Here is a 42607-nt window from a genome sequence, read left to right as displayed (position 1 = left end):
ATCGTGCTGGTCAACATCTCCGGCCGCGGCGACAAGGACGTCGACACCGCCGCGAAGTGGTTCGGCCTGATGCCGGACACCGACACCGACCGCTCCAACGAGGAAGGCCAGGCGAAGTGACCGCACCACTGCGCGTCAGCGCGTTGCCCGGCCTTACTTGGCGGCGGTGTTACGGGTCTTGAGCAGGCTCGCCACCGCGGTCACCACCAGCACACCGAGGATCACGAGCAGCGAGAATCCAGTGGAGATCACGGGGACGCTCACGGGCTCGCCGCCGTTGATGAACGGCAGGGTGTTCTCGTGCAGCGCGTGCAGCACCAGCTTCACACCGATGAACGCGAGGATGATCGACAGGCCGTAGGACAGGTACACCAGCCGCTCGAGCAGCCCGCCGATCAGGAAGTACAGCTGCCGCAGGCCCATCAGTGCGAACGCGTTCGCGGTGAACACGATGTACGGCTCCTTGGTGAGGCCGTAGATCGCGGGGATGGAGTCGAGCGCGAACAGGACGTCGGTGAACCCGATCGCGACGAGTGCCAGGAACAGCGGCGTGACCAGACGCTTGCCGTCGATCTTGGTGGTCAGCCGGTCGCCGTCGAACTCCTCGGTGGTCGGCAGGAAACGCTTGGCCAACGCGATGATCTTGCTCTCGCGTTCCTCTTCGACCTCCGCCTCGTGACCGGCCTCGCGGATCAGCTTGTACGCGGTGTAGACGAGGAAGATGCCGAACAGGTAGAAGACCCAGCTGTACGCGTTGATCGCCGCGGCGCCGACGGCGATGAAGGCGCCGCGCATCACCAGGGCCATCACGATGCCGATCAGCAGCACCTTCTGTTGGTACTGACGGGGAATCGCGAAGGTCGACATGATGATGACGAACACGAACAGGTTGTCGACCGACAGGGCCTTCTCGGTGACGTACCCGGCGAAATACTCACCGCCGTAGGTCCCGCCCCAGCCCCAGATGATCACGAAGCCGAACAGGATCGCGATGCCGATGTAGACGGCCGACCAGAAGGCGGATTCGCGGAAGGTGGGCTCGTGGGGGGTGCGCACGTGCGCGAAGAAATCGAATACGAAGAGCCCGAGGATCACCGCAATGGTGACGATCCAGATGAGCGGTGTGACATGCATCAGCCAACGACCTCCGGTTGCCGATAGGTAGGGCACCGGAGGTCTCTCCCGCCGACGGTGCAGTCGACCGGCAACCCCGGAGCGGCAATGGTGCCGTTCGTGCTGACGAGGTTGCCACAGGAATGGGGGATACTCCCCTCCAAGGCTCGTTCATTCAACCACAAAGCGGCCGGCCCGCCGGTCAGGCGCGGGCCCGGCCGACTCAGTCCTCGGGCTCGGACTCCGGGTCCCCACCGCGGATCGACCAGAGCAGCCCGTCCAGTTCGTCCGGCTTGATCAGCACGTCGCGGGCCTTGGAGCCCTCGCTGGGGCCGACCACTCCCCTGGTCTCCATCAGGTCCATCAGGCGACCCGCCTTGGCGAAACCGACCCGGAGCTTGCGCTGAAGCATCGAGGTCGACCCGAACTGGCTGGTGACCACCAGCTCGACGGCCTGCAGCAGCACGTCCATGTCGTCGCCGATGTCGGGGTCGACGTCCTTCTTTTCCGCCGCCTTCGAGGCCGTGACGCCGTCGGTGTACTCGGGCTCGGCCTGGTTCTTGGAGAAGTCGACGATCGCGGAGATCTCTTCGTCGGTGATGAAGGCGCCCTGCAGACGGGTCGGCTTGCCTGCCCCCATGGGCAGGAACAGCGCGTCACCCATACCGATCAGCTTCTCCGCGCCCGGCTGGTCGAGGATGACCCGCGAGTCCGTGAGCGAGGACGTCGCGAAGGCAAGGCGGGAGGGCACGTTCGTCTTGATCAGTCCGGTGACCACGTCCACCGACGGGCGCTGGGTGGCGAGCACCAGGTGGATGCCGGCCGCGCGCGCCTTCTGCGTGATCCGGACGATCGCCTCCTCCACGTCCCTCGGCGCGGTCATCATCAGGTCCGCGAGCTCGTCGACGATGGCGAGGATGTACGGGTACGGCCGGTACACGCGCTCGCTGCCGAGCGGCGCCGTGATCTCCCCGGAGCGGACCTTCTTGTTGAAGTCGTCCACGTGCCTGACCTTGTTGGCCTGCATGTCCTGGTAGCGCTGCTCCATCTCCTCGACCAGCCACGCCAGCGCGGCCGCCGCCTTCTTCGGCTGGGTGATGATCGGCGTGATCAGGTGCGGGATGCCCTCGTACGGGGTCAGTTCCACCATCTTCGGGTCGATCAGGATCATCCGCACCTCGTCCGGGGTGGCCCGGGCGAGCAGCGAGACCAGCATGGAGTTCACGAAGCTGGACTTGCCGGAGCCCGTCGAACCCGCCACCAGCAGGTGCGGCATCTTCGCCAGGTTCGCGCTGACGAAATTGCCCTCGATGTCCTTGCCGAGGCCGATCACCAACGGGTGGTGATCCTTCCGGGTCGACGGCGCGGACAGCACGTCCGCCAGGCGCACCATCTCCCGGTCAGAGTTCGGCACCTCGATGCCCACCGCGGACTTGCCGGGGATCGGTGCGAGCAACCGGACGTTGTCGGTCGCCACGGCGTACGCGATGTTGCGGGCCAGGGCGGTGATCTTCTCGACCTTGACGCCGGGGCCGAGCTCCACCTCGTATCGGGTGACCGTCGGGCCGCGGGTGAAACCGGTGACCGCGGCGTCGATCTTGAACTGCTCGAGCACCTCGGTGATGGCCTCGATCATGGTGTCGTTGGCCGAGCTGCGGGTCTTCGGCGGATCGCCCTCGATCAGCAGCGACGTCGGCGGCAACGTGTAGTCGCCCTCGATGACGCGGTCCGGGATCAGCATCGCGGGCGTGGTGTCCTCGGCCGCGGCCGGCGCGGGTGTCGGCTTCGGCTTCGGCCGCGGTCGGGCCGGGGGCGCCGGAGCGGCGGGCGGCGCCGCGATGACCTCGGTGACCGCCTCGTTCGCGGTCTCGTCGACCGGGTAGTTCGCGGCGGGCCCCACCGGCTCGTCCACCGGGTAGCCGTCGGCATCGAACAGGGTCGGGTCGAAGTCCGACGGGTCCTGGCGGGCCCGACGGGATCGGCGCGCAGGACGCAGGTTTCGCAGGTCCTCGAGATCGTCGTGCCCCGGGTCGTCGTGGCCGTGGTCGTAGCCGTCCTCCGGGTCGTACGGCTCGTACTCGTCGGCGTGACCGTGCACGCCGAACAGCGTCCTCAGCCGCTCCGGCACCTCACGGACGGTGGTGCCGGTGACCAGCAGGACCCCGAACCCCATCGCCAGGGCCAGCAGCGGGATGGAGAGCCACATGGTGAGGCCGTCGGTCAGCGGTCCACCGATGACGTACCCGAGGAACCCCGCCGCCTCGGCCCGGCCCTCCGCGTCGACGGGCGCCCCACTGATGACGTGCCACACGCCAAGCGCGGGCAGGCCGATCAGCAGCGAACCGAGGATCAGCCGTGGCCGCACCTCCGGGTGTGGCTCCGAACGCATCAGCACCACCGCGATCGCGCCTGCGATGATCGGCAGGACCGCGCCCGCGCCACCGAACAGCGCCCGCACCCCGGTCTCGATCCAGTCCCCGACCGGGCCCCCCGCGGCGAACCACATGGCGGCCGCGACGATCACGCTGCCCGCGACGAGGCCGAGGGCGATTCCGTCCCGGCGGTGTCCCGGCTCGATGTCGGCGGCCTTGCTGACCGTCCTCGTCGTCGCGCCGACACCGCGCGCCATCAGGGCCCAGCCGCGGCCCAGCCCTCGCCCGGCGGCCTTGAGCGGGCTCACCGGCGCCTTCGCGGCCGGCTTGCGCCTCGCCGCCTGTGCGTTGCTGCGCGGCGCCGTCGGCTTGCGTGGGGTGGTCACCGTCTTGGTGGTCCGGCCGCCCGACCGCGCCTTCGAACCACCCGACGCCGACGATCCCGAGCTCGCGGAGGACCGCGGCGAGGATGACGCGCTCTTGGTAGTTCTGGTCCCGGTCTTACCTGCCATGCACGTCAGGTTAGTCGCTGAGGCCCCATCAGGACCATCCGCAACACCCGCAACAGGGCTTCTAGATGCCGCGATCGAGCGACATCACACCCTGGACGGCCTGATCGGAGCCCGTGGCCTCGAGCCGGACCGCGTCGCGTCCGAAGGCGTGCAGGGCGAGTTCCGCGGGGTCGCCGCGCAGCACCACGGTCTCGCCGCCCGCGCTGCGCACCGTGGACCGTCCTCCGTCCGGGCGCTCCAGCACGACCGAGCAGGACGCCCGTCGATATGCGCGCCTGCCCATCCGCCGGGCCAGCGTCCAGAGCGGACCCGACCAGACCGGATCGAGGGTCCGGGGCTCCCAGTCCTGACCACCGCGCCGCACGTCCTCGTGGTGGACGAACATCTCGGCCAGATTCAGCTGCTCGTCGAACGGCCGCATCGGCGACCACACGGGCGGACCCGTCCTGATCTGCTCGAGCAGGTCCTCGAAGGATCCGCGGGCGATCGATGCCTGCACCAGCTCGGTGTACCCGGACAGGGCCGAGACCATGATGCCCGCGGCCGCATCGGGCCGTCGTTCGCGGAGTACGAGATGTGCGGCCAGATCCCGGACGGTCCACTCGCCGCACAGCGTTGGCGCGTCGGGCCCGAACTCGGCCATCGTGACCACGAGCGCGAGCCGCTCGTCGTGGGCCAGCTTCATGCCCGCCACGCTACTGCCGCGCGGGTCCGTCCGCGCGCTGACACGCACCCAGTACCGTCCCTGCGGTGCCCATCACCGAGATGATCGTCATCGCCCTCGCCGGTTTCGGCGCGGGCGCGATCAACGCCCTCGTCGGCTCGGGAACCCTGATCACCTTTCCCACCCTGGTCGCGTTCGGCTATCCGCCGGTGGTCGCGACGATGTCGAATGCGGTAGGCCTCGTTGCGGGTGGCGTGTCGAGCACCTGGGGATACCGTCGCGAACTCCGCGGCCAGTGGGACCGGCTGCGCTGGCAGATCCCGGCGTCGCTCGCGGGAGCGGGCCTCGGCGCCTGGCTGCTGCTGCACCTGCCCGAGAAGGCGTTCGTCACGATCGTGCCCGTGCTGTTGGCACTCGCACTGATCCTGGTGGTCGCCGGTCCGCGGATCCAGGCCTGGGCCCGCGAGCGCGCGGAGGCGCAGGGCCGCGACGCCGAGCACGTCGGGCCCGGCCGGATGGCCGCGCTGACCGGTGGCACCTTCGCGGTCGGGGTATACGGCGGCTACTTCACGGCCGCACAGGGAATCCTGCTGGTTGGCGTGATGGGCGCCCTGCTGCCGGAGTCGATGCAGCGGATGAACGCCGCGAAGAACCTGCTCTCACTGCTGGTCAACGTCGTCGCCGCCACGGCGTACACCCTGGTGGCCTTCGACCGGATCAGTTGGGCCGCAGCGGGACTCATCGCCGTCGGATCGCTCGTCGGCGGAGCCGTCGGTGCCAGGTACGGCCGACACCTCTCCCCGACGGCGCTCCGCGCCGTCATCGTCGTCGTCGGCCTGATCGGACTGTGGCGACTGCTGTTCTGACACCCACGCGCAGGCCGGCCCGGTGTCGAACCGGGCCGGCCGTCGCGAGGAGTGGTGGTGCGGCGGCTAGACGCCGATGACGGTCGGCACGATCATCGGCCGACGCCGGTACTTGTCCGCCACCCAGCGACCGACCACGCGCCGAACCGCCTGCGCGATCCGATGGGTGTCGGTGATGCCCTCGGCCGCGAGCCGGGCGAGTTCCGCCTCGACGAGCACCGCGGCCTCCTTGAGCGCCGCCGGGTCGTCGGAGAAGCCGCGCCCGTGCACCTCGGGGGTACTGACGGCCTTGCCGGTGTGCGTGTCCACGGCGAGCGAGATCGAGATGAATCCACCCTCGCCTAGCACGAGCCGGTCCGAGAGGGTCGAGTCGCCGACGTCGCCGACGGAGTTCCCGTCCACGTAGACCATGCCGACCGGCACCCGGCCCACGATCTCGGCGAGGCCGTCGACCATGTCCACCACGACGCCGTCCTCGGCGAGCACGATGCGCTCCTCCGGGACACCGGTGGCCTTGGCCAGCGCCGCGTTGGCCCGCAGGTGCCGCCACTCGCCGTGCACGGGCATCGCGTTGGTCGGCCGCACCGCGTTGTACAGGTAGAGCAGCTCGCCCGCCGAGGCGTGGCCGGAGACGTGCACCTTGGCGCTCTGCTGGGTGACGACGGTGGCGCCGCGCTTGGCGAGGCCGTTGACCACCGCGAACACCGAGTTCTCGTTGCCGGGGATCAGCGAGGACGCGAGGACCACGAGGTCGTTCGCGCGGACGTTGATCTGCCGGTGCTCGCCGCGGGCCATCCGGGACAGCGCGGAGAGCGGTTCGCCCTGCGAGCCGGTGGAAATGAGCACCAGCCGGTCGTCGGGCAGGTTCGCCGCGGTGTCCACGTCGACGACGACGCCGTCGGGAACGGACAGATAGCCGAGGTCCTGGGCGATCTGCATGTTGCGGACCATGGACCGGCCGACGAACGCGATCCGGCGGTTGTACCGCACCGCGACGTCCACCACCTGCTGGATGCGGTGCACGTGACTGGCGAACGACGCGACGATGACGCGCTGCTTGGCCTTGCCGATGACGTTGTCCAGGACACCGCCGATCTCCCGCTCGGGAGTGACGAAGCCGGGCACCTCGGCGTTGGTGGAGTCCACCAGGAACAGGTCGACGCCCTCGTCGCCGAGCCGCGAGAAGCCCGCGAGGTCGGTCAGGCGGCCGTCGAGCGGCAGCTGGTCCAGCTTGATGTCGCCGGTGTGCAGCACCACGCCTGCGTCGGTGCGGATCGCGATGGCGATGGCGTCCGGAATCGAGTGGTTGACGGCGAAGTACTCGCACTCGAACGGGCCGTGCGTGGTGCGCTGACCCTCGATGACCTCGATCAGGTTCGGCCGCTGCCGGTGCTCGCGGCACTTGGCTGCGACCAGCGCGAGGGTGAACTTCGAGCCGATGACCGGCAGGTCAGGGCGCAGGCGCAGCAGGAACGGGATCGCGCCGATGTGGTCCTCGTGACCGTGCGTGAGCACCACGGCCTCGACGTCCGCCATCCGGTCCTCGATGTACGCGAAGTCCGGGAGGATCAGGTCGACACCGGGCTGCTGGTCCTCGGGGAAGAGGACACCGCAGTCGACGATGAGGATCTTGCCCTTGTGTTCGAAGACCGTCATGTTGCGGCCGATCTCGCCGATGCCGCCGAGCGCGACGACCCGCAGGCCGTTACGGGGCGCCTTCGGCGGGAGGCCGAGCCGTTCGGTCGGGTCGACGCGGCCGTCCGGGCGCTGCCCGCCGCCCCCGTTCTTCGGCTGCCGCTGCGGACGTCCCGAACCGCCCTGCGAACGGGACTTGGGGGCGTTGCCACCCTCCGACTTGGCGGCGGCGCCGCCCTGCGACTTCGCGCCACCGCGGCGACGCTTGGGTGCCTGCTCCTGCGCAGCCGGTGCCGACTCGGCCGGTGCCTGCTGCTGCTGCTGCGGCTGTTCGGGGGCCGGGGCGGGGGCCTGCTGCTTCTGGGCGGCCTCGGGAGCCGCGGCGGGGGCCGGGGGTCCGGCCTGACGGCTGGCGCTGCGACGACGCGGCGGGCGAGTCATGACAGCACCCCTGCCGCGCGCAGGTCGGCCGCGAGGACCTCGACCTGTTCCGGGCTTGGCGGCACCTGTGGCAATCGTGGGTCACCGACGTCTATGCCCTGCAGTCGCAGCCCGGCCTTCGAGGCCGAGACGCCACCGAGCAGGCCGAGCGACCTGATCAGCGGGAGCAGGCTCACGTTGATCTCACGGGCGCGGTCGTTGTCGCCCGCCAGGAACGCATCGCGCAGCTCGCGCAGGCGCCCCGGGACGAGGTGACCGATCACACTGACGAAACCGGTGGCTCCGACGGAGAGCCACGGCAGGTTCAGCGGGTCATCGCCGGAGAAGAACTGCAGGTCCGTGTTCGCGATCAGCTCCGCGCCTGCGTTCAGGTCGCCCTTCGCGTCCTTGACCGCCAGGATCCGCGGGTGCTCGGCGAGCCGGTAGATCGTCTCGGTCTCGATCGGCACCACCGAGCGCGGCGGGATGTCGTACAGCATCACGGGCAGGTCCGTCGCGTCGGCGACCGCGGTGAAATGCGCCAGCAGGCCGGCCTGCGGCGGCTTCGAGTAGTACGGGGTGACGACGAGCAGTCCGTGCGCGCCCGCCCGAGCGGCGTCACGCGCCAGCTCGACGCTGTGTGCGGTGTCGTTGCTGCCCGCGCCCGCGACGATCCTGGCCCGGCTGCCGACGGCGTCGATGACCGCGCGCATCAGCTCGAGCTTCTCGTTCTCCGTGGTGGTGGGAGATTCACCGGTGGTGCCCGCGAGCACCAACCCGTCGCAGCCGCCGTCGACGAGGTGCGTCGCCAGCCGAACGCCCGCATCGACGTCCAGCTTCCCGTCGCCGGTAAACGGGGTCACCATCGCGGTCAGGATGGTGCCGAACGGATGCTCGACGGGGGCGGATTCACCGTTGGTCATGGTCAGAAGGTTACCCGGTGGGCAGGTGAAGATTGAACACCGCAGTGCCCGTGCCGAATCGCCCCGCTCAGTCGCGGTTGTCGAACTCGCTCACCGCGACCTCGGTGCCGTCCGGCATTGTCGCGATCTCGAAGTCTCCGAACACATTCGGTGCTGCCTCCGTGAGCTGACGAAGGCATTCGATTGCCAGGCTGCGAATCTCCACGTCGGCATGCTCGGAGGCACGCATCGCGATGAAATGCCGCCAAGCCCGGTAGTTGCCGGTGACGACCACCCTGGTCTCGGTCGCGTTGGGCAGCACGGACCTCGCCGCCTGCCGTGCCTGGCGCGCCCGCAGAGACCCGTTCGGGACGTGCGCGAGCTTGGTCTCGAGCGCCTCGAGCAGTTCCACATAGGCGGCGCGGCTGGCATCGGTCGCCGCCACGAACAGCGCTTCGAGCTCGGGGTCGCCGACCACGGCGGGCGGCACCACGACGTTGGCGTCCCGCTCGGTGACCGATCGCTGCGAGAGCTGCGAGTACGACAGGTGCCGGTGCCGGATCAGCTCGTGCGTGCAGGAGCGCGAGATCCCCGTGATGTAGAAGCTCACGCTGCCGTGTTCGAGGACCGACAGGTGCCCGACCTCGAGGAGGTGACGGAGATAACCGGCGTTGGTCGCGGTTCGCGGGTTCGGCTTCGACCAGCTCTGATAGCAGGCCCGACCGGCGAACTCGACGAGCGCCTCGCCGCCGTCGGCATCGGTCTCCCACGGCACGTCCGCCGGTGGGGCGAACTCCGTCTTCGCGATGAGTTGCACTTTCAGAGACACCGCTTGCCGCACTGCGTTCCTTCCTGGTCCTGCTTGGTCCTGCTGAGACCTGCTCGCCGAATCACCGCACCCTATCGGCGCGACTCCTCGCGTTCACCTGAACGGTGTACCAACTCCTGTGTCCGAACGTCTTGGATCACCGCGCCGTGATCCGCGCCGACCCCCATGGAGACACCTCGTGGCCCTCACCCCGAACCGTGCCCGCGTCCTGCGCGCGGCCGCCGCCCTCACCATCGGAACCTCGATCTTCGTCGGTTCCGCCGCGGGCACCGCCCTGGCCGCGGCACCGGCGGCCGTCGAGCAGTCGGTCTTCGACCGGTCCCTGCACCTCGACGGCGCCAAGAACGCCCGCGACGTCGGCGGATACACCACCGCCGACGGTCGCACGGTCAAGACCGGGCTCGTCTTCCGCACCGATGCGCTGAACAAGCTGTCCCCCGCCGACCTCGGCACGCTCGAGGGCCGCAACGTCAAGGCCGTCGACGACCTGCGCACCGTCTACGAGCGGGCGCTGCAGCCCGACCTCGTACCCGCGGGCGCCAAAGCCAACTGGTACGACGTGCTCGGCGCCTCGCCCGTCACCACGCTGGTCGACCTGAACTCGGCCTACCGCGCCTTCATCACCGGCCCCGGCGCCAATGAGGCCTTCGCCGCCGTGCTCCGCGACATCCGCGACACCGACGGCGCGGTGCTCTTCCACTGCAGCGCGGGCAAGGACCGGACCGGCTGGACCGCCGCGGTGCTGCTGACGATCCTCGGTGTCGACCGCGCGACGGTGAACGCCGACTTCATGCTGAGCAACGTCTACCGCGGGGTCGACGCCACCAGCCCCTCCGCGTTGCTCGACGGCGTCAAGCAGGAATGGCTCGACGGCGCCTTCGCCACCGCCGACGAGCGCTACGGCAGCTTCGACAATTACGTGCACCAGGGCCTCGGCCTGACCGACGCCGACATCGCCGCGCTGAAGGCGAAGCTGCTCGCCTGACGCCATGACACCTTGACCGACGTCAAGAATGACGTCACACTGACGTCATGGAACTGTCGGAGTACACCACCACCCTGCGTGACGACCTGATCGCGGCGGCCGCCCTCGGCGACGAGAACACCAAGAGAATCGCCGAGGCGCTGGCCGTCGCGGCCGAGAACTCGGCGCGATTGATGCTGCTGTCCGCACTCTCCGACCTGGCGGCCGAGGTGTCGACCGCGCTCGGCGACCGGACGGTGCACGTGCGACTCGACGGCGATCGAACGCACGTCGAGGTGGCTCGCCCGGCGCGGCCCGGATCCGGCCCGCGCGGCGAGAGCACGACGAGCGACTACATCAATGATGCCGTAGATGACGTCACCGGTGACATCTCCCGGGTGACCCTGCGCCTGGTGGATCAGATGAAGTCACGCGCGGAGGAGGCCGCATCACAGAACGGGATGTCGCTGAACTCCTGGGTGTCGCAGGCCGTCCAGGGCGCGCTCCGGGACCAGGTGCGCAAGGGCAGGCGGACGGAGGAATGACCTGGACGCGCGTCCGCAACCCAGGACGGTCTCGGAGTGATGTAATGACGCACTGAGTTTGGACGCAATCGCATTAAGGGGTGGGCTCGATGGCCGTGTCAGGCAACAAGGAATTCCACATCAAGGCCGATCCGGCCAAGGTGATGGAGGCGATCGTCGCGGTGGAACGAGTACCGGAGTGGTCGTCCTCGCACAAGTCGGTGATCGTCGAGAGCACCCACCCCGACGGCCGTCCGCTGCGCGTGCGCATGAAGGTCTCGGTGCTGGGCGTCAACGACGAGCAGGTCGTGGACTACCAGTGGGTCGGCGACGAGAAGGTGAGCTGGAGCCTCGTCGAGAGCGACCAGCAGAAGACGCAGGACGGCTCGTACACGCTCGTCGCGGACGGCGACGGCACGAACGTGACCTTCGATCTGACCGTCGACCTGAAGATCCCGATGCCCGGGTTCATCGTCAAGCGCGGCCAGAAGATCGCCCTCGAAACGGCCTCCAAGGGCCTGACCAAGTTCGTCGAAACCCTCTGACCGACAACCGGATCCGATCCTGGGCGATCAGACCCGGTCGGCGAGTGCGCCAGCGAGATCGCCGCGCTCGCCGACCCTGACGTCCGAGAGCCCGAGCCAGTCCGCCATCTCGCGCAGCGACGAGGCCAGCGACTCCACCACGCGCCCGTCCCCGCCCTCGCCCTCGCCCTCCGCGAAGGCGCCGTGCACCTGGAGGGCGTCGGCGCCGCGATCGGCCTTGAGATCCACGCGGGCGACCAACTCGCCGTCGAGCAGGAACGGGAATACGTAATACCCGTGCACCCGCTTGTGCTGGGGCGTGTAGATCTCGAGCCGGTAGTGGAAGTCGAAGATCCGTTCGGTGCGCGGACGGAAGAACACCAACGGGTCGAACGGGCACAGCAACGCCGCTCCGGTGATCCGGCGCGGCGTTCGTGCCTCGACGTGTCGGTAGGCGGGGACTCCCCAGCCGCGCACGGTCACCGGGGCCAGGGTCCCCTCGTCCACCAGGTCCGCGATCGCGGCGGCGGCCTGGGCACGCGAGAGCCGGTAGTAGTCGCGCAGGTCCGGCTCCGTTCCGACGCCGAGAGACCGCGCGGCGCGACGGATCAGTTCGCGCACCGCGTCCCCCTCGTCGATCCGGCTGGACACGACGCCGGCCGGGAGCACCCGGTCGGCGAGGTCGTAGTGCCGGACGAAGCCGACCCGCCTGTCCACCGACAGCGCACCCGCCGCGAACAGTTGCTCGCAGATGACCTTCGTATCACTGCGATCCCACCACGGCCCGGCCCTGCGACCGCGGTCGATCTCGAGGCGCCGCTCGATGTCGCCCGCGCTCGCCGACCCGACCGCCGAGATCACGTCGACGACGTCGCGGATCAGGGCCGGGTTCCGCTCGAGCACCTTGCGCTCCCCTTCCCAGCGACCGCCCTCGTAGGCGCGCATCCGCCAGCGCAGCAGCGGCCAGTCCCCCACCGGGATCAGCGCCGCCTCGTGGGCCCAATACTCGACCAGCGCACGGGGCTTCGCGGCGGTGTGCCGCCACGCGGCGTCGTCCAGCAGGCCCCGGTCGTAGGCACCGATCCGGCTGAACACCGGCATGTAGTGCGCCCTCACGGCCACCGAGACCGAATCGATCTGCAGCAGCGAGGTCCTACCGACCGCCTTGAGCAGGTGTCTGCGGGTGGGCGCGGTGGTCGGGCGGGCGTCGGCGAACCCCTGCGCGGCCAGCGCGGTTCGCCTGGCGGCGGCGGCCGTCATCTCGAGCATGTCCCCACCCTGCCATCGGAGTCCGACATTTGGGCCAGAGCGACAGGCCGGTTCACCGTTGCAGACGTCTGGGTACGTCGCCGCCATGAGCACAATCACCGGCGCGCAGTGAATGCACGATCTTCGGGGTCGAGCCGTCAGCAAACACCGCGAGGATTATCGACCGTGGGTGTGGGTATCCGCTGGAGGGGTAATGGCGGTTTGACGGCGGCCGTGACAGGGCGGCCACTCCCGAGCGGAAAGTCGATGTGATGAACGTTCACGAACTCCTCGGCGTGCCTGAGTCGGTCGACGCGCTGGATCGGATCAGCGCACCTCTCCAGGAGCGGATCGACCGACTCCTCGATCACGGTCGGACGGCCGGACTCCTGCGCGGTTCCTGGCTGGGCCATCCGGTACACCCAATGGCGGTCACCGTCCCCGTCGGCGCCTGGACGGCGGCGGTCGTATTGGAGACCGTTCTGCGGGACCACCACGCGGCGCGGCGTCTCATCGGCCTCGGGCTGGCCGGAGCGCCCTTCGCGGTCCTCACCGGATGGGCGGACTGGGCGGAGCGCAATGAAGCAGACCGCCGTGCCGGGCTGGTACACGCGCTCGGCAATACGGCGGCCGCCTCCGCGATGCTCGTCTCGTTTCGGCTGCGCAGGCGCGCACCGAGCGTCCGTGCGCAGGCGTGGAGCTGGGTGGGCCTTGCGGCAGCTGCGGCCAGCGGCGCCCTCGGCGGTCACATCGCGTTCGGCTCGTCCCGGCGGGCAGAGGCCTCTTCCGGTAGGCGGGTCGTCGGCAGGTAGTGGCAGGTGTTCGCGCAACGGCCATGCCGGCCAATAGGTTTCGGCTCACCGCCCACCACACATTGCCATCGTCAGCTCGGAGCCTTGCGGCTGCCGTTCACAGCTGTCTGCCACCACTCATCGAGGGCGCTTGGATCCGACCCCGAACCTCTAGGGCTCACCGTTGCTTTTCCTTGGCAAGTGGCATAGATACTCCAGAGGCCCAGGCGTGATCTTCCCAGCGCCGAACACACTAACGCGCCCGTTGTCGACTGGCCGCGCCTTCGTGCTCTGCCCGCAGGTCCTTGTTCTCGATCTCCAGCCGGAGATTGTCGGCCTCAAGCTGCAGGATCCGCGCAACTCCCGCAAGGTTGATTCCGGCAGCGACCAGTTCGGCGATATGACGCAAGGCGATCAGGTCGTCGTCGCTATAGCGCCGGGTCCCGCCTTCAGTCCGGGCCGGGGCGAGCAGTCCCCGCTGCTCATACAGGCGCAATGTCTGCGGGTCAATCCCTGACAGCTCGGACGCGACCGAGATGCCATAGACGCCCAGCCGCGAACGAGGGGTGGAACCTTGCGTCATTGCGGTGCCTCCAGATTCTGACGTCCTCTTGCACCAGGCTAGCAGCGGTGGCACGATAATCTGTGCCTGAATTGCTAGATAATCCTGCGATTCCGACCTTGATTATTGAACTCCGATATCTGCTGCTCACTCTCGACCACAGCGCCACCCGAGTGGAGGAGGTCTGGAAATGCACATTCATATTCGCCAGTACAGCCGCTTGGATGACTGTCTCTGCGAAGCGCGGGGTCGAAGCTGGGGCCCAGGGTCGACTGTCGTCGAAGTCGGCGGTGACGTCGACTACGGCTCCGTCGAAGTTCTGCAATCAGCCCTCGATACCGGCATCGATACAGCGGTCATGAGCCTGATAGTGGATCTGACCCACACGACATTTCTTGGACTTTCTGGGGCACAGTTGCTGGCGCGGGCGAACATCCGTGCCTCCGCCAATGGCCTCCAGCTTCTCCTTGTCGCACCTGCGTGCTGCGCCGTACGAGTGCTTGATGTATCAGGCTTAGCGGACCAGTTTCGGATCTTCCCGACGATTCAGGACGCGGTGGACGAGAACCGGCGCCTGCGCCTCCACAGCGAACCGAGCGATACGCGAGTTCCCTTCGCTGCGGGATGAGCAAGCAGGAGCCGGCTTGATACCGACCGGCACGCAACGCCGTGGTTCATCACCCGATCGCCGGCGGCTGAGCCGGCAACTCGTTCCGCCAGATCACCGACCGAGACCGGTTTCGATTCACTTCCCATCGCAACCTCCCGATCGACGTGCTGCCTGGGCTTCCGCCAACGTCACCGCGACGGTCGCCCCCAGCTCGTAACAGAGTTCGCGGGCGCGGGCATCGATCCCGTCCGTGACCTCCACCGTCTGCGCCACCTTCGTCAGCGCGAGCCCGGCGACGATCTTGTCCACCGACCGCACTGCCCCGGCGGTGTCGTTGTTGCCGTGCACCCACAGCCCGTACGGGCGGCCCGCGACGGCGTCGAGACACGGGTAGTAGACGGTGTCGAAGAAGTGCTTGAGTGCCCCCGACATGTAGCCGAAGTTCGCCGAGGTGCCGAAGACGTAGCCGTCCGCGGCCAGCACGTCCGGGATGGTGGCCCCGAGCGCGGGCAGCGAGCGCACGGTGACACCCTCGATCTCCGGGTCGTTGGCACCGCCCAGCACCGATTCGAGCAACTCGCGGGTAGCGGGCGAGGGGGTGTGGTGCACGACCAAAAGAGTTGGCTGCCTGCGCTCGTCCGTCACATGGTCCAGAGTACGGCCGAGTCGGGACCGACGGTGCGGGTCAGCCCTGCTCCCGCTCGGCCTGCTCCAGCGCGACGGCCCGGCGCATGGTGTCGCGGGCTCGGCCGCGATCGCCTGCGTAGTCGTACGCCCGCGCGAGCCGGTAGGAGTTGCGCCAGTTGTCCGGATCGGCCTCCCACTCCGACTTCACCTGTGCGAAAAGCTGATCCGCGGCGTCCCTGTCGATCCGACCCGAGGGCCGCCTCGGCAGCTCCGACACATCGAGCTCGAGACCCTCGTCCGCGATGCGCTGCGCGAGGTGCTGGTGCGCGAATCCGGCACGTAGCGTCACGACCACGATCCAGACGCCCAGCACCGGCAGCAGCAGCACGCCGATTCCCAGACCGATCGGCGCCACTCCCCCCTCCCGGATCAGGTCGAGGCCGCGCTGGCCGAGCAGCACGAAGTAGAAGCCGAGCGCGAGGACGATCGCCGCGATGGTGACGACGACCTTGGTGGTGCCGTTCTTCACAGGTCGAGCAGGGGGTCGATGCCGACGGTGAGCCCCGGGCGGCCCGCGATCTCCCGGACACCGAGCAGAACGCCGGGCGCGAAGGAGTTGCGGTCGATCGAATCGTGCCGGATGGTCAGCGTCTCACCCTGGGTTCCGAGCAGAACCTCCTGGTGCGCAACGAGTCCCGCGAGGCGGACCGAATGAACCCTGACCCCGTTCACATCGGCACCGCGCGCACCGTCGAGCTCGGTGGAGGTCGCGTCCGGGCTCGGCCCGCGGCCGGCCTTCTCGCGTGCCGCCGCGATCAACGCGGCGGTGCGGTAGGCGGTACCCGACGGGGCGTCCGCCTTGTTCGGGTGGTGCAACTCGATGACCTCGACCGAGTCGAAGAAGCGCGCGGCCTGCTCGGCGAAGCGCATCGACAGCACGGCGCCGATGGCGAAGTTCGGCGCGATCAGCACGCCCACCTCGGGGTTCTCCACCAGCCAGGACTGCACGGTTGCCAGCCGGGCGTCGTCGAACCCGGTGGTCCCGACGACCGCGTGGATGCGATTGGCCACCAGGAACTCCAGGTTGCCCATCACCACGTCGGGGTGGGTGAAATCGACCACGACCTGCGTGCGGGTGTCGACGAACGTCTCGATCCGGTCGCCCTGGTCGACCTGCGCGACGAGTTCCAGATCGGGCGCGGCCTCCACTGCCTCGCAGATAGCGCGGCCGACCTTGCCGCTGGCACCAAGAACACCGACCCGGATCATCGTCACTCGATTCACTCTCCGTCTATCACGTTGACTCTCGAAGGAAGCCTACGCAATCGCACCGGCGGTGCGCGCGGCGCTACCGCTCCGCCGCGGGCACCAGACCGGGCGCGGTCCGGAACGAGATCCGCTCCATCAACGGCCTGCGCTTGGTGTTGTGAAACGCCGCGATCCGCCACCGCCCGTCGACCTCGCGGACCATCGCGTACGTCTGGACCTTGCTGAGCTTCGCCGGCGGATCGCCCTTGTAGGTGTCGCCGCGGCCGGTGACCACAGCGGCGTCCGCGCCGAGGAACCTGACATCGAGCACCTGGTCCGCCAGGCGGGTCCCCTTGACGAACTTGTCGAACAGCACCCGATGGCTCTCGACGATGTCGGCTCGGCCCCGGTAGTAGGTGACGTAGGTGGCGTCGTCGGTGAACTGCGCGCCGTAGGCATCGGCGTCATGGCGCCCCCACGCGTCGACGGGCGCGTCGATGGTCTGACCGATCGCGGCGCGATCCTCGGTGGTGCCCATACCGTCCTCCTCCTCGTTAGACTGGAGCAGATACTGCACATGCGCATTGTCTGCATGCGTGCAGATATCAGACTAGGAGGGATGCACGGTCATGGCAAGCGATACCGAGGCGAACCGGCACGCGATCTTCCGCGAATACCTCGACGCCGTCGGCCTCAACGGCCTGGCCAGCGCGGAAGCGGCGGGCCTGCACACCTCCGAATGGCACGCCCTGAGCAGGATCGGCCTGCACGGCAGCCTGACCTCGGGTCAGCTGGCGGCCGAGACCGGCCTCACCACGGGCGCAACCACCCGCCTGATCGACCGGCTCGAGCGCGCCGGATACGTGCGGCGCGCGGCCGATCCCGACGACCGCAGACGGGTGATCATCGAACCGGTCGCGGGTGCCCTACCCGAGGTCGACGAGGTGGTGGGCCCGGCCCGCCGACACCTGGCCGAGGTCCTCAGCCGGTACTCCCCCGAACAGCTCGACCTGCTGTTCGACTACTTCGCGCACGCCGCGCCGGCCTTTCGCGCGGCCACCGACGAGATCCGCGCCGCGGCTACTTCCCGGAACAGGGGTCCGCGGAGAAGCTCGGGTCCAGCGCCTTCCTGACGACATAGCCGGCGGTCGGTGACGCGGCGAGCGCGATGTGGTCGGAGTGGTCCGCGGCGCACAGGTCCTGAATCCACAGATTCTCGACCGTGGCGCCGGGGCCCGCGGCGAGGAAGGTCGCCTCTGGCGGCGTGGAGATCGAGTCGTTCCGGCTCGCGACGACCGTGTAGTCGATCCCCGGCATGGTGTCGCCACCGGAGTTCAGTGCGGTGATCACCGGGCTGCCCACGAGCTGCTGGACGGAGGCCTTGCCCGCGACGCCCTCGGCCAGACCGACAATCGGCGGGATCCGCTTGGCCAGTTCGGCCATGCCCGACATCGTGGTGCCGTGGTTCGTCGCGCCCAGCGTGATCAGCTTGCGAACCTTGTTCTGCGACGGATGATCGGCGTTCGCGCCACCCTCGAACCTGAGGAACTGGCGGGCGACCACCCCACCCTGCGAATGCGCGACGACGTCCACCTGATCGGTGCCCGTGCTCTCCAGCACGCGGCCGACGAACGCACCGACCTGTCTGGCCGACGTCGGGATGTCACCGGTCGCGTACATGCCCATCGAGCCCATCATGCTCGTCGGGTCCTGGCCGTAGTTCAGCGTGAAGACGCAGTACCCGTCTGCCGCGAGTTCGGGCGAGAGCCTGTCCCAGCTGTTCTGGTTGCTCATGGTGCCGTGCAACAGGACGACGGGGCGCGGATGATCGGCGGTGGGCTTGCACTCCCAGATGTTCGCGCCCGGCGGCGCCTCCGCGGGCTCGGAATCGCCGGCAGACCCGGCGCCCGCCGGAGCTGCGACGGCAAATGTCAACGCGCCCAATGCGATCAACGCCGTTCCGGCCCGACGGATCAGGGGGCCGGCGCTCCTGCGACATGTCACGGCTGGACAGTAACGCAGATCACAGCATCTCGCGCGTCGGAGCGGGCAGCTCAGTCGAAGACGATCACCTGACGGATCGCCCGGCCCTCGGCCAGCTCGTCCATGCCGCGATTGATGTCATCGAGCGTGATCTGCGAGGAGATCAGCCGCTCGACGGGCAGCCGGCCCTCGCGCCACATCTGCGCATACCTCGGGATGTCCCTCGAGGGCACGGCCGATCCGAGGTAGCTGCCGACGATGGTCCTGGCCTCGGCGACCAGCAGCAGCGGCGAGATCGCGGATCTGGCCTCGGGACTGGGCAGCCCGACCGTCACGGTGGTGCCGCCGGGGGCGGTCGCCGCCACCGCGGCCTCGAAGGCACGCGCGTTGCCCGCCGCCTCGACAACCAGGGACGCCCGCACGCCGCGCTCCGCCAGCTCTCCCGGGGTGTACACCTGCGTAGCGCCGAGTTCGGTTGCCACCGCGAGCTTCTCGGGCATCGCATCGACGCCGATCACCTCGCCGAGGCCGAGCGACACCGCGGTCAGGATCGCGGCCATCCCTACCCCGCCGAGGCCGACCACCATGATCGAATCCCCCGGCGCCGTCCGTGCCGCGTTCAGCACCGCGCCACCGCCGGTCAGGACGGCGCAGCCGAGCACAGCCGCGACCGCGGGTGGCACGTCGTCGCCCACCGGGACCACCGACCGGCGGTCGACCACAGCATGCGTCGCGAACCCCGACACACCGAGATGGTGGTGCACCGGCTCGCCGTCGCGGTGCAGGCGCTCCCCGCCACCGAGCAGGGTGCCCGCGTTGTTCGCGGCACCGCCCGCGCTGCAGGGCATCCGGCCGTCGGTCGCGCAGCCCGCACACTCACCGCAGCGCGGCAGGAAGGTCATCACCACCCGCTGTCCGATCGTCACATCGTGCACCCCGGCACCGAGCGCCTCGACCCTCCCGGCCGCCTCGTGCCCGAGCAGCATCGGCACAGGACGCACCCGGTTCCCGTCGACCACGGACAGGTCCGAGTGGCACAGGCCTGCCGCCTCGATGCGGACCAGCAGCTCGCCGGGGCCGGGCCCGTCGAGCTCGAGCTCCGAGATCGAGATGGGCCGCGACTGTGCGAACGGACGCTCCCGACCGATCTCCTCCAGCACCGCACCACGAATCCGCATGCCGCTACCTCTCCTCGTCGCGACCGCCCGTCGCCGGTCTCCCCCGTCCAGCCTGCCACGCCCGGAAGATCACCAGCCCGACTGCCACACCCACGATGTCCGCGGCCCAGTCCCAAACCGACGCGCTCCGGTGGATCGGCAGCAGGCCCTGCAGGACCTCCGACGCCGCCGCGTAGAGCCCGGCCCAGACGACCACCGCCGTGACCCCGATGCCCGCGAACCGCGCGCTGTAGGCCAGGGCCGCGAACATCAGCAGGTGGGTGACCTTGTCGATGTTGGGCGGTCCGCTCGGCACCGTGGAACCGGGCGAGAACAGCATCACGAGGGTGATGAGCGTGACGACGGCCAGCGGCACCGCGCGCCGCGACCGGAAAAGCGCCACCGGTCAGACGATTCCGCGGACGGCGGCGGGCAGGTCCCTCTTGCGCTTGTAGGGGCCGACGACCGAGGCGCCGAACGGCCGGCTCAGCAGCATCGCGGCGACCTCACGCACCTCCTCGGTGGTGACCTCGTCGATCCGTGCCAGCGTCTCCGTGATGCTGCGGTGGTTCCCGTAGTTCAGCTCGCTGCGGCCGATCCGGTGCATCCGGGAGCCGGAATCCTCCAGTCCGAGAACCAGTCCGCCGCGGATCGACCCCTTGGCCCGCGCGCATTCGTCGTCGGTGATGCCGTTGGCCGCGACGTTCGCGAGCACCTCGCGGATCACCGTCGTGACCTCGCCGAGGTTCTCCGGCTGGCACCCGGCGTACACCGAGAACGCCCCGCTGTCCGCGAACGTGTCGATGCTCGAGTACACCGAGTATGCGAGGCCTCGCGACTCCCGGATCTCCTGGAACAGACGGGAACTGAGCCCACCACCGACGGCGGTGTTCAGCACGGACAGCGCCCAGCGGTGACCCTCGTGCCGCCCGAAGGCGCGCACACCAAGGCACAGGTGCGCCTGCTCGCTGTCGCGCCCCCGCAGGGTGAGCTCGGGGACGGTGCGCAGCCGCAGCAGGCCCTCGCGCCGCTCCGCCGGTTTCGGTCCCCTGGTCAGATGCCCCTTGAAACTGCGCCGCACCAGTGCGACGGTCTCGTCGTGGTCCACATTGCCGGCCACCGCGACGACCATCCGCGGCGGCGTGTACCGGCGGACGTGAAACGAGTGCAGCTGGGTCCGGGACATCGACTCGATCGACTCGACGCTGCCGATCACCGGGCGGCCCACCGGGTGGTCCCCGAAGAGCGCGGTCAGGAAGTCGTCGCCGAGCAGGTCCTCGGGGTCGTCGTCGCGCATCGAGATCTCCTCGAGCACCACCTGGCGCTCGACGTCGACGTCGTCGGAGCGGCAGCGTCCACGCAACACGACATCGCTGACCAGGTCGATGGCCAGCGGCAGGTCGTCGTCGAGCACGTGCGCGTAGAAGCAGGTGTGCTCGCGGGAGGTGAACGCATTGAGCTCGCCGCCGATGCCGTCGACCACCTGGGCGATCTCCAGAGCACTGCGGGTCGGGGTCGACTTGAACAGCAGGTGCTCGAGGAAGTGCGCGGCTCCCGCCACCGACGGTTGCTCGTCGCGAGACCCGACCCCGACCCACACGCCAACCGACGCGGAGCGGACGCCCGGCATGTGCTCGGTGACCACCCGCAGACCGCCGGGGAGCACGGTTCGCCGGACTCCGAAGTCCTGGGATCTGGTCGTCAGTGCGGAGGTTCGACTGCGATTGTGTGCGGCCATGAAGTGGGTCTACGGTCCTCGTCAGCTGTGCGGATGTGGGGCTCAAACAGTACACACCGGGTGGGATTCGAAAACACCGGTGCTCCCGCGCGTGCGCGCGGGAGCACCGGTGTTCAACCAGCCGATAGGGCCGGATCTACTCCGAGTCGGTCGCCTCGTCGGCGGCCGCGTCAGCAGGCGCGTCCGATGCCGAGGACTCGTCCTCGACGGGGATCAGCGAGATCTTGCCACGGTTGTCGATGTCGGCGATCTCGACGCGGAGCTTGGAGCCCACGTTGACCACGTCCTCGACCTTGGCGATCCGCTTGCCGTTGCCCAGCTTCGAGATGTGCACCAGTCCGTCGCGGCCCGGGAGCAGCGAGACGAACGCGCCGAAGGCGGTGGTCTTGACGACCGTGCCGAGGAAGCGCTCGCCCACCTTGGGCAGCTGCGGGTTGGCGATGGCGTTGATCATGTCGATCGCGGCCTGCGCAGACGGACCATCGGTGGCGCCGACGAACACGGTGCCGTCGTCCTCGATGGAGATGTTCGCACCGGTCTGCTCGGTGATCGAGTTGATCATCTTGCCCTTGGGCCCGATGACCTCGCCGATCTTGTCCACCGGCACCTTGATGGCCGTGACGCGCGGGGCGTACGGGCTCATCTCGTCCGGGGTGTCGATGGCCTCGGCCATGACCTCGAGGATCGTGGTGCGGGCATCGTGCGCCTGCGAGAGCGCGCCTGCCAGCACCTTGGACGGGATGCCGTCGAGCTTCGTGTCCAGCTGCAGCGCCGTGACGAAGTCCTTCGTGCCCGCGACCTTGAAGTCCATGTCGCCGAACGCATCCTCGGCACCGAGGATGTCGGTCAGCGCCACGTACCGGGTCTCACCGTCGACCTGGTCGGAGACCAGGCCCATGGCGATGCCCGCGACCGGAGCCTTCAGCGGCACACCGGCGTTGAGCAGCGACAGGGTCGAGGCACAGACGGAACCCATCGAGGTGGAACCGTTGGAGCTCAACGCTTCCGAGACCTGACGGATCGCGTACGGGAACTCGTCCTGGCTCGGCAGCACCGGCATCAGGGCGCGCTCGGCGAGGGCGCCGTGGCCGATCTCGCGACGCTTCGGCGAGCCGACGCGACCGGTCTCACCGGTGGAGTACGGCGGGAAGTTGTAGTGGTGCATGTAGCGCTTGCTGGTCTCGGGCCCCAGCGAGTCGATCTGCTGCGCCATCTTGACCATGTCGAGGGTGGTGACGCCCATGATCTGGGTCTCGCCACGCTCGAACAGCGCGGAGCCGTGGGCCCGCGGGATGACCGCGACCTCGGCCGACAGCGAACGGATGTCCGTGATGCCGCGGCCGTCGATGCGGAAGTGGTCCTTGAGGATCCGCTGGCGCACGAGCTTCTTGGTCAGCGAGCGGAACGCCGCGCCGATCTCCTTCTCGCGACCCTCGAAGTTCGGGGCGACCAGCTCGAGGACCTCGACCTTGATCTCGTCGGTCTTGTCGTCGCGCTCCTGCTTGCCCGCGATGGTCAGTGCGGCGCTGAGCTTGTCGGCTGCGGCCTTCTCCACGGCGGCGAAGACGTCGTCCTGGTAGGCCGGGAACACCGGGTAGTCGCCGGTCGGCTTGGCGGCCTTGGCGGCGAGTGCCTGCTGCGCGGTGCACAGACGCGCGATGAACGGCTTGGCTGCCTCGAGGCCCTCGGCCACGATCGCCTCGGTCGGCGCCTGCGCGCCGCCCTCGATCAGCTCGATCACGTGTGCGGGGGCCTCGGCCTCGACCATCATGATCGCGACGTCGGCGTCGTCACCGGAACCGGAGACGATGCGGCCGGCGACGACCATGTCGAAGACCGCGGTCTCGAGCTGCTCGACGGTCGGGAAGGCAACCCACTGGCCCTTCTTGTTCTCGTCCGAGGTGAGCAGCGCGACACGCACGCCACCGACCGGGCCGGAGAACGGAAGGCCGGCGATCTGCGTCGACGCCGAGGCGGCGTTGATCGCGACCACGTCGTATAGGTCCTTCGGGTCCAGGCTCAGGACCGTGACGACGACCTGGATCTCGTTGCGCAGGCCGTCGACGAAGGACGGGCGCAGCGGCCGGTCGATCAGACGGCAGGTCAGGATCGCGTCGGTGGAGGGACGGCCCTCACGACGGAAGAAGGAGCCGGGGATGCGGCCGGCGGCGTACATGCGCTCCTCGACGTCCACCGTGAGGGGGAAGAAGTCGAAGTGCTCCTTGGGGTGCTTGCTGGCCGTGGTGGCCGACAGCAGCATGGTCTCGTCGTCCAGGTAGGCGACGACGGCGCCTGCGGCCTGCTGCGCGAGACGACCGGTCTCGAAACGGATGGTGCGGGTGCCGTAGCTCCCGTTGTCGATCACGGCGGTGGATTCGAACACGCCCTCGTCGACCTCTACTGCGGAATTCTCTGTCATCTTTTCTCTTCTCGTCCTCTCGTCTTTTGCCGTATCCGTGTGCGGGCGTCGCAGCCCTCCTGGCGGCGACGCGCACCATCACGACGGTCCAGCGCCCGAGGCGGGCGGGAACATCGCTGCGCGGAGGCGGTCATCGATCGAAGCCCTCCGGATTGGCGCCGTCGTGAGATCGACGCGTCCGAGTGACCACTACCGAGGACCGACGCCACGGCTTCAGGTACGTACGGCTGGATCCCGTGGATCCGATGCTAAAGCTGCGGCGTGAAAAACGCCGGTAGCCAGCGAGGCCAAGTCTATGCACTCGGCTCGCTGGCTACCGGGAAGTTCACGTCCAGATGACCCGCAACGTGTCGCGGGTCACCGTGTACGCCGAATTATCGACGCAGGCCCAGACGCTCGATCAGCGAGCGGTAACGCGCGATGTCGACCTTCTGGACGTACTTGAGCAGGCGACGACGGCGTCCGACCAGCAGCAGCAGGCCGCGGCGGGAGTGGTGGTCGTGCTTGTGCTTCTTCAGGTGCTCGGTGAGGTCGACGATGCGCTTGGTGAGCATCGCCACCTGCGCCTCCGGCGAACCGGTGTCGGTCTCGTGCAGGCCGTACTCGCCGAGGACGACCTTCTTCTGTTCGGTGGTCAAAGCCACTGTGAATCTCCTGTAACTGACGTCCGCGTGATTGGAACCGGGGCTCGCACACGAAGGTGTTCGCCCCAGTTGGTGCGGCCACCGCGGACCGCAGCACACACCGACAGGAGATACTACCAGGGCATACGGGGCGAACTATTCGCCGTGACGCAGGTCCGCCTCGATCAGGATCTCGCGCGAGCGCTCCGCGTCCCGGCCCATCTGCGCGACGAGTTCATCGACCGAGTCGAACTTCTCCATGCCGCGCAGTCGCTCGACGAAGTCGACCGCGACGTGCTGGCCGTACAGATCGGCCTCACCGTCGAGCACGAACGCCTCGACCGTGCGGGTGCGTCCGGAGAAGGTCGGGTTGGTGCCCACCGACACCGCCGCCTGGTGCCGCTCGCCAGGAACGACGGTTCCGGTCAGCGGTCCGGCACCCAGGACGGTGAACCAGGCCGCGTACACGCCGTCCGCGGGGATCGCCGAGTACATCGGGGGCGCGATGTTCGCCGTGGGGAAGCCGAGCTGGCGGCCGCGCCCGTCACCGTGCACCACCACTCCCTCGACCCGGTGTGGTCGACCCAGCGCCTCGGACGCGGCCGCGACGTCGCCCGCGTCCACGCACGAACGGATGTACGTCGACGAGAAGGTCACCGCATGTTCGGCCAGCAGGCTGACCCCGTCGACCGCGAAGCCGAACCGTTCGCCGGTCTTGCGCAGCAGGTCCACGTTGCCGGCCGCCTTGCGCCCGAAGGTGAAGTTCTCGCCGACCACCACCTCCGCGACGTGCAGCCGCTCCACGAGGATCTCGTGCACGTAGCGCTCGGGGGTCAGCTTCATGAACTCCGGGGTGAACGGCATCACGCAAAAGACGTCGATGCCGAGTTCCTCGGCCAGTTCCGCCCTGCGCGCGAGCGTCGTCAACTGCGCTGGGTGACTTCCCGCGCGCACGACCTCGGCCGGATGCGGATCGAAAGTCATGAGCACACTTGCGATTCCACGCTCGCTGGCAGCCTTGACCGCTCTGCTGATCAGTTGCGCGTGCCCACGGTGCACGCCATCGAAAACGCCGATCGTGAGAACGCAACGACCCCAGTCGGCAGGCACTTCGTCGAGACCACGCCATCTCTGCACGAGTGGCAGCCTACGGCCCCGGTCCGAGTGCGTCACCTTCGGCTCAGGACTCGACGGCCTTCGCGGCGATCGCATTCGCGACCTCGACGAGCCCGAGGGCGATCGCATCGGTGTCCCGATCGACCAACCAGCGCAGCACCAGACCGTCGACGATGGACAGGCTGCGGTGCGCGATCGACGCGACCGGCTCCGTCCAGACCATCCCGGTGCGGTCCGCACATTCGACGAGAAACGCCGTGACCTCGCGGTCCATGATCCGGTACTGCTCGCCGACGACATCGCCCGCATCCGGCGATCCCGCCTCGCGCAGGCGCATGGCATGCGTGGCGATCTCATAGGTCAGCAACCTGCGGTTCGGATTGGCCTCGACGATCGACCACATGGCCTTCAGCCCGATCCCGACGAACTCACGCAGTCCCGCCCGGCCGTCCGCCTGCGTTGCATGGCCCACCGCGGCCAGCACCATCTGCGAGGCCGTGCTCAGCTCGTACACCAGCCGCTCCGCCATCTCCGTGAGGAGCGCTTCCTTGCTAGCGAAGCAGTAGTGCACCATCCCCAGGGATATGCCAGCCTCCCGTGCGATCGCCCGCACCGTGACCGCCCCGATCCCGCCGCGTTCGGCGATGTCCAGCGCGCACTCGATCAGTTGGCGGCGGCGCTCGTCGGCGGTGAGCCGAGCCGTCGAGACCGGGGCGGAAGCCGTGGGGCCACCCGAGGGCGCCGACGCAGCCGTCACCTCGTCGGTGGTCGTCGTGTCGGTCATCATCGTGGAGGTCATCGCATATTGATACCAGCGCTAAGGGGCTCTGGTGGGATGCCGGACACGCGTTAGGGGTCGAATAGGGGCAGGCCCGTGTCCCGAGCCCCTATCCCCCGCGAATCCCCCTGTCCGGTCCCCCGACCCCGGGTCCCGAGAGTGTCGGCTCACACCCGCAGGCGTGCATTGCCTAAGCTCATGATCGTGGCCGAGAGCAAGAGTGGACCGAGCGAGACCGGGAGCGCGGCGGCGCCGGAATCCCTGACCACCGTCGCGCAGGACTACCTCAAGGTGATCTGGACGGCCGGCGAATGGTCCGGCGAGCACGTCTCGACGAAGATGCTCTCCGAGAAGATCGGGGTGTCTGCCTCCACCGTGTCCGAGGCGATCCGCAAGCTCGCGGGCCAGGGTCTGGTCGACCACGCCCGCTACGGATCGATCGCGCTGACCGACCGGGGCCGGGCCGCCGCGATCGGCATGGTCCGCAGGCATCGGCTGATCGAGACCTTCCTGGTCAACGAGCTCGGCTACGGCTGGGACGAGGTCCACGACGAGGCCGAGGTCCTCGAGCACGCGGTCTCGGAGCTGATGATCGCCCGGATCGACGCGAAGCTGGGCCATCCGGAGCGGGACCCGCACGGCGACCCGATCCCGACCGCCGACGGCGCGATCCCGACCCCGCCCGCCCGGCAGCTCAGCGATTTCGCGGACGGCGAGAGCGGCCGGGTGGCGCGGATCTCCGACTCCGACCCGGCAATGCTGCGGTACTTCGACACGGTGGGGATCGCCCTCGACCTGACGATCACTGTGGTCGAGCGGCGCGACTTCGCAGGCACCGTCTCGGTCCGGCTCGGGGACGGCGTCGACGACACCGTTGACCTGGGCAATCCGGCCGCCGAGGCGATCTGGCTCGTCGAGGGCTGACCTGGTGCGGCGAGTGAGTTCCCGATCCGGGTCGCATCGGCGGCCCTCTCCGCGGCGCAGGACCATGCTGCTGGGCGGCGTGCTGACCGCATTCCTCGGATTGATCATCGGGATCATCGCGGCCTGCCCGCTCGCCGAGCGGACCGTGGTCGCCGACGGTTCCGCGCTCGCTCATTCCGCGCCGGTCACCGCCGATCAACGCGATGCCATCGGCAAGTCGCCCGCCTGTCGCAAGGATCCGGCCGCCCCGGTCGCGCCGATCCAGGCGGGGGTTCCCCATCGCGAGGACCTTCGGATTCCGCTCGCCGCCCACCACGCACCCGCGCCGGTGATGCTCGGGCGCTCGATCCACACCGGCTCCGGACCGGTCGACACGAACGGTCCGCCGTCGCCGGCCCTGGACCTGACCACAATTCTGCGAATTTAGACGACCGTTCCCGGCCTCGACGTCGCCCCGATGGGCGGTGCTCGGGCCGGGCTTCGTCATGTCCTCAATTCGCGGTTTCGCGCGCCAACCGAGTCGGCGCGCGCCCAGTCAGGAGCCATCCCCCATGTCCAACCGTTCCCAGAGTCGTGCCAGAAAGTCCGCTCCCACACCGCTTCGCCCCGGTTCACCCGCCCGCAAGATCGGCGCGGCGCTCGCCCTCCTCGCGGCGGTCGGATTGCTCTTCCTCGCGATCTCACAGATCGGTGATCGCACCGAGTCCGAACGGCCGGACACGGCCGCGGCGACGCAGTCCGGCGAGAGCGAGATGTACCGACAGCTGGCCGCATTCGCGCGCCGCGACGCCGCCGATCCGATGGCACGGGGCTCGGTGACCGCACCCGTGGTCATGATCGAGTACTCCGACTTCCAGTGCCCGTTCTGCCGCCAGTTCGCACAGAACACCGAGCCCGCGCTGATCGAGAAGTACGTCGACAGCGGCCAGTTGCGGATCGAATGGCGCAACCTCGCCATCTTCGGCGACGAATCCGAGCTCGCGGCGCGCGCCGCATGGGCGGCCGGGCAACAGGGCAAGTTCCCGGAAATGCACGCGATCATGTTCGAACACTCGCCCGCCAAGAAGAACACCGGCGTCTACACCGCCGATCGGCTGACCGAATGGGCCGGGCAAGTCGGAGTCGCGGACCTGACCAGGTTCCGCGCCGACATGGATTCCGACGCCGCGCGCGCCGCCGTCACCACCGATGTCGACGAGGCGGTCGGCATCGGCATCAATTCCACCCCCGCTTTCCTGATCAACGGCAGGCCGGTCCTCGGCGCGCGTCCGATCGAGCAGATGATCGCGGTCATCGAAGCCGGACTCCAGGATGACACCGAGGCGGGTCGGTAGTGGGCTTCGGAATCGGCTACGGCGCGGCCTTCCTCGGCGGGCTCCTCGCCCTGCTCAGCCCGTGCAGCGCGCTGCTGCTGCCCAGCTTCTTCGCCTACTCCTTCAACTCCACCGGCAAGCTGCTCACCCGCACCGGCACGTTCTACCTGGGCCTGTGCACGACTCTCGTGCCGCTGGGCGCGGCCGGTTCCCTCCTGGGCGGGGTGCTGACCCGGCACCGCGACACGGTGATCACCATCGGCGGGGTGACCATCATCGTGCTGGGCATCCTCCAGATCCTCGGCCGCGGTTTCTCATTCGAGTTCGCGCAGCGCACGATGGCGGAGCACGGCCGCTCCGACAGGGGTGGCGCCGTCTACCTGCTCGGCATGGTCTACGGCCTGTCCGGGTTCTGTGTCGGCCCCATTCTGGGCTCGATCCTCACCGTTGCGGCGCTGAGTTCCTCTCCCCTCCACGGTGGTTCACTGCTGGCCGTCTACGCCCTCGGGATGGCCATGCCGCTGTTCCTGATGGCGATCCTCTGGGATCGCTTCGATCTGGGTCATCGCCGCTGGCTGCGAGGTCGGGCCATCACGGTCGGCCGCTTCCACCTGCACACCACATCGCTGATCTCCGGGGTCTTCTTCATTGCCGTCGGCGTCCTGTTCCTCGTGTCCGACGGCACCTCGGCCCTGGCCGGAACCGTCGGGGCCGATACCGGTTTCACGCTGGAGACCCAGGTCATGCGGCTCGGCGACGCCGTCCCGACGACAGCCCTGCTGCTCCTGCTCGGCGTCGCGGCGCTGCTGGTGCTGGCCTGGCGACTCCTGCGGCCGGGGGTGCGGGTCGAGGATTCGCCCGATTCGGGCTAGGGCGTGTTGCCAAACCCGTTTTGGTGCCCTGCGGGCGAGTCTGGATGTCGTGTCACCAGGGCACCGTTCCCGCGTCGTCGAAGAATCCGCCGGTCGGGCCGTCGTCGGGCAAGGTCGCGAGGCGAATCGCGACGGCCGCACCCTGTTGCGGTGTACGGACACCGCGAAAACCGTTGAGGTCGGTGGCAGTGAAACCCGGACAGCCGGAGTTGATCAAAATGTTGGTGTCACCCAGTTCCTTGACGTACTGGATGGTGAGGGCGTTGAGGAAGGTCTTCGAGGCCAAGTAGGCGGCGGGAACCGGGCCCATGTCGACGCCAGGTGTGGTGTGCAGGGCGAGCGAGCCGACGCTGCTGGACATGTTGACGATTCGCGGTGACGCCGAGGCGCGCAGCATCGGCAGCATCGCGTTGGTCACCCGCATGACCCCGATCACGTTGGTTTCCACGACGATTCGCACGGTCGTGGGATCGACCGTGGTCGGTGTCTGCGGCACATCGCCGGTGATCGCGGCATTGTTGACCAGAACATCTAGCCCTCCGGCATGGTCGACGATCAATTCGGCCGCCGCGGCCACACTTGCGTCGTCGGTCACGTCGAGCGGCACACCGAACGCATCGGTCCCAGCCGCGCGCAGCTTCTCCACCGCGGTGTCGCGGCGTTGCCGATCACGCGCGCCCACACCGATTCGCCAGCCGAGCGCGCCCAGGCCAGCGGCGATCTCGTATCCGATTCCCTTGTTCGCGCCGGTCACCAGCGCAATCGTCTGTTCACTCACACCGCCGATCGTGCCGCGATTCCGGGTGCAGCGTCCAAGACCGATCGGGTGGGCGGCGATACCGCACGGGTATTGGTCGTGGTCATCGCCGGATACCATGGCCTGGTGGAGACGCGGGAGATGCGATACTTCGTCGCCGTCGCCGAGGAGTTGCACTTCGGACGGGCGGCACAACGGCTCTCGATCGCACAACCACCACTATCGCGAGCCATCCAGCAGCTCGAACGGCGGCTCGGAGTCGTCCTGCTGCACCGCACCGCTCGCGCAATCACTTTGACCAAGGCGGGGTCGGTGCTTCTGCAGGAGGCCCGGCTGGCCCTCGAAGCGGTCGAAGCCGCCGAGCGCCGCACCCGCCGCGCCGCCACCGACCGGGCCGGCGTGGTACTGGCCGCCAAGGCAGGAGCGTCCAGAGAACTGTTGTCGAAGCTGTTGGACGCCTACGCCGCCGACCCCTCCGCTGTCGCAGTCGAGGTGATGCTCTGCGGGCCCGGCGAACCTGAAGGCCTGCTACGCAACGGGCGTGCCGACGTTGCTCTGCTCCAGCTGCCCTACGACACGACGGCCGGATTCGACACCGAGGACCTGCACACCGAACACCAGGTCGTGGTCCTGCCCGCGGAGCACCCCCTTGCCAACCGACCCCACATGTCGATGGCCGAGGTCAACGCCATGACGGACCTGCCCCTGCCACGCTGGCCTCGACGGGATGGGAGTTATCCCGACGGCCCCGGCCCGAAGGTTCGCGACCATACCCAATTGACCCAGCTGATCACGCTCGGCCGGGCCTGCGCGCTCATGCCCGAATCGCTCCGAGCACAGCTACGCGGCGATCACGCCATCGTGCCCGTGCCGGACGCACCGGCCGTCACGACCGTCATCGCCTGGCCACCACACAGCAGATCCCAAGCCGTCGCCGACCTTGTCCGTACGGCGGTACACCTCTAGCCGATAACGTCCGCAATTGCGCCTGACTCCCAGTCGCCTTCGCCATCGGGAACAGCGGCCCGATCACGGCCAACGCCACGTCAGAGATCACAGCACGCGACATGACATCCAGACTCGCCCGCGCGGCGCCGTCAGCACCCCAGCCGCGCGAGCCAGTCCGCGACCGGTCCGAACGTCAGCATCCCGCTGCCCGCGCCTGCGACCTCGTCGCGCGCGGGGGCGAGGGCCGCGCGTGCGCGGTCCGCCACGCCCTCGTGACCCGTCTCCAGCGCCGCCTGGGCGACAACGCACCACAGCGCCTCGAGCAGCAGTCCTGGCGGCGGGGCGGCGAGGCCGTCGAGGAGCGCCCGCGCCGCGTCCGGGTCGCCACCACGCGCGACGGCGAGCGGTCGCACCCACGGGACGTACGGCCCCCAGCCGTCCGTCGCGACTTCGGTTGTGCGCCCGCGGATCAGGTCGAGCCCGAGCAGCGCGAGCGGGAGCAGGCCGTCCGCGACGCCGGGCATGCCCGCTCCCCGGAGCGCCCGGTCGGCCAGGGCATAGCGGTCCGCGGCATCCGGAGCCCGGTCCTCTGCCGCGCGCATCGCGCGGTACCAGGCGACGAGGACGGGCGCGCGCGGGCGCTCGTGGCGGGCCGAGACGGCCCCGATCTCACGGGCGAGCGCGTCGCCGTCGCCTGACCTGCCAAGAGCGCCCGCCGCCTGTAGGCGCAGCAGCAGCCCCTGTACCTCCGGGGTCGGGAGGTCGTGGGTGCGCGCGAGGGGAATGATCTCCGCGCCGATCCGGTCGCGCTCGGCGGCGAGCCCGGCACGGTCGCACGTGTGCACGGCGAGGGCGCCGAGCGCTGAGCACAGCAGCGCCGGGTTGTGGAGCTCGCGGGCGAGGCGGACCGCGTCCTCGGCGTGGGCGCGGCCCGATGTCCCTGGCAGTCCGCGCGTCTCGACGGCGGCCAGCACGTGCAGCCTCGCCCTGGCGGTCGGCGCGGCGTCGTCGGGCAGGGCCGCCAGGGTGCGCCAGGCGAGCGCGGCGAGCTGCCCGGAGCGTTCCGGGTCGTCGCTGCGCGGCCAGACGCTCGGCACGTCGAAGCCCCCGAGGACCCGTGCGGTGAGGACCGGGTCCCCGAGCTCCTCCGCGGCCGTCCCGGCGGCGAGCAGATCCTCGTGCGGCTCGGCGGGAGCGGGGGCGGACACGGCCATCCGGCGGAGCATGCTCACGGTGGTCTCGAGACGGGCGCGCGATCCAGGGCCGAGCACGCGCAGGGAGTCGTCCGCGACGCGCCGGAACACGTCCTCAGGTTCCTGCACGCGCGGGTCGTGCCGCAGGATGTCCGCCTCCAGGCCGGTGAGCGCCGCGGACGGGTCGAGGCCGAGCTCGTCGCGCAGGACCGCACGCGCGCGGCGCAGGGCGTCGAGGGCCTCCGCCTGCCGACCCGCGCGGTAGAGGGCAAGGGCCAGCAACCGCCAGCCCTCCTCGCGCCACGGGGACGCGTCGACGTGCGGGGTCGCCAGCGTCACGGCCTCGTCGGCGCGCCCGGTCTCCGTGAGCGCGCCGACCAGCCGCTCGACCGCGATCGAGCGCAGTGCTGCGAGCCGCACCCGCTCGGGCCCCGCCCATGCACGGTCCGCCACGTCGGGGTACGAGTCGACGGGCCAGTCGACGACGACCGGCCCGAGCGCACGCACGACACGCTCGGCGGGGGCGTCCACCGAACCGGCCACCGCGGCCTCGGCACTCCAGGCATCGACGGCCGAGTCGGGCAGCCGCAGGGCATACCCGCTGCCCTCGGTCACCAGGACGCGCGCGGGAGAGCGGGCCGGCCGCGCGGGCTCGAGCGCAGCCCTCAGGTCCGCGACGAAGGTGCGCACGGTCCCCACGGCGCGGGCCGGAGGCGAGTCGTCCCACAGGTCGTCGACCAGGGTCGCCACCGGCACGGCGCGTCCGTGCGCGGCTACCAGCCGGGCCAGGAGCTCCCGGTGCCGTGGACCGCGCAGGTCGAGCCGGGTCCCGTCGTCGTTCCAGGCGGCCGTCGGCCCTAGGACACGGACCCGGGCCTCGCCGCTCGCCCGCCCGTCGTCCCGCACCTCGCCAGCGTAAACGCGGGACCGGGCGGACATGCCTGCCGGATCGGCACTGATCCGGTGCTGATCGGCGTGCCGGAGGCTCGTGGGCGTCCCCCACAAGATCCCCTCCCACGAAGGAATCCGATGACCCCCACCATTCCCGGCTTCGAGACCCGACACGTGCGCGCGGCCGACGGCGTCGCGCTCCACACGGCGGTCGGCGGACAGGGCGACGCGATTGTCCTGCTGCACGGCTTCCCGCAGACGCACCTCATGTGGCGGCACGTCGCCGCCGACCTGGCGCACGACCACACGGTCATCTGCCCCGACCTGCGCGGCTACGGCGCGAGCGACAAGCCGATCGCAACGGATGAGAGCACCTACGCCAAGCGCACGATGGGTTCCGACGTCGTGGCGCTCGCCCGCGAGCTCGGGTTCGAGCGGTTCGCGCTCGCCGGGCACGACCGCGGCGCCCTCGTCGCGTTCCGGACGGCGCTCGACCATCCCGGCGCGGTCACACACCTGGCGACCCTCGACGTGCTGCCGACGCTGGACATGTGGGAGATCCTGCGCGGCGCCGACGCGCGGGTCGCGTGGCACCTGTACCTCATGGCCCAGCCGGCGGGTCTGCCCGAGGTGATGATCGAGAGCACCGCCGACGGGTTCTTCGGGTCGTTCCTCGACGGCTGGACGGGCCGCCCCGACGCCATCCCGGCGGAGGTCCGCGCCGAGTACCTGCGGGCATCGCGCGAGGCCGTGCCGTCGATCGTGGCGGACTACCGCGCCTCGGCGGGCATCGACCTCGAGCACGACCGCGCCGACCGCGCGCAGGGCCGAACCCTCCCGATGCCGACGCTGGTGGTCCAGCAGGACTGGGGCGCCCGGCTCGGGTACGACGCGGCCGCCCTCTGGGGCGCCTGGGCAACCGACCTCGTGCACCGCACGCTCGCCGTCGGCCACTTCATGGCGGAGGAGTCACCCGAGACGATCACGGCCGAGCTGCGGCGGCTCCTCACCCGCTGAGCGTCAGTGCTCGCGCAGCGTCGCCGGGCGGACCACCATCACCGAGCTGGCTCGCCTGCCGCGCTCCTGCAGCAGTGCGATCGTGTGGCCGCCCGGGTCGATGGCCGCGTAGGTGCCCGGGATCCCGATCGGCTCGAGCCACCGACCCTGGCTGATCGACTCGGCCTCGTCCGCGGTGATCTGCCGGTGGGCGAACGCGGTCTGGGCGGCCTGATCGATGTCGAGGCTGACCGCCGGGTCCTCGGCGAGCGCCTCGAGGGTGCGCGCGTGCTCCAGGGTGAACGGGCCGACCCGGGTGCGCCGCAGCACGGTCAGGTGTCCGCCGACGCCGAGCGCGGCACCCAGGTCGCGGGCCAGCGCCCGGACATAGGTTCCGGACGAGCACTCGACCTCCACGTCGAGGTCGACGAACGGTCCGTCGCGCCTGGTCTCGGTCAGCGCGAACCGGTCCACCGTGACGGGCCGGGCCTTGAGTTCGAACTCCTCGCCCGCGCGGATCAGCTTGTGGGCCCGCTGCCCGTCCACCTTGATCGCGCTGACGCTGGCCGGGACCTGGGAGATGTCGCCGGTCAGCGTGGCCATCACGGCCGCGATCTCGGCGTCGGTGACGGCGGAGGCGTCGGCCTCCGATATCAGCTCGCCCTCGGCGTCGTCGGTGGTCATCGACTGGCCCAGCCGGATCGTCGCCGCATACGCCTTGGTGGTCAGGGCCAGCAGCCCGAGCAGCTTGGTGGCCCGCTCGACGCCGAGCACCAGCACGCCGGTGGCCATCGGATCGAGGGTGCCCGCATGCCCGACCTTGCGTGTGTTCAGGATCTTGCGACACCGCGCCACGACGTCGTGGCTGGTCATCCCCGCGTCCTTGTCGACGATCAGCAGCCCGGCGCCAACGAGGCCGGAGGACGGTTTGCGGTGAGAAGACACGGGTTTCGAGACTACTGGACGGTGATCGCGGTGATCACCAGGCCGTCGGCGACCATCCAGCGGCCGTCGAAGGAGGTCAGCGGCGGGCCCGACGTCGCCTCCCCCGGCACCAGCAGCTTCGAGTGGAAGGTGCCCGCCGCCGCGCCCTCTGCGGCCTCGGACAGGGTGAAGGTGATGTGCGCGTCCTCGAACCCGAGCCAGCGTCCGGTCACCGGGAACCAGGCCTTGTAGGTCGCCTCCTTGGCGCAGAAGAGGATCCGGTCCCAGTGCACGACGCCCGCCTCGGCGGCCGCGATCGCGGTGCGCTCCTCCGGCAGGCTGACCGCGTCGAGGACACCGTCCGGCAGCGGGCCGTGCGGTTCCGCGTCGATGCCGACCGACCGCACCTGCATCGAGTAGCCAAGGACCGCGCCGCGGTAGCCGTCGCAATGCGTCAGGCTGCCGACCACCCCGCGCGGGAACAGCGGAACACCCCGCTCGCCCTTGAGGATCGGCGCCGGGTCCATGCCGAGCTTGTCGAGCGCGACCCGCGCGCAGTGCCGCGCGCTGGTGAACTCGCGGCGGCGCTTCTCGACCGCCCTGGAGATCAGCGACTCCTCCTGCGGGTGCGGCACGAGTCCCGGCGGATCCTCGAACAGCTCGGCGAACGCGACGCCGGTCGGCAGAATCTTCTCGATCACGCGCGCCCCGCCCTCATCGCATCGAACTCGGCTTCCTGCTCCGGGGTGACCTTGAAGTGGCCGCCCCACTTGTTCAGCGTGCCCGGCGGGTACTCCGGCACCGGCAGGATCTGGCGCAGCAGCCGCTCGGGCATCCCACGGCGCTGCCACTCACGCGGATAGCCGAGCGAGACCTCCTCGAAGCGGACGCCGTCGTAGTAGGTGGTGCGCGGGATGTGCAGGTGGCCGTACACGCTGCAGATGGCGTTGTACCGGGTGTGCCAGTCGGCCGTCAGCTCGGTGCCGCACCAGAGCGAGAACTCCGGGTAGAACAGCACCGAGGTGGGCTCGCGGACCAGCGGGAAGTGATTGATCAGCACCGTCGGGATGGTGGGGTCCAGCGCGTCCAGCCGCGCCCGGGTCGACTCCACCCGGGCGTGACACCACGCCTCCCTGGTGCTGTACGGCTCGCAGGAGAGCAGGAACTCGTCGGTGGCGACCACGTTCTTGTCCCGCGCGATCTGCAGCGCGTGCGCCTTGGAGATCGATCCCGGCGGCCGGAACGTGTAGTCGTAGAGCAGGAACATCGGAACGAGGGTGGCGGGGCCGCCCTCGCCCTCCCACACCGGATAGGGATCCTCGGGCGTGATCACGTCGAGCTCGCGGCACATCGCGACCAGGTAGTCGTATCGGGCCGCACCGTGGATCTGGACGGGATCCTTGGCCGTGGTCCACAGTTCGTGGTTGCCGGGCACCCAGATCACCTTCTCGAACCGGCTGCGGAGCAGTTTCAGCGCCCACGCGATGTCGTCGGTCTTCTCCGAGACGTCGCCAGCGAGGATCAGCCAGTCCTCCGGCGAATCCGGGTAGAGCTCCTCGGTGATCGGACGATTCCCACGATGCCCTACATGGGTGTCGCTCACCGCCCACAGCTTGCGCGTCACGTGCACTACCTTCCCGCCTGAATATCGGCACCGGTCACTGCCCATCGGCCGGAACCCACCCGCCACACGACGGCCAGCATCCGCAGCACCATGAACACCGTAAGCCCCGACCAGATTCCCGCCAGACCCCAGTCCCGCACGAGCGAGAGCCAGATCAGCGGCAGGAATCCGACGATCGCACAACCGAGCGTCGCATTGCGCAGGAACGGCGCGTCGCCCGCGCCGAGCAACACCCCGTCCAGCGCGAAGACCACCCCGGCGACCGGCATGATCGCGACGAAGAACCACCAGATGACGTCGATCTGGCCGAGGACGGCTACGTCGTCGGTGAACAGCTCCGGAATCACCGTGTGCCCGAGCGCGAACGCCGCGGCCAGCGCCACCGCGAACACCGTCGACCACTCGGTGAGCCGGCGCGCGAGCCCCTTCGCCTGGGCCGCCCTGCCCGCACCGAGCGCCGCACCGACCAACGTCTGCGCGGCGATCGCGAGCGAGTCCAGGGTCAGCGCCACCAGGTTCCAGAGCTGCAGCACCACCTGATGGGCGGCGACCGCGGCCGCCCCGAACCGGGCCGCGACGGCGGCCGCCGACAGGAAGCAGGCCTGGAAGGCGAGGCTCCGCAGGATCAGGTCCCGGCCGAGCACGATCTGGGCCCGCATCACCGCCGAGTCCGGCCGCAGGGAAACCCCCAAGCCCGCGGAGCGGGCCTGCCGCAGCAGCGCCACGACGAAGAACACCGCGGTGACGGCCTGCCCGACGACATTCGCGACCGCGGAGCCGATCAACTCCCAGCGCGGCGCGCCGAGGAGGCCGTGCACCAGAACCGGGCACAGCACGGCCGACAGCCCGAGTCCCACCAGCACGAAGCGCAGCGGGCGCACCGTGTTCTGGACCCCGCGCATCCAGCCGTTGCCCGCCATCGCCACCAGGATCAGGGGCGCGCCGAACACCGCGATGCGCAGCCACGACAGCGCCTCCGCGGCGATGTCACCACCGCCGGCGATCAGCGAGGTGACCGGCTCGGCCAGGACCTGGACCGCGGCGATGATCCCCAGCCCGATGCCCACGGCCAGGTAGGTGGCCTGCACGCCCTCGCGGACCGCGCCCGCCTCGTCGCCCGAGCCGTGCATCCGGGCGGCGCGGGCGGTGGTGCCGTAGGACAGGAAGGTGAGCTGGGTACTGACCTGCGCCAGGATCAGCCCGCCGACGGCCAGCCCGGCCAGCGCGAGCGCGCCGAGCCTGCCGACCACCGCGATGTCGAAGAGCAGGTACAGCGGTTCGGCGGCCAGCACGCCGAGTGCGGGCAGCGCGAGCCCCAGAATCCGCGAGGCGGACGGTTCGGCCCGGCTCCGCCGGGCGGTCTGCTCAGCCAAGGTCTCTCAGGAGAGGGCGCCGAGCAGCGCGGCGACGACGTACTCGCTGTCGCCCTCCGCGGTGTACCCGGACGCGAACCGGTGTCCGCCCCCGCCGAGCCGAGCGGCGACGACCGAGACATCGACGGCGGCCTTCGACCGCAGCGACACCGACCAGTGACCGGGTGCGGTCTCCTTGAGCACGGCGGCGACCTCCGCCTCCGATGTGGTCCGCACGATGTCGATCACGCTCTCGATCTCCTCGGAGCGCATCCCGATGGTGTCCTCGTGCCGGAGCAGCGCGTACACGAGCCCCAGCCCCTCGGCGGAGTCGGGGACCAACTGCGCCGAGCCGAGTACCGCGGCGAGCATCGGCAGCCAGCCGAACGGATGGGTGTCGAGCAGCACGCGGGCGATCTCCGCCGATTCGATGCCGGTGTCGATGAGCCGCTCGGCCAGCAGGTGGGTACCGGGCTGGACCCAGCGGAACGAACCTGTGTCGGTGACCAGGCCGGCGTACAGGCAGTGTGCGATGTCCCGATCGATCTCCACGCCCCACTCGTCGAGGAGGCGCGCGAGGATCGCGGTCGTCGACTCGGCCGATTCGTCGACCAGGTTGTGCTCGGCGTACCGGGTGTTGGAGCGGTGGTGATCGATCACCAGGCTGGTGCGCGCGCCGTCGAAGCGATCGGCGAGGTGACCGAGCCGACCGCGGCTACCGCAGTCGACCGTCACCAACAGGTCCACCTCGGGTTTGACGTCCGAGGCCGCCGCCAGCAGGTGTGTTCCCGGCAGGCCGCTCATCGACTCGGGCAGTTCGTCCGGCCGGGCGAATGCCACCTGAACGGGGATGCCCTTGCGCTCGAGGACGATCGCCAGGGCGAGTCCGCTGCCGATGGTGTCCGCATCCGGCTGGATGTGGCACAGCACCGTCACCGATGTGGCGGCGGACAGCAGCCCGACCGCGCCTGCCAGGTCGACGTCAGAGTTCTGCTCGGTCACGGTCATCCCGGGCCCTAGTCGTCCTCGCCGACCCGGTCGTCGTCCTCGTCGTCCACCGAGCGCGGCTCCTTGTACGGATCGGCCTCGCCCGCATGCGTTGCGTTCGCCCGTGCACGGGCCACCTCGTCGTCGGCCGCGCGGGCCTTGGCGAGGAGCTCCTCCATGTGCCGGGCCGTGTCGGGCACGGTGTCGGCGACGAAGGTCAGGGTCGGGGTGAACCGGACGCCGGTACCGGCGCCCACCTTGGAGCGCAGCGATCCGGTGGCCTTCGCGAGGCCGGCGGCAGCACCCTCGTAGTCGGGTTCGGTCTCGAGGTCGACACCACGAACCGTGTAGTAGATGGTCGCGTCGTGCAGGTCCGCGGTGACCTTGGCGTCGGTGATGGTGACGAAGTCGAGGCGCGGATCCTTGATCTCGCCCCCGATCGCCGACGCGACGATCGTCGCGATGCGCTTCGCCAGCTTGCGCGCTCTCGCCGGATCTGCCATGACGGGATGTCCCTTCTCGAAATCATCCGACGGCATTGCCGTCGTTGTAGCCATTCAATTCCATGCGGACACCGAGTCAATCCTCGGGTCCGAAGATCCTTCGCCGTACCGCGAGCAACTGCAACTCGGGTCGGCCCGCCACGTGACGCTCGCAGGTGTCGAGCACCTCGGTGAGATGGCCGACGTCAGCACTCGCGACCGCGACACCGAGCAGTGAACGCCGGTAACGGTCGTGCTCGCCGGTCTCGGCGACGGACACCCCGTATCGGGCCAGGGCAGCGATCACGGGCTTGACCACAGACCGCTTCTCCTTGAGCGAACGCACGTCGCCCAGCAGGATGTCCAGCTCAAGAGCGCCGAGATACAACGAGCCTCCCGTCGGTCTGCCCAGTGCGCGCCCCGCCGACCAGCGGTCGACGGGGCGCGCACGAGGTGTCACACTGCTCAGTCGCGCGGCTTCTCGCGAAGCTCGTACGCCTCGATCACGTCACCGACCTTGATGTCGTTGTAGGTGACGGTCAGGCCGCACTCGTAGCCCTCGCGGACCTCGGTGACGTCCTCCTTCTCCCGCTTGAGCGAGGAGATGGTGACCGTCTCCGCAACCACGACGCTGTCGCGGAGGAGGCGTGCCTTGGCGTTGCGCTTGATCGACCCGGAGGTGACCAGGCAGCCGGCGATGTTGCCGACCTTCGAGGAGCGGAACATCGCGCGGATCTCCGCCTTGCCCAGCTCGACCTCTTCGTAGATCGGCTTGAGCATGCCCTTGAGGGCCTTCTCGATCTCGTCGATGGCCTGGTAGATCACCGAGTAGTACCGGATGTCGACGCCCTCGCGGTTCGCCAGCTCCGTTGCCTTGCCCTCGGCCCGGACGTTGAAGCCGATGATGATCGCGTTCGAGGCCGAGGCCAGGTTCACGTTCGTCTCGGTCACGCCACCGACACCGCGGTCGATGACGCGCAACTGCACCTCGTCGTCGATCTGGATGCCGAGCAGGGCCTCCTCGAGCGCCTCAACGGTGCCCGAGTTGTCACCCTTGAGGATGAGGTTGAGCTGACTCGTCTCCTTGAGCGCTGCATCGAGATCGTCGAGGCTGATCCGCTTGCGGCTGCGCGCGGCCAGCGCGTTGCGCTTACGCGCATTGCGACGATCCGCGATCTGCCGGGCGATGCGGTCCTCGTCGACCACGAGCAGGTTGTCGCCTGCACCGGGGACCGACGTGAAACCGACCACCTGGACGGGACGCGACGGCAGCGCCTCGAGCACGTCGTTGCCGTGCTCGTCGACCATCCGGCGAACGCGTCCGTAGGCGTCGCCCGCCACGATCGAGTCGCCGACCCGCAGCGTTCCGCGCTGGATGAGCACGGTCGCGACGGGGCCGCGACCACGGTCGAGGTGCGCCTCGATGGCGACACCCTGGGCGTCCATGTCCGGGTTGGCGCGCAGATCCAGGGAGGCATCCGCGGTCAGCAACACCGCTTCCAGGAGGGCATCGATGTTGGTGCCCTGCTTGGCCGAGATGTTGACGAACATGGTGTCTCCGCCGTACTCCTCGGTGACGAGGCCGTACTCGGTGAGCTGCTGGCGGATCTTGTCGGGGTTTGCCCCCTCCTTGTCGATCTTGTTCACCGCGACCACGATCGGCACGTCGGCCGCCTGGGCGTGGTTGATCGCCTCCACCGTCTGCGGCATGACGCCGTCGTCGGCCGCGACCACGAGGATCGCGATGTCGGTGGCCTTCGCACCACGGGCACGCATGGCCGTGAAGGCCTCGTGACCGGGGGTGTCGATGAAGGTGACCAGGCGCTCGTTGCCGTCCAGCTCGGTCAGCACCTGGTAGGCGCCGATGTGCTGGGTGATGCCGCCTGCCTCGCCCTCACGGACGTTGGCCTTACGGATCGTGTCGAGCAGTCGGGTCTTACCGTGATCGACGTGGCCCATGACGGTGACCACCGGCGGACGGGACTCGAGGTCCTCCTCGCCACCGGCATCCTCGCCGTAGGTCAGGTCGAACGAGTCGAGCAGCTCGCGGTCCTCGTCCTCCGGGCTGACGACCTGGACGACGTAGTTCATCTCGCCGCCGAGCAGCTCGAGGGTCTCGTCGTTCACCGACTGCGTGGCCGTGACCATCTCGCCGAGGTTGAACAGCGCCTGCACGAGTGCTGCGGGGTTCGCATCGATCTTGTCGGCGAAGTCGGACAGCGACGCGCCGCGGGCGAGACGGATGGTCTCGCCGTTGCCGCGAGGCAGCCTGACGCCACCGACTGCGGGAGCCTGCATGCTCTCGTACTCGGCGCGCTTCGCCCGCTTCGACTTACGGCCACGACGAACGGCACCACCGGGGCGACCGAACGCGCCTGCCGCGGCACCGCGCTGGCCGGGACGGCCACCGCCGCCACCGGGACGACCGCGGAAACCACCGGCGGGAGCGCCACCGGCGGGAGCGCCCGTGCCTGCACCTGCGCCGGGAGCTCCGCCACCGCGGTATCCGCCGCCACCGGGCGGACGACCGCCGGGACCGCCGGGACGACCGCCGCCGCCTCCGGGCCTACCGGCACCGGGAGCGGGACGTGCCGAACGAGACGGCATGGCACCCGGGTTCGGGCGAGGAGGCATCGAGCCGGGGCTCGGACGCGGACCACCCTGGCCGGGAGCCGGACGGGGACCGCCCTGACCTGCGGCCGGACGCGGTGCGCCGGGCGCGGGACGGGGACCGCCCTGGCCGGGGGCCGGACGCGGGGCACCCGGACGGGGTGCACCAGGGGCCGGACGCGGCGCGGGACGCTCGGCCGGGGCCGAGGAGTACGGGTTGTTACCGACGCGCGGCGGCTTCGGGCCGGGCTTCGGACCTGCGGGGGCCGCCGGAGCCGCGCTCGCGGCGGGTGCCGCAGGCGCTGCCGGTGCCGCAGGTGCGGGGACCGGCGGGGCAGCCGGGACCGGCGCCGCGGGCGCGGCCGGACGCGGTGCCGGCTGCCCACCAGACCGGCGCGGTCCTGCGGAGGTCCGCGAACTCCTCGGCGGGCAGCCGGGCTTCGTACACGGCGGGATCGGTGAGGTCGAAACCGTCCGGGATATTCGGTGTGCGCACTGCAATCTCCTCG

At 69.6% G+C, this 42607-nt stretch carries 43 protein-coding genes; 13 read left to right on the top strand and 30 right to left on the bottom strand.

Annotation, left to right across the window (positions count from 1 at the left end):
* Positions 1-153 precede the first annotated feature (153 nt).
* The 3 genes from FCG67_RS24535 to FCG67_RS24525 form a co-directional block, all read right to left on the bottom strand.
* Complete coding sequence (locus FCG67_RS24535; protein ID WP_136912180.1) at positions 154-1134, bottom strand: TerC family protein; 981 nt, start codon at positions 1132-1134, stop codon at positions 154-156.
* Between the two features lie 202 nt (positions 1135-1336).
* Positions 1337-3997, bottom strand: coding sequence for a DNA translocase FtsK (locus tag FCG67_RS24530; protein ID WP_136912179.1), 2661 nt, complete (start codon positions 3995-3997; stop codon positions 1337-1339).
* Between the two features lie 61 nt (positions 3998-4058).
* On the bottom strand, positions 4059-4682 hold the full coding sequence (locus FCG67_RS24525; protein WP_136912178.1) for a TIGR03085 family metal-binding protein: 624 nt from the start codon (positions 4680-4682) through the stop codon (positions 4059-4061).
* Positions 4683-4747: 65 nt separating this feature from the next.
* Between FCG67_RS24525 and FCG67_RS24520 the strand changes: the two genes are divergently transcribed.
* Positions 4748-5527, top strand: a complete 780-nt coding sequence (locus FCG67_RS24520; protein ID WP_136912177.1) for a sulfite exporter TauE/SafE family protein — start codon at positions 4748-4750, stop codon at positions 5525-5527.
* 66 nt (positions 5528-5593) lie between these two features.
* On the opposite strand, the gene FCG67_RS24515 is transcribed toward FCG67_RS24520, so the two are convergent.
* The 3 genes from FCG67_RS24515 to thyX all read right to left on the bottom strand — a co-directional run bounded on the left by FCG67_RS24515 (position 5594) and on the right by thyX (position 9325).
* Positions 5594-7603 (bottom strand): ribonuclease J, encoded by a 2010-nt coding sequence (locus FCG67_RS24515; protein ID WP_136912176.1) that lies wholly within the window; start codon positions 7601-7603, stop codon positions 5594-5596.
* Positions 7600-8505, bottom strand: coding sequence for a 4-hydroxy-tetrahydrodipicolinate synthase (gene dapA, locus FCG67_RS24510; protein WP_136912175.1), 906 nt, complete (start codon positions 8503-8505; stop codon positions 7600-7602). Before dapA ends, FCG67_RS24515 begins: the two co-directional genes overlap by 4 nt.
* Before the next feature lie 67 nt (positions 8506-8572).
* A complete protein-coding gene (gene thyX, locus FCG67_RS24505) occupies positions 8573-9325 on the bottom strand; it encodes an FAD-dependent thymidylate synthase (RefSeq protein ID WP_136912174.1) in 753 nt (250 codons plus the stop codon).
* Positions 9326-9491: 166 nt separating this feature from the next.
* Here thyX and FCG67_RS24500 point away from each other — a divergent pair, with 166 nt between their 5' ends.
* From FCG67_RS24500 to FCG67_RS24490, 3 genes are all read left to right on the top strand, one after another.
* Positions 9492-10298, top strand: coding sequence for a tyrosine-protein phosphatase (locus FCG67_RS24500; RefSeq protein ID WP_211243319.1), 807 nt, complete (start codon positions 9492-9494; stop codon positions 10296-10298).
* A 47-nt stretch (positions 10299-10345) separates the two neighbouring features.
* Positions 10346-10822, top strand: a complete 477-nt coding sequence (locus FCG67_RS24495) for a toxin-antitoxin system HicB family antitoxin (protein WP_136912172.1) — start codon at positions 10346-10348, stop codon at positions 10820-10822.
* Positions 10823-10911: 89 nt separating this feature from the next.
* Positions 10912-11346 (top strand): SRPBCC family protein, encoded by a 435-nt coding sequence (locus FCG67_RS24490; RefSeq protein WP_097211330.1) that lies wholly within the window; start codon positions 10912-10914, stop codon positions 11344-11346.
* A 27-nt stretch (positions 11347-11373) separates the two neighbouring features.
* On the opposite strand, the gene FCG67_RS24485 is transcribed toward FCG67_RS24490, so the two are convergent.
* Positions 11374-12594: a winged helix-turn-helix domain-containing protein gene (locus tag FCG67_RS24485; RefSeq protein ID WP_136912171.1), complete on the bottom strand. Its 1221-nt coding sequence runs from the start codon at positions 12592-12594 to the stop codon at positions 11374-11376.
* A 251-nt stretch (positions 12595-12845) separates the two neighbouring features.
* Between FCG67_RS24485 and FCG67_RS24480 the strand changes: the two genes are divergently transcribed.
* The gene (locus FCG67_RS24480; protein ID WP_136912170.1) at positions 12846-13385 is read left to right on the top strand and encodes a DUF2231 domain-containing protein; all 540 of its coding nucleotides are present in this window, start codon (positions 12846-12848) and stop codon (positions 13383-13385) included.
* A 232-nt stretch (positions 13386-13617) separates the two neighbouring features.
* Here the strand turns inward: FCG67_RS24480 and FCG67_RS24475 are convergent, their stop codons facing one another.
* Positions 13618-13947, bottom strand: a complete 330-nt coding sequence (locus tag FCG67_RS24475) for a MerR family transcriptional regulator (protein WP_136912169.1) — start codon at positions 13945-13947, stop codon at positions 13618-13620.
* A gap of 169 nt (positions 13948-14116) precedes the next feature.
* Between FCG67_RS24475 and FCG67_RS24470 the strand changes: the two genes are divergently transcribed.
* Positions 14117-14554: an STAS domain-containing protein gene (locus FCG67_RS24470; RefSeq protein ID WP_136912168.1), complete on the top strand. Its 438-nt coding sequence runs from the start codon at positions 14117-14119 to the stop codon at positions 14552-14554.
* Positions 14555-14671: 117 nt separating this feature from the next.
* Here FCG67_RS24470 and FCG67_RS24465 read toward each other — a convergent pair whose 3' ends face one another.
* The 4 genes from FCG67_RS24465 to FCG67_RS24450 form a co-directional block, all read right to left on the bottom strand.
* On the bottom strand, positions 14672-15181 hold the full coding sequence (locus FCG67_RS24465; RefSeq protein WP_136912167.1) for a flavodoxin family protein: 510 nt from the start codon (positions 15179-15181) through the stop codon (positions 14672-14674).
* A gap of 40 nt (positions 15182-15221) precedes the next feature.
* Positions 15222-15692 carry a hypothetical protein gene (locus FCG67_RS24460; protein WP_136912166.1) on the bottom strand — a complete coding sequence of 157 codons (471 nt, stop codon included), beginning with the start codon at positions 15690-15692 and terminating at the stop codon, positions 15222-15224.
* Positions 15689-16432 (bottom strand): 4-hydroxy-tetrahydrodipicolinate reductase, encoded by a 744-nt coding sequence (gene dapB / locus FCG67_RS24455; protein WP_136912186.1) that lies wholly within the window; start codon positions 16430-16432, stop codon positions 15689-15691. Before dapB ends, FCG67_RS24460 begins: the two co-directional genes overlap by 4 nt.
* A gap of 79 nt (positions 16433-16511) precedes the next feature.
* Positions 16512-16949, bottom strand: coding sequence for an SgcJ/EcaC family oxidoreductase (locus FCG67_RS24450; protein ID WP_136912165.1), 438 nt, complete (start codon positions 16947-16949; stop codon positions 16512-16514).
* A gap of 91 nt (positions 16950-17040) precedes the next feature.
* Here FCG67_RS24450 and FCG67_RS24445 point away from each other — a divergent pair, with 91 nt between their 5' ends.
* The gene (locus FCG67_RS24445; protein WP_136912164.1) at positions 17041-17544 is read left to right on the top strand and encodes a MarR family winged helix-turn-helix transcriptional regulator; all 504 of its coding nucleotides are present in this window, start codon (positions 17041-17043) and stop codon (positions 17542-17544) included.
* On the opposite strand, the gene FCG67_RS24440 is transcribed toward FCG67_RS24445, so the two are convergent.
* From FCG67_RS24440 to FCG67_RS24405, 8 genes are all read right to left on the bottom strand, one after another.
* A complete protein-coding gene (locus FCG67_RS24440) occupies positions 17492-18415 on the bottom strand; it encodes an esterase/lipase family protein (RefSeq protein WP_211243318.1) in 924 nt (307 codons plus the stop codon). The genes FCG67_RS24445 and FCG67_RS24440 overlap by 53 nt on opposite strands.
* A gap of 50 nt (positions 18416-18465) precedes the next feature.
* A complete protein-coding gene (locus FCG67_RS24435) occupies positions 18466-19572 on the bottom strand; it encodes an alcohol dehydrogenase catalytic domain-containing protein (RefSeq protein WP_136912163.1) in 1107 nt (368 codons plus the stop codon).
* A 4-nt stretch (positions 19573-19576) separates the two neighbouring features.
* Positions 19577-19954, bottom strand: coding sequence for a VanZ family protein (locus FCG67_RS24430; protein WP_246045271.1), 378 nt, complete (start codon positions 19952-19954; stop codon positions 19577-19579).
* Between the two features lie 3 nt (positions 19955-19957).
* Entirely contained in the window at positions 19958-21289 is a 1332-nt protein-coding gene (locus FCG67_RS24425; protein WP_136912162.1) for a M16 family metallopeptidase, read from the bottom strand.
* 136 nt (positions 21290-21425) lie between these two features.
* Positions 21426-23708: a polyribonucleotide nucleotidyltransferase gene (locus FCG67_RS24420; protein ID WP_136912161.1), complete on the bottom strand. Its 2283-nt coding sequence runs from the start codon at positions 23706-23708 to the stop codon at positions 21426-21428.
* Between the two features lie 374 nt (positions 23709-24082).
* A complete protein-coding gene (gene rpsO / locus FCG67_RS24415) occupies positions 24083-24352 on the bottom strand; it encodes a 30S ribosomal protein S15 (RefSeq protein ID WP_136912160.1) in 270 nt (89 codons plus the stop codon).
* A gap of 135 nt (positions 24353-24487) precedes the next feature.
* Complete coding sequence (locus tag FCG67_RS24410) at positions 24488-25468, bottom strand: bifunctional riboflavin kinase/FAD synthetase (protein ID WP_211243317.1); 981 nt, start codon at positions 25466-25468, stop codon at positions 24488-24490.
* A 43-nt stretch (positions 25469-25511) separates the two neighbouring features.
* Positions 25512-26246, bottom strand: coding sequence for a TetR/AcrR family transcriptional regulator (locus FCG67_RS24405; RefSeq protein ID WP_246045270.1), 735 nt, complete (start codon positions 26244-26246; stop codon positions 25512-25514).
* Positions 26247-26423: 177 nt separating this feature from the next.
* Between FCG67_RS24405 and FCG67_RS24400 the strand changes: the two genes are divergently transcribed.
* The 4 genes from FCG67_RS24400 to FCG67_RS24385 all read left to right on the top strand — a co-directional run bounded on the left by FCG67_RS24400 (position 26424) and on the right by FCG67_RS24385 (position 29334).
* Positions 26424-27149, top strand: coding sequence for a metal-dependent transcriptional regulator (locus FCG67_RS24400; RefSeq protein ID WP_136912158.1), 726 nt, complete (start codon positions 26424-26426; stop codon positions 27147-27149).
* A gap of 13 nt (positions 27150-27162) precedes the next feature.
* Positions 27163-27576: a hypothetical protein gene (locus FCG67_RS24395; protein WP_136912157.1), complete on the top strand. Its 414-nt coding sequence runs from the start codon at positions 27163-27165 to the stop codon at positions 27574-27576.
* Positions 27577-27700: 124 nt separating this feature from the next.
* Complete coding sequence (locus FCG67_RS24390; RefSeq protein ID WP_136912156.1) at positions 27701-28483, top strand: DsbA family protein; 783 nt, start codon at positions 27701-27703, stop codon at positions 28481-28483.
* Entirely contained in the window at positions 28483-29334 is an 852-nt protein-coding gene (locus tag FCG67_RS24385) for a cytochrome c biogenesis CcdA family protein (RefSeq protein ID WP_097211160.1), read from the top strand. Before FCG67_RS24390 ends, FCG67_RS24385 begins: the two co-directional genes overlap by 1 nt.
* 52 nt (positions 29335-29386) lie before the next feature.
* Here FCG67_RS24385 and FCG67_RS24380 read toward each other — a convergent pair whose 3' ends face one another.
* Positions 29387-30268, bottom strand: coding sequence for an SDR family NAD(P)-dependent oxidoreductase (locus tag FCG67_RS24380; RefSeq protein ID WP_246045269.1), 882 nt, complete (start codon positions 30266-30268; stop codon positions 29387-29389).
* Between FCG67_RS24380 and FCG67_RS24375 the strand changes: the two genes are divergently transcribed.
* Entirely contained in the window at positions 30233-31057 is an 825-nt protein-coding gene (locus tag FCG67_RS24375) for a LysR family transcriptional regulator (RefSeq protein WP_246045268.1), read from the top strand. The genes FCG67_RS24380 and FCG67_RS24375 overlap by 36 nt on opposite strands.
* A 131-nt stretch (positions 31058-31188) precedes the next feature.
* Here FCG67_RS24375 and FCG67_RS24370 read toward each other — a convergent pair whose 3' ends face one another.
* Positions 31189-33138, bottom strand: a complete 1950-nt coding sequence (locus FCG67_RS24370; protein ID WP_246045267.1) for an AfsR/SARP family transcriptional regulator — start codon at positions 33136-33138, stop codon at positions 31189-31191.
* Between the two features lie 123 nt (positions 33139-33261).
* On the opposite strand from FCG67_RS24370, the gene FCG67_RS24365 reads away from it, so the two are divergent.
* A complete protein-coding gene (locus tag FCG67_RS24365) occupies positions 33262-34140 on the top strand; it encodes an alpha/beta fold hydrolase (RefSeq protein ID WP_136912154.1) in 879 nt (292 codons plus the stop codon).
* Positions 34141-34143: 3 nt separating this feature from the next.
* Here the strand turns inward: FCG67_RS24365 and truB are convergent, their stop codons facing one another.
* The 8 genes from truB to infB all read right to left on the bottom strand — a co-directional run bounded on the left by truB (position 34144) and on the right by infB (position 42599).
* Entirely contained in the window at positions 34144-35064 is a 921-nt protein-coding gene (gene truB, locus FCG67_RS24360) for a tRNA pseudouridine(55) synthase TruB (RefSeq protein ID WP_136912153.1), read from the bottom strand.
* An 11-nt stretch (positions 35065-35075) separates the two neighbouring features.
* On the bottom strand, positions 35076-35744 hold the full coding sequence (gene npt / locus FCG67_RS24355) for a 4'-phosphopantetheinyl transferase Npt (protein ID WP_136912152.1): 669 nt from the start codon (positions 35742-35744) through the stop codon (positions 35076-35078).
* A complete protein-coding gene (locus FCG67_RS24350; RefSeq protein ID WP_097211324.1) occupies positions 35741-36667 on the bottom strand; it encodes a metallophosphoesterase family protein in 927 nt (308 codons plus the stop codon). Before FCG67_RS24350 ends, npt begins: the two co-directional genes overlap by 4 nt.
* Before the next feature lie 5 nt (positions 36668-36672).
* Entirely contained in the window at positions 36673-38040 is a 1368-nt protein-coding gene (locus FCG67_RS24345; protein WP_136912151.1) for an MATE family efflux transporter, read from the bottom strand.
* Between the two features lie 6 nt (positions 38041-38046).
* Positions 38047-39027 (bottom strand): DHH family phosphoesterase, encoded by a 981-nt coding sequence (locus tag FCG67_RS24340; RefSeq protein ID WP_136912150.1) that lies wholly within the window; start codon positions 39025-39027, stop codon positions 38047-38049.
* Between the two features lie 8 nt (positions 39028-39035).
* Positions 39036-39509, bottom strand: a complete 474-nt coding sequence (gene rbfA / locus FCG67_RS24335; protein WP_136912149.1) for a 30S ribosome-binding factor RbfA — start codon at positions 39507-39509, stop codon at positions 39036-39038.
* A gap of 76 nt (positions 39510-39585) precedes the next feature.
* Entirely contained in the window at positions 39586-39876 is a 291-nt protein-coding gene (locus FCG67_RS24330; RefSeq protein ID WP_097211154.1) for a DUF503 domain-containing protein, read from the bottom strand.
* Positions 39877-39953: 77 nt separating this feature from the next.
* The gene (gene infB, locus FCG67_RS24325) at positions 39954-42599 is read right to left on the bottom strand and encodes a translation initiation factor IF-2 (RefSeq protein WP_425467886.1); all 2646 of its coding nucleotides are present in this window, start codon (positions 42597-42599) and stop codon (positions 39954-39956) included.
* Between the last annotated feature and the right edge of the window lie 8 nt (positions 42600-42607).

The sequence above is a fragment of the Rhodococcus oryzae genome (assembly GCF_005049235.1).
Classification (GTDB): Bacteria; Actinomycetota; Actinomycetes; order Mycobacteriales; family Mycobacteriaceae; genus Rhodococcus_G; species Rhodococcus_G oryzae.
Note: the sequence above shows the minus strand (reverse complement) of the source record. Positions and strands in the feature narration are given on the sequence as shown.

Excerpts from the sequence above, each read along its gene's own strand:
- FCG67_RS24535 (WP_136912180.1), bottom strand. The coding sequence starts at position 1,134 with ATGCATGTCACACCGCTCATCTGGATCGTCACCATTGCGGTGATCCTC.
- FCG67_RS24530 (WP_136912179.1), bottom strand. The coding sequence starts at position 3,997 with ATGGCAGGTAAGACCGGGACCAGAACTACCAAGAGCGCGTCATCCTCG.
- FCG67_RS24525 (WP_136912178.1), bottom strand. The coding sequence starts at position 4,682 with ATGAAGCTGGCCCACGACGAGCGGCTCGCGCTCGTGGTCACGATGGCC.
- FCG67_RS24515 (WP_136912176.1), bottom strand. The coding sequence starts at position 7,603 with ATGACTCGCCCGCCGCGTCGTCGCAGCGCCAGCCGTCAGGCCGGACCC.
- dapA (WP_136912175.1), bottom strand. The coding sequence starts at position 8,505 with ATGACCAACGGTGAATCCGCCCCCGTCGAGCATCCGTTCGGCACCATC.
- FCG67_RS24495 (WP_136912172.1), top strand. The coding sequence starts at position 10,346 with ATGGAACTGTCGGAGTACACCACCACCCTGCGTGACGACCTGATCGCG.
- FCG67_RS24490 (WP_097211330.1), top strand. The coding sequence starts at position 10,912 with ATGGCCGTGTCAGGCAACAAGGAATTCCACATCAAGGCCGATCCGGCC.
- FCG67_RS24485 (WP_136912171.1), bottom strand. The coding sequence starts at position 12,594 with ATGCTCGAGATGACGGCCGCCGCCGCCAGGCGAACCGCGCTGGCCGCG.
- FCG67_RS24480 (WP_136912170.1), top strand. The coding sequence starts at position 12,846 with ATGAACGTTCACGAACTCCTCGGCGTGCCTGAGTCGGTCGACGCGCTG.
- FCG67_RS24475 (WP_136912169.1), bottom strand. The coding sequence starts at position 13,947 with ATGACGCAAGGTTCCACCCCTCGTTCGCGGCTGGGCGTCTATGGCATC.
- FCG67_RS24470 (WP_136912168.1), top strand. The coding sequence starts at position 14,117 with ATGCACATTCATATTCGCCAGTACAGCCGCTTGGATGACTGTCTCTGC.
- dapB (WP_136912186.1), bottom strand. The coding sequence starts at position 16,432 with ATGATCCGGGTCGGTGTTCTTGGTGCCAGCGGCAAGGTCGGCCGCGCT.
- FCG67_RS24450 (WP_136912165.1), bottom strand. The coding sequence starts at position 16,949 with ATGGGCACCACCGAGGATCGCGCCGCGATCGGTCAGACCATCGACGCG.
- FCG67_RS24445 (WP_136912164.1), top strand. The coding sequence starts at position 17,041 with ATGGCAAGCGATACCGAGGCGAACCGGCACGCGATCTTCCGCGAATAC.
- FCG67_RS24435 (WP_136912163.1), bottom strand. The coding sequence starts at position 19,572 with ATGCGGATTCGTGGTGCGGTGCTGGAGGAGATCGGTCGGGAGCGTCCG.
- FCG67_RS24425 (WP_136912162.1), bottom strand. The coding sequence starts at position 21,289 with ATGGCCGCACACAATCGCAGTCGAACCTCCGCACTGACGACCAGATCC.
- FCG67_RS24420 (WP_136912161.1), bottom strand. The coding sequence starts at position 23,708 with ATGACAGAGAATTCCGCAGTAGAGGTCGACGAGGGCGTGTTCGAATCC.
- FCG67_RS24405 (WP_246045270.1), bottom strand. The coding sequence starts at position 26,246 with ATGACCTCCACGATGATGACCGACACGACGACCACCGACGAGGTGACG.
- FCG67_RS24400 (WP_136912158.1), top strand. The coding sequence starts at position 26,424 with ATGATCGTGGCCGAGAGCAAGAGTGGACCGAGCGAGACCGGGAGCGCG.
- FCG67_RS24390 (WP_136912156.1), top strand. The coding sequence starts at position 27,701 with ATGTCCAACCGTTCCCAGAGTCGTGCCAGAAAGTCCGCTCCCACACCG.
- FCG67_RS24375 (WP_246045268.1), top strand. The coding sequence starts at position 30,233 with ATGCGATACTTCGTCGCCGTCGCCGAGGAGTTGCACTTCGGACGGGCG.
- FCG67_RS24365 (WP_136912154.1), top strand. The coding sequence starts at position 33,262 with ATGACCCCCACCATTCCCGGCTTCGAGACCCGACACGTGCGCGCGGCC.
- FCG67_RS24340 (WP_136912150.1), bottom strand. The coding sequence starts at position 39,027 with ATGACCGTGACCGAGCAGAACTCTGACGTCGACCTGGCAGGCGCGGTC.
- rbfA (WP_136912149.1), bottom strand. The coding sequence starts at position 39,509 with ATGGCAGATCCGGCGAGAGCGCGCAAGCTGGCGAAGCGCATCGCGACG.